The 57,671-nt window shown below is 56.4% G+C and carries 43 protein-coding genes and 1 riboswitch (1 of these 44 running past the window's edge); of the genes, 20 read left to right on the forward strand and 23 right to left on the reverse strand.

What is annotated here, in order from left to right; translation table 11 throughout:
* On the forward strand, positions 1 to 1,123 hold a 1,123-nt coding region (locus AAF465_04975; protein ID MEM7082063.1), incomplete at its 5' end, for an H-type lectin domain-containing protein.
* A gap of 70 nt (positions 1,124 to 1,193) precedes the next feature.
* On the opposite strand, the gene AAF465_04980 is transcribed toward AAF465_04975, so the two are convergent.
* The 3 genes from AAF465_04980 to AAF465_04990 form a co-directional block, all read right to left on the reverse strand.
* Entirely contained in the window at positions 1,194 to 2,303 is a 1,110-nt protein-coding gene (locus tag AAF465_04980; GenBank protein ID MEM7082064.1) for a GGDEF domain-containing protein, read from the reverse strand.
* Positions 2,304 to 2,509: 206 nt separating this feature from the next.
* Positions 2,510 to 3,913, reverse strand: coding sequence for a DUF1501 domain-containing protein (locus AAF465_04985; GenBank protein MEM7082065.1), 1,404 nt, complete (start codon positions 3,911 to 3,913; stop codon positions 2,510 to 2,512).
* Positions 3,914 to 3,939: 26 nt separating this feature from the next.
* Positions 3,940 to 5,799 (reverse strand): DUF1800 family protein, encoded by a 1,860-nt coding sequence (locus AAF465_04990; protein ID MEM7082066.1) that lies wholly within the window; start codon positions 5,797 to 5,799, stop codon positions 3,940 to 3,942.
* 148 nt (positions 5,800 to 5,947) lie between these two features.
* On the opposite strand from AAF465_04990, the gene AAF465_04995 reads away from it, so the two are divergent.
* From AAF465_04995 to AAF465_05005, 3 genes are all read left to right on the forward strand, one after another.
* Positions 5,948 to 6,619 (forward strand): response regulator transcription factor, encoded by a 672-nt coding sequence (locus AAF465_04995; GenBank protein ID MEM7082067.1) that lies wholly within the window; start codon positions 5,948 to 5,950, stop codon positions 6,617 to 6,619.
* Positions 6,612 to 8,288, forward strand: coding sequence for a HAMP domain-containing sensor histidine kinase (locus AAF465_05000; protein ID MEM7082068.1), 1,677 nt, complete (start codon positions 6,612 to 6,614; stop codon positions 8,286 to 8,288). The genes AAF465_04995 and AAF465_05000 overlap by 8 nt, the downstream gene beginning before the upstream one ends.
* Before the next feature lie 136 nt (positions 8,289 to 8,424).
* Entirely contained in the window at positions 8,425 to 8,799 is a 375-nt protein-coding gene (locus AAF465_05005; GenBank protein MEM7082069.1) for a thrombospondin type 3 repeat-containing protein, read from the forward strand.
* Positions 8,800 to 8,931: 132 nt separating this feature from the next.
* Here the strand turns inward: AAF465_05005 and AAF465_05010 are convergent, their stop codons facing one another.
* Both AAF465_05010 and trxA read right to left on the reverse strand, forming a co-directional pair.
* Positions 8,932 to 9,393 carry a YHS domain-containing (seleno)protein gene (locus AAF465_05010; GenBank protein ID MEM7082070.1) on the reverse strand — a complete coding sequence of 154 codons (462 nt, stop codon included), beginning with the start codon at positions 9,391 to 9,393 and terminating at the stop codon, positions 8,932 to 8,934.
* Between the two features lie 28 nt (positions 9,394 to 9,421).
* Entirely contained in the window at positions 9,422 to 9,742 is a 321-nt protein-coding gene (gene trxA / locus AAF465_05015; protein ID MEM7082071.1) for a thioredoxin, read from the reverse strand.
* 243 nt (positions 9,743 to 9,985) lie between these two features.
* Here trxA and AAF465_05020 point away from each other — a divergent pair, with 243 nt between their 5' ends.
* Positions 9,986 to 10,876 carry an AraC family transcriptional regulator gene (locus AAF465_05020; protein MEM7082072.1) on the forward strand — a complete coding sequence of 297 codons (891 nt, stop codon included), beginning with the start codon at positions 9,986 to 9,988 and terminating at the stop codon, positions 10,874 to 10,876.
* Positions 10,877 to 10,897: 21 nt separating this feature from the next.
* Here AAF465_05020 and AAF465_05025 read toward each other — a convergent pair whose 3' ends face one another.
* The 5 genes from AAF465_05025 to AAF465_05045 all read right to left on the reverse strand — a co-directional run bounded on the left by AAF465_05025 (position 10,898) and on the right by AAF465_05045 (position 18,343).
* A complete protein-coding gene (locus tag AAF465_05025) occupies positions 10,898 to 11,224 on the reverse strand; it encodes a hypothetical protein (protein MEM7082073.1) in 327 nt (108 codons plus the stop codon).
* A gap of 75 nt (positions 11,225 to 11,299) precedes the next feature.
* Positions 11,300 to 11,509: a hypothetical protein gene (locus tag AAF465_05030; protein ID MEM7082074.1), complete on the reverse strand. Its 210-nt coding sequence runs from the start codon at positions 11,507 to 11,509 to the stop codon at positions 11,300 to 11,302.
* Between the two features lie 233 nt (positions 11,510 to 11,742).
* On the reverse strand, positions 11,743 to 15,810 hold the full coding sequence (locus tag AAF465_05035; protein MEM7082075.1) for a choice-of-anchor U domain-containing protein: 4,068 nt from the start codon (positions 15,808 to 15,810) through the stop codon (positions 11,743 to 11,745).
* Positions 15,811 to 15,946: 136 nt separating this feature from the next.
* Positions 15,947 to 16,036, reverse strand: a riboswitch (cyclic di-GMP riboswitch).
* A gap of 546 nt (positions 16,037 to 16,582) precedes the next feature.
* On the reverse strand, positions 16,583 to 17,020 hold the full coding sequence (locus AAF465_05040) for a DUF4440 domain-containing protein (GenBank protein ID MEM7082076.1): 438 nt from the start codon (positions 17,018 to 17,020) through the stop codon (positions 16,583 to 16,585).
* 96 nt (positions 17,021 to 17,116) lie between these two features.
* On the reverse strand, positions 17,117 to 18,343 hold the full coding sequence (locus tag AAF465_05045; protein ID MEM7082077.1) for an NAD(P)/FAD-dependent oxidoreductase: 1,227 nt from the start codon (positions 18,341 to 18,343) through the stop codon (positions 17,117 to 17,119).
* Positions 18,344 to 18,595: 252 nt separating this feature from the next.
* Between AAF465_05045 and AAF465_05050 the strand changes: the two genes are divergently transcribed.
* Together AAF465_05050 and AAF465_05055 are read left to right on the forward strand one after the other, a co-directional pair.
* Positions 18,596 to 19,558 carry a carbon-nitrogen hydrolase family protein gene (locus AAF465_05050; protein MEM7082078.1) on the forward strand — a complete coding sequence of 321 codons (963 nt, stop codon included), beginning with the start codon at positions 18,596 to 18,598 and terminating at the stop codon, positions 19,556 to 19,558.
* Positions 19,559 to 19,566: 8 nt separating this feature from the next.
* Positions 19,567 to 22,110 (forward strand): serine/threonine-protein kinase, encoded by a 2,544-nt coding sequence (locus AAF465_05055; GenBank protein MEM7082079.1) that lies wholly within the window; start codon positions 19,567 to 19,569, stop codon positions 22,108 to 22,110.
* Here AAF465_05055 and AAF465_05060 read toward each other — a convergent pair.
* A complete protein-coding gene (locus AAF465_05060) occupies positions 22,095 to 22,889 on the reverse strand; it encodes a dimethylarginine dimethylaminohydrolase (protein ID MEM7082080.1) in 795 nt (264 codons plus the stop codon). The two genes, AAF465_05055 and AAF465_05060, sit on opposite strands and share 16 nt — an antisense overlap.
* A gap of 22 nt (positions 22,890 to 22,911) precedes the next feature.
* Positions 22,912 to 23,181 carry a hypothetical protein gene (locus AAF465_05065; GenBank protein MEM7082081.1) on the reverse strand — a complete coding sequence of 90 codons (270 nt, stop codon included), beginning with the start codon at positions 23,179 to 23,181 and terminating at the stop codon, positions 22,912 to 22,914.
* A 176-nt stretch (positions 23,182 to 23,357) separates the two neighbouring features.
* Here AAF465_05065 and AAF465_05070 point away from each other — a divergent pair, with 176 nt between their 5' ends.
* Both AAF465_05070 and AAF465_05075 read left to right on the forward strand, forming a co-directional pair.
* The gene (locus tag AAF465_05070) at positions 23,358 to 27,902 is read left to right on the forward strand and encodes an RHS repeat-associated core domain-containing protein (GenBank protein MEM7082082.1); all 4,545 of its coding nucleotides are present in this window, start codon (positions 23,358 to 23,360) and stop codon (positions 27,900 to 27,902) included.
* A gap of 66 nt (positions 27,903 to 27,968) precedes the next feature.
* Positions 27,969 to 28,283, forward strand: coding sequence for a hypothetical protein (locus AAF465_05075; protein MEM7082083.1), 315 nt, complete (start codon positions 27,969 to 27,971; stop codon positions 28,281 to 28,283).
* Positions 28,284 to 28,417: 134 nt separating this feature from the next.
* Here AAF465_05075 and AAF465_05080 read toward each other — a convergent pair whose 3' ends face one another.
* The 4 genes from AAF465_05080 to AAF465_05095 form a co-directional block, all read right to left on the reverse strand.
* Positions 28,418 to 30,187 (reverse strand): serine hydrolase, encoded by a 1,770-nt coding sequence (locus tag AAF465_05080; protein MEM7082084.1) that lies wholly within the window; start codon positions 30,185 to 30,187, stop codon positions 28,418 to 28,420.
* A gap of 292 nt (positions 30,188 to 30,479) precedes the next feature.
* On the reverse strand, positions 30,480 to 31,802 hold the full coding sequence (locus tag AAF465_05085; GenBank protein MEM7082085.1) for an amidohydrolase: 1,323 nt from the start codon (positions 31,800 to 31,802) through the stop codon (positions 30,480 to 30,482).
* A 203-nt stretch (positions 31,803 to 32,005) separates the two neighbouring features.
* The gene (locus AAF465_05090) at positions 32,006 to 32,788 is read right to left on the reverse strand and encodes a PEP-CTERM sorting domain-containing protein (protein MEM7082086.1); all 783 of its coding nucleotides are present in this window, start codon (positions 32,786 to 32,788) and stop codon (positions 32,006 to 32,008) included.
* 265 nt (positions 32,789 to 33,053) lie between these two features.
* Positions 33,054 to 33,764 carry a hypothetical protein gene (locus tag AAF465_05095; protein ID MEM7082087.1) on the reverse strand — a complete coding sequence of 237 codons (711 nt, stop codon included), beginning with the start codon at positions 33,762 to 33,764 and terminating at the stop codon, positions 33,054 to 33,056.
* A gap of 318 nt (positions 33,765 to 34,082) precedes the next feature.
* On the opposite strand from AAF465_05095, the gene AAF465_05100 reads away from it, so the two are divergent.
* The gene (locus AAF465_05100; protein ID MEM7082088.1) at positions 34,083 to 35,207 is read left to right on the forward strand and encodes a winged helix-turn-helix domain-containing protein; all 1,125 of its coding nucleotides are present in this window, start codon (positions 34,083 to 34,085) and stop codon (positions 35,205 to 35,207) included.
* Positions 35,208 to 35,403: 196 nt separating this feature from the next.
* Positions 35,404 to 36,111 carry a DsbC family protein gene (locus AAF465_05105; GenBank protein MEM7082089.1) on the forward strand — a complete coding sequence of 236 codons (708 nt, stop codon included), beginning with the start codon at positions 35,404 to 35,406 and terminating at the stop codon, positions 36,109 to 36,111.
* Between the two features lie 38 nt (positions 36,112 to 36,149).
* On the opposite strand, the gene AAF465_05110 is transcribed toward AAF465_05105, so the two are convergent.
* The gene (locus tag AAF465_05110) at positions 36,150 to 37,208 is read right to left on the reverse strand and encodes a trifunctional transcriptional activator/DNA repair protein Ada/methylated-DNA--[protein]-cysteine S-methyltransferase (GenBank protein MEM7082090.1); all 1,059 of its coding nucleotides are present in this window, start codon (positions 37,206 to 37,208) and stop codon (positions 36,150 to 36,152) included.
* A gap of 515 nt (positions 37,209 to 37,723) precedes the next feature.
* Here AAF465_05110 and AAF465_05115 point away from each other — a divergent pair.
* Positions 37,724 to 38,635, forward strand: a complete 912-nt coding sequence (locus AAF465_05115) for a hypothetical protein (GenBank protein ID MEM7082091.1) — start codon at positions 37,724 to 37,726, stop codon at positions 38,633 to 38,635.
* Between the two features lie 297 nt (positions 38,636 to 38,932).
* Positions 38,933 to 41,935 carry a hypothetical protein gene (locus AAF465_05120; protein ID MEM7082092.1) on the forward strand — a complete coding sequence of 1,001 codons (3,003 nt, stop codon included), beginning with the start codon at positions 38,933 to 38,935 and terminating at the stop codon, positions 41,933 to 41,935.
* A 167-nt stretch (positions 41,936 to 42,102) separates the two neighbouring features.
* Here AAF465_05120 and nth read toward each other — a convergent pair whose 3' ends face one another.
* From nth to AAF465_05145, 5 genes are all read right to left on the reverse strand, one after another.
* Positions 42,103 to 42,786 (reverse strand): endonuclease III, encoded by a 684-nt coding sequence (gene nth / locus AAF465_05125; GenBank protein MEM7082093.1) that lies wholly within the window; start codon positions 42,784 to 42,786, stop codon positions 42,103 to 42,105.
* 22 nt (positions 42,787 to 42,808) lie between these two features.
* Positions 42,809 to 44,236, reverse strand: a complete 1,428-nt coding sequence (locus tag AAF465_05130) for an FAD-binding oxidoreductase (GenBank protein MEM7082094.1) — start codon at positions 44,234 to 44,236, stop codon at positions 42,809 to 42,811.
* 47 nt (positions 44,237 to 44,283) lie between these two features.
* Positions 44,284 to 44,694 (reverse strand): cupin domain-containing protein, encoded by a 411-nt coding sequence (locus AAF465_05135; GenBank protein ID MEM7082095.1) that lies wholly within the window; start codon positions 44,692 to 44,694, stop codon positions 44,284 to 44,286.
* A 127-nt stretch (positions 44,695 to 44,821) separates the two neighbouring features.
* A complete protein-coding gene (locus AAF465_05140) occupies positions 44,822 to 47,692 on the reverse strand; it encodes a proprotein convertase P-domain-containing protein (GenBank protein ID MEM7082096.1) in 2,871 nt (956 codons plus the stop codon).
* A 384-nt stretch (positions 47,693 to 48,076) separates the two neighbouring features.
* Positions 48,077 to 49,000: a LysR family transcriptional regulator gene (locus AAF465_05145; protein ID MEM7082097.1), complete on the reverse strand. Its 924-nt coding sequence runs from the start codon at positions 48,998 to 49,000 to the stop codon at positions 48,077 to 48,079.
* A gap of 225 nt (positions 49,001 to 49,225) precedes the next feature.
* Between AAF465_05145 and AAF465_05150 the strand changes: the two genes are divergently transcribed.
* Complete coding sequence (locus tag AAF465_05150; GenBank protein MEM7082098.1) at positions 49,226 to 49,828, forward strand: NAD(P)H-dependent oxidoreductase; 603 nt, start codon at positions 49,226 to 49,228, stop codon at positions 49,826 to 49,828.
* A gap of 36 nt (positions 49,829 to 49,864) precedes the next feature.
* Positions 49,865 to 50,749: a pirin family protein gene (locus AAF465_05155; GenBank protein ID MEM7082099.1), complete on the forward strand. Its 885-nt coding sequence runs from the start codon at positions 49,865 to 49,867 to the stop codon at positions 50,747 to 50,749.
* Positions 50,750 to 50,842: 93 nt separating this feature from the next.
* On the opposite strand, the gene betC is transcribed toward AAF465_05155, so the two are convergent.
* On the reverse strand, positions 50,843 to 52,351 hold the full coding sequence (betC, locus tag AAF465_05160; GenBank protein MEM7082100.1) for a choline-sulfatase: 1,509 nt from the start codon (positions 52,349 to 52,351) through the stop codon (positions 50,843 to 50,845).
* A 290-nt stretch (positions 52,352 to 52,641) separates the two neighbouring features.
* Between betC and betA the strand changes: the two genes are divergently transcribed.
* From betA to AAF465_05185, 5 genes are all read left to right on the forward strand, one after another.
* On the forward strand, positions 52,642 to 54,345 hold the full coding sequence (gene betA / locus AAF465_05165; GenBank protein ID MEM7082101.1) for a choline dehydrogenase: 1,704 nt from the start codon (positions 52,642 to 52,644) through the stop codon (positions 54,343 to 54,345).
* A 29-nt stretch (positions 54,346 to 54,374) separates the two neighbouring features.
* Positions 54,375 to 55,250, forward strand: a complete 876-nt coding sequence (locus AAF465_05170) for a hypothetical protein (protein MEM7082102.1) — start codon at positions 54,375 to 54,377, stop codon at positions 55,248 to 55,250.
* Between the two features lie 246 nt (positions 55,251 to 55,496).
* Positions 55,497 to 56,381, forward strand: coding sequence for a LysR family transcriptional regulator (locus AAF465_05175; protein ID MEM7082103.1), 885 nt, complete (start codon positions 55,497 to 55,499; stop codon positions 56,379 to 56,381).
* 270 nt (positions 56,382 to 56,651) lie between these two features.
* Entirely contained in the window at positions 56,652 to 57,161 is a 510-nt protein-coding gene (locus tag AAF465_05180; protein MEM7082104.1) for an OmpH family outer membrane protein, read from the forward strand.
* A gap of 150 nt (positions 57,162 to 57,311) precedes the next feature.
* Positions 57,312 to 57,671, forward strand: partial view of a sigma-70 family RNA polymerase sigma factor gene (locus tag AAF465_05185; GenBank protein MEM7082105.1) — the 5' portion only. 201 nt of this gene lie beyond the right edge of the window; the window shows 360 of its 561 coding nt (coding positions 1-360); the start codon lies at positions 57,312 to 57,314; its stop codon lies off the right edge, out of view.

A 57,671-nucleotide genomic window follows, 5' to 3' on the forward strand; every position in this document is an offset into this window, starting at 1 on the left:
CGGTGATGGTGTGGGTGACAACGGTGATGCGTTCCCGAACGATCCAACCGAAACGGCCGACAGCGATGGCGATGGTGTGGGGGATAATGCGGATGTGTTTCCGAACGATCCAGCCGAGACTGCCGACAGCGACGGTGATGGCGTGGGTGACAACGGTGATGCATTCCCGAACGATCCAACCGAAACGGCCGACAGCGATGGCGATGGCGTTGGGGACAATGCGGATGCGTTTCCGAATGATCCGACCGAAACGGCTGACAGTGACGGTGATGGCATTGGCGACAACGCCGACCCCTTCCCGAACGACCCCAACCTCCCGAATGGCAGTGTGGCGTATCAGGCAGGCTCCATTACGATCGAACAGCCCGACGGCAATACCTGGTTCAGCGTGTCGTTTGATACCGAGTTTGCGGCAACACCTGTGGTTGTGATGGGTCCGATTACCCTCAATGGCGGCCATCCGGTCACACTGCGCGTGCGCAACGTAACCAGTGCTGGCTTTGAGTATCAGATGGACGAATGGGAATATCTCGATGGCTATCACACAACCGAGACGTTCAGCTGGCTGGCAATGATGCCGGGTCGTCATGAGTTGGGGTCACTGAGCGTCGAGGCCGGTTCCATCACCGCCACCAACGCACGCGCGACCTACAGCTTCGATGAGCCCTTTGCGGCCGCACCAATGCTGCTCAGTCAGGTGGTGACGGTTAATGAGGCCACCGCGGTGACAACACGTCAGCGCACGATTAGCGGCGGCAGTTTCCAGCTGGAGCTCGAAGAAGAAGAGGCGCTCGTCTCGTCCGGCCATGCAGCCGAGACCGTGCACTACATTGCGATCGAGTATGGTGCGAGTGATTTGCCCGACGGGCAGTCAATCGGCGCAGGTGCAACCGGCAACTCGGTTACGCATACCTGGACGACCGCATCGTTTGGCTCAGATTACAGTGGCGGTATCTTCCTCGCCGCCATGCAAACGACAGATGGCGGCGATACGTCGAATGTGCGCTATCGGAACCTAAGCGGAACAAGCGTTGAGGTGACGATTGACGAGGAACAGTCGGCTAACTCAGAGATCAATCACACCTCAGAAGTGGTTGGTTGGCTAAGATTAACGCTGCCCTAGCGTGGCGTAGCGGTCGAATCGAGCCCGGCCGCCTGGCCGGGCTTTCTGTGCGCCAACTCCCGGTATGGCGCTAGGAGGCATCCAAGCCGTGAAACGGCGACCAGGTGCCCGTGCTTGTATAATTGTTCGGTTCTCCGGCAAGGAAGGTGCGATTGCGTCCTGCGCGTTTGGCTTCGTACAAGGCGCCATCCGCTCGCTTGTACCACTGGTCCGCATTCTCGCCTTCCAGCAGTTCAGCCACGCCCAGCGACACGGTGACCTGCAAAAGCTGTTTGGGGTTGTTACACGACGGTATTTGTAATGCGGAAACCGCCGCGCGCAGTGACTCGCTCAGGCGCCGCGCGACGCTTAACCCGGCCCCTTCCACCACCACGACAAATTCTTCCCCACCGACGCGAAAACAGTGATCCGAGGCGCGGACGTTCTCGCGAATACACTCGGCAACTGCGATCAGTACACGGTCGCCTGCTGCGTGGCCAAATTCGTCATTGATGTTCTTGAAGTGATCGATGTCGAGCATGATTAAGGTCAGGGATTGCACGGCCGATTCAGGGCGATCGATTAACGCAGCAATCGTTTCATCCATGGCCCGTCGATTAGAGGTGCCGGTTAGCGGATCCATAAGGGCCATAGCGCGCATCCGCCGCCGTTGTGTCAATGTGAGCGCTGAAAAGGCCGTTGCGATAAGTACCGTGAGGACCAGCGAGAAAAAGAGCACTGGCGTAATGCGCGAATCTTGTTCCGCCATTAACGGCGGTAAAGCGGCAAGACTCGCCACGGTAATTAACCCGATCGCTTCTTTGGGTTTCAATAAAAAAAACAGACTGACCAGCAAGGGAAACGCCCAGTAGATATGTTCGCTGCCGTTGAAATAAATGTTAGCGGTAAGCCCCGACACGCACATCAATGACATAACGGCGTTGGCCAGGCGCACGGCCTTCCCGCGAAACAGGCTCCACGCGACCCAGGCGAAGGTGAGTGTGATCACTACGTTTACGATGGCGAGCGGGTAGTGCCCTTGAATACTTCGAATCGCCACAAACGGGAGTACCGCAACAAATCCACTCAACGCCAACAGAAGCGGAAGCAACGATTCGATGTCGAGCGCCCGAAGTCGGTCGACGGCAAAGAAGGCGTGCGCTCGGCTCGGAGGCGGCTGGCTGGGAGGATAGGGCTTCAACGATACCGCCACGAGAATTTAGGGGTGTATCAGGGTTTTCGGCAGGTTGAGCGAAATCTTTAGTGATATCCGGTGATAGGGACCGCCCCGGGCTGCCGCTGCGCACTCCTCGATCGAACCACTGGGGTGTGTCGTTGCTGCGGTATTGATTACCGGCAGGGACCATCGTTAAACGCGAAGGGTCTGGATCGAGTGTGTGCCGCGCGCTAAATAAACGGTAAGACGGGGGAGGCCGAAAAATTGCTCAGGTTTGGCAGGGCTTGCCCCAGGTCCGCGTTGCTCAGCCCAAACCACCGACCCAACGGTGCGGCCAACTCTTCAACGGCGGTCGTGGGAATCAGTCGACCGCTGCCGGAATCTTGATCATGGCCCAATGTGGCCGGTGGAAGCCGCCCGTAGATGGCACCCCCTTGAACGGCGCCGCCGACCACAAAATGATGACCGCCCCAGCCGTGATCGGTGCCGTCGCCATTGACAGCGAGCGTTCGACCAAAATCTGAGGCGGTGAAGAGGGTGACCTGTTGAGACAGTCCCTGCGCGATCATCTCAGCTTGAAAAGCCGATACAGCACCATCGATCTGCGTGAGCAGGCCCGGCAAACTGGTTGCCTGAGCGGAATGTGTGTCGAAGCCGCCCAGACCGACAAAAAACACCTGGCGGTTTGCCTGCAGTCCTGAGCGGACGCTAATCGATTGCGCCACCGCCCGAAGTTGTGCGCCCAATGGGGACGCGGGGAACGCTGTGGTCAGCGGTTGAGCGCTCAGCAGCGCCGCGTTGTAAAGCGTATTACTGTCAATCGCGTCTCGGTGTGCGTTGGCCATATCAAGACCAAACAGGTTGCTGCCTTTATATTGTTCGTTTCGCAGCACGGATCGAACCGCTTGCAACGGCGCGGTGTTCCCCGACTCTTGGGCCAGAATCTCGAATTCTTCGAGCAGTTCGATACGCGCTGCGCCCTGGGGGCTGATGTTGTAGGGCTGGGCGGTTTGACCACTGAGAAACAGCCCATCGCCTATGCTGCTGATAGCGGAAAATTCCGGCGAGCCATTACCGGCGAGCAGCGCATCGGCGAATCGTCCGCCCCAGCCAAACAGAGCCCCTTCAGGCGCGCTCGCCTGCCAGGTGGCCTGCTGGTCATTGTGCGAAAACAGTCGAGCGGGTAGCGGCACCGACTCTTGCTCAAACGACAGACGATCGGTCGCCTGCAGTAGAGGGCCGACATTGCCGATGATCGCGGCATTGCCCTGATCATAGAGCGCTTTCAATCCCGCCAGTTCTGGCGGCAGTGCGTAGCGCCGCGCACCAAATTGCGCTGGATCCTGAGTGGTCAGCGGCAAGAGATTCTCGCGAGCACGAGCGGTACCCTGCGCCTGAAACAGCGAGCTTCGCAGCGAAGCAAATTGATCGTACGACGCCTGATCGTAGGGCAAGACCGTGTCGTGACAATCCAGTCCACCAAACAGAAAAACGCACACCAACGCTTTGTAATCATTGGACTGGGCGGCGTGCGCGTCGAATCCGCACAGGGCCTGGCCGACCCCAGACAAGCTGGCAAGCGCGAGCGAAGAGGCGGCTGAATTAGAAAGAAACTGTCGTCGAGTCAGTGGCATGTTGTGTCTCCAACAAGAATTCGAATTTAGCGTTGAACAAGAAAGTCAGGAGAGAGCATGACCAGTAACACGGCATGCCAAACCAGTTCCTCACTCTCTAGGCCCGCTTCGTCTCTGAGCGTGGTCAGTGCTGATACAACATGCACACGCTGCTCGGTTCGCATTGATCCATAGGTGAGTTTGGTAGCCAGATGATCCACCAACATCGTCAGATTGCTGACAAGGACGAGTTCTTCTGTGTAGTCAGGATTAAAACTCTGTGGAGCAAGAGACGCATCCAGGTTGATGCCGTTATTTTGAAAAATCTCCACTAGCTCGTCGACATCGTCTTCGGCGATGCCACCCCGAATAACCGCCGCCATAAAATTAGCGTAGCCCGGTGTCGACGACGCATTGACGATCTGTAGCTCGGGGGCGGTCAGACCCGCTGAGGCGGTTTGCGTACCGGGTGCCATGTAGCCGGGTCGAAAAAAGTTGAAAACCGACGTGGCGCGATAGGGGTGTTGAGCAAAAGCGTTGGAATCGGATGTATCCCATAGCGACAACACAAGCTCGGGTGTGACCGTGCCGACGTTAAACGCGCGTGCCCAGGCGGTGAAACGCAAGATTGGCTCGCGCACTTTGCCCAGTGTCGGCGTGACCAAGCTCGATGCGGAACGCACCTCCGGATCGAACAGCACGGCGGCGACGGTAGCACCGAGGTCCCCTCGTTTCTCGGCGCCAACCGCGCGTCCATCGGGGAGTACAAATCGACCGCGATCGAATGCCGCGCTCACCCTGGCGATATAGTCGGGGCTTGGGCTGCTGACGGTAAGACGCTGGATCAGTTGACGCCCGATAAAAGGCCCGACGTTGGGATGGGCAAAAATGGCGTCCAGCGCCAGTCGAATACTCTCACGCGCTGGTGTAAACGGCGGAATAGTCGTATTAAGAAACGTCTTTTCAGAAGTAGAGTGATCGATCTCTTCGATCGACATGGGCCGTTGCCATTCTGGAAACAAACGATCCGGAAAAGCTGGGTCTTCAACAAAATCGAGGTTCAGCCCAGTGAATACTTTAGCAAGGCCGGTAATATCAGCATTGGTGTAGGTTTCGATAGGTTGGCCGTTCGTGTTGAGTTTTGGCGTGCCGTCTGGATTGAGTTCGACCAGACCGATCGAAAACAGCTGAAGAATTTCGCGAGCGTAGTTTTCGTCGGGCATGCGACCGGTCAATGGATCGGCTTTTTTACTGCCGGCATAGGTCAAGTAGTGACCCATTGCGGGCGCATACGTAATCTCTTCCAGCAAGTCTCGATAGTTACCAAAAGCCTGACGACGAAGAATATCTTGATACCACGATACGGCATGCGGAATGTCCGTGAGCACTTCGCCGCCGGCGTTGGACACCACAAAAATTTCAGAAAGCGCAAAGGCAATGCGTTGACGAAGCTGATCACTACCAGCAATGGCATGGGTCCAAAAGGCGATGGTCGCGGTTTCTACCGAGACCTCGGTAATTTCCTCTGGATCGTTTTGAAGGCCCAGCAGCCGCGCGAATTCGGGCATGATGTAACTGGCAGGCTTTGCACGCTCGTCAAGAAACCACGACGAAGCGCTTTTGCCGACCAGCGAGTCAATTTGTGTGGGCGTTGGACCAAACGTTGACTGAGTAAGAAAACGCGCCGTGCGATCGCGTGTCGAAAACGTTAAGTCCTGAGCAATTGGCGCACTGGGACTAGCCGGTTGGGTGGGCAGGTCGACGGGGTCTGGCGCGCCGCCTGAATCAATCAATGCCTGGTCGGTTGGTGCATCAGACGGACTGGTGCCACCACCGCAGCCATTCAGGATAATCGCCAATACAAACAGCCAGCCGAGGCGTGACGTGAGGTGTCGTAGTCTTGTCATAACGTGTCTCAACGATTTGTGCCCGACGTTCAGGCTACAAAACCTTGGATGGCGACAGGATGGACGCAACATGAACAATTTTTAATGTGACAGCCGCCCATGGGGCCGCGCTAGAATAGAGCCCATAAACGGGAACATTGAACGTCCTATGAATATTTTGCTCGCTGAAGACGACCCAGAAATCAGTGCCTTTCTTATCAAAGGGCTCAGCCAGGCCGGCCATACGGCGCAAGCTGTCGCGGACGGGGACACGGCGCTAATCGAGGCATCGCACGGAGCGTTTGATGTGCTCATACTCGATCGTATGCTGCCCGGCACCGATGGCCTCAGTATTGTCAAAGCACTCAGGGCGATGGGCTGTAACACACCCGTGCTGATTTTGAGCGCCATGGGGGATGTCGACCATCGCGTCGAAGGTCTTCGCGCCGGATCGGACGACTACCTCACCAAGCCGTTTGCCTTTAGCGAAGTGCTGGCTCGCGTTGAGGCACTGGGGCGCCGCCCTCACCCAACAGCGCAAGCAACTGAACTGCGCGTTGCCGACCTTGAGATCGATCGTCTGACCCGCGTTGCGACACGAGCCGGTGTTGAACTAGAGCTGTTGCCGCGCGAGTACGCGCTGCTTGAATACCTGATCGAACACGCCAATCAAATTGTGACGCGCACGATGTTGCTCGAGCAGCTGTGGGGCCTGCACTTCGATCCGAAAACCAATATCGTCGATGTGCATATTTCGCGATTGCGTCAGAAGGTCGACAAAGGCCACGAACACGCCTTGATTCACACCATTCGTGGCATGGGATACGCGCTTCGTGGCTGAACGCGCCTGGCTACGGAGTTCGAGTCTGCGCGTGGCGGTGTGGTTGACGCTGGTGATCTGGTTGACCTCATCGGGCGTGATGGTGGCGATTGTCGCGCTCTCCGAGCGCGCCATGCTATCGCCGGTTTCAGCGGCACTGGACGAGCACATTGATCTGCTCGTCGAGCAGGTGGCTGAAGATGAGTTTGCGTTTTTCCCGTGGTTCGATAGGGAGCTCGATGAGCGTTTAGTGGACATCGATGATCTTGACGAAGACGATGAGGAACGATTGCTCGATGATTACGCGGCACACTTGCAGGAGGCCAGCGTTATCACTGACGATGTGGGTGAATCGGTTCGCGTCCGGTTATGGCTTCTGGGCTATGCCGAGCAACCCGGCCGCATTGATCGGCCATTGGCATACTATGCGGTGCTGATACTCGAACAGCTGCCCGACGCCACGCATGACTTTGTGATCGAGCGACTGAAACGTCGAGAGCGAGAATGGCCTGAGCGGTGGCGTTGGGAAACGATGTCTATAGCCGAGCGTACCGAGCTGCTCATTCATGCGCCAATGGATGATCCAAGCGATCGTCGCTGTGTGCGGGATAGCGAAAGCAACCGCACCGCCCCATGGCGCCGGGTGTTTGAAAAAGGCGATTACAGCGCCTTCAATGTTCCCTCCGACCGATTGGGTTCTGAACAGAGAGTGTGTTGGGCGAAGGCGTTACCGTTAGGGACGACAAGGGTGATCACGTACGGCATCGAGGCGACCGATACCCTAAACGCGGTGCAGACGAATCGCCGCTGGCGGGCTATCGGTGTCGGCGCGAGCTTATTGCTCTCGATTCTCTTAGGTGGAGTGTTAGGGCGCACCATTTATTCTCGTCTCCATGTGATTAATGTGCTCACCGAACGGGTGCGCGAGGGCGACCTTGATCATCGGCTTCGACTGCGTGGCACCGGAGACGATTTCGATCGACTTAGCACCAATGTAAACGCGATGTTAGATCGAATTGTTGACTTGATGAATGGCGTCAAAGAAGTGTCCGACAATATTGCGCATGATCTACGCTCACCGCTGACACGACTTCGCAATCGAATCGAACAACTGGAGCAAATGGCGTCACCCACCGCAGAGGATATTCGACCGATTGCCGAACAGACCGATGAGCTGTTGGCCATGTTCACGTCGCTGCTGCGCATTGCGCAACTTGAGCAAAAAGCACAGAGGCAGCCGTTTGCAACGCTAGACCTGGCCGAGGTTGCAAAAGAAGTTGTCGATCTTTACGAGCCTGTTTTCGCGGAGTCCGGTAGTCGGTTGACGCTCACTCTCCCCAGTGGATCGGCATTGATTACCGGCGACCGCCCTTTGTGGATGCAGGTGTTTAACAACCTTCTTGAGAATTCACTCAAATACGCCGCCGAGAGTCCACGTGTGTCGATTGCGATGCAATCCGCCGATCGTCATTGGATTGTGCAAGTTAGAGATCAAGGACCGGGTGTACCAGAGCACGCGCTGGAGCGACTGACCGAACGTTTTTACCGAGCAGAGAGTCACCGTGAGCGAGGCGGCACCGGGCTTGGATTGGCACTGGTGGCGGCCATTTGTCGCGTGCACAACGCGACCATCGATTTTGCGAATGACGGCGGGTTGGTTGTTACGATTCGCGTCGAGAAACGGGCCTAACGATCGTGTGTGGTATCGTTGGATTATGACGATAAGGTGCGTACCAGCACGAAAACAATCTTGCATGACTTCTTATAGAAACGGATCAGCGAAACATAGGTTTATTCTTGGCTTGTGGATCGTGTTGGCCATGCCGATGCCTACTGTTGCTTCGAATAATCTTGTTGATATTTCACGCCTAGGGATACAGGACACCGACGGCGACGGCGTCACCGACCAGTTCGATAACTGCACTCTCATACCGAATCCCTCGCAGTTTGATGCCGATGAAGACGGATTCGGTAATCGTTGTGATGCCGATTTTGATAACAACTGTGCGGTTAATTTCCTGGATGTGATTCGCTATAAAGCGGCCTTTAATTCGTTCCAAGGCGACCCGAATTACGATCCCGTTGTCGATATTTCGGAGAACGGCGCGATCAATTTTCTCGACTACATTATGATTACCGGCACGTTTCTTCTCGAACCGGGGCCGAGCAACGTGGAATGTTCGGTTTTGCCGTCGAGTTAGATCTTCTGCACGACAGCAGGCTTCGCGAACGTTAGCTCGATAAAAAAGGCGGATCGACCTTCGCCGATCCGCCAAAAAAGCGCTCACGTATTTAGGGGGTTGGGGGAAAGCGCTGTTGATTCTGAGTAGTAATTAGAGCTGGCCGGCCGGAACGTCTTTGATACGCGGCCAGTGACCCTCTGCTTTCACGATATTGTTGGGGATGTCTTTCTTCCAGCTGTCGTACACCTTCAGATTCTTGTTGACGTAGAGCCGTCCTTCAACAATGCGAAATGCCTTGCCGTCGACATCAAATTTTTTCCCGAACGACGTACCCAGTGCGCAATAGCCACCGTAGGCTGGCGCGTACTTATCTGGATTGGCGCGAAAAAGATCGCGATTTTGGGCGGAGGCGAAGCGATACACAGCACCCTCATGTTGCGCCGTGTAGTCGGCCGAGCCCAGCACCGCTTTGTCCTCGGTGAAGTACGCCACCGCATCGTGACCGGCGAGGATGACGTCGTTGGCGTCAGTGGCCGTCTCGGTGCCGGCCATTGCCAGCGAAGTAATCCACACGGCGGTAAAGAGTGAAGCTAATTTGATCAGTGTTTTCATGACAATCTCCAATAGGGTAGTTTGATATTCAGTGGGCGCCGATCAGCGATTCGAGCTGTGGCTGGGTTTGTACGCCGACGCGTGTTTCCTGTGCCTGGCCTTCTTTGAACAGGATGAGAGTCGGGATGCTGCGCACGCCAAACTGGCGAGCCAGATCCGGCGCGTCGTCGATGTTGATCTTTACGACGTCCAATGCATCGGCCCGATCGGCGGCCAGCGTGTCCAACAACGGTGACTGGGCCTTACAAGGCGCGCACCAGTCGGCGTAGAAATCCACAAGCACCGGGCGATCGGCCTGCAGTACATCGGCTTGGAAAGTGGTTTCGGTTGTGTGCTTAACCTGTGACATAGCGTTTCTCCGTCAGATCGGCCTCAGCGCCGACTTGTTGTTTCAGTGGAGATACTGTAATTTTTAAGAAGAAAATTAACTATGCCGAAAAATACTGAAAATATGTCCGAAATCGTTGTGGTGACTCGAAATCTGGCAATTTTCCGCTTTTATTTTGCTTAAGTAGTTGATTGAAAAGTTGTTCTTTATTCGACATCGGGCGGAGCCATGACCCAAACAGCAGAGTCAACAGAACCTACGGCAATGAGCGATCCGCTCAGTGAATTACTCCAAAAAGTACGTTTCTCAGCCTCGGTGTTTTTTCGTGCCGAGTATTGCGGAAACTGGGCGGTGGATACTTCCGGGTCTCGGCAAGTGCCATTTCATCTGGTTACGCACGGGGAGGGCTGGTTGCATACCGATGGGGAATCGCCCACGCGTCTGATGACCGGACACCTTGTGCTGTTTCCCAATGACGCGCCGCATGTGCTCTCGGCTTCCGAAGAAGAGCCCGATCCCACGGTGATTAATGCACCCCCAGCGGATCATATGGAGGGGGCCGTAACGCGATTGGTTTGTGGGTATTTTTCATTTGACGAGAAAGCGGCCGCGCCACTGCTGGCCAGTTTGCCCGGCACTATGTTGCTTAATCTGAGCGATGCTTCGAGTTCCGGCGCCCGCGAGCTAGTACAGCTTTGGATGCGCGAGGCGGCGGAAAACGCATTGGGCAGTGACGTTGCGGTAGATCGTTTTGCCGAACTGGTGTTTATCCAGGCCTTGCGGTGTCAGATGTCGATGGGCCGACTCACCGGTGTCATCGGCGCGTTGGCGGACAAACGGCTGGGTCCCATACTGGGCAACATTCATCGACACCCTGGCGCGCCGCATACACTCAAAGAAATGGCGTCATCGGCGCTTTTAAGTGAATCGGCGTTCACACAGCGCTTTAAGAAACAGGTCGGTATGACGCCAGGCAATTACGTGCGTCACTGGCGAATGCAGTCAGCCGCTCGGCTCTTGACCGATACCGATCTGTCGATGGGCGCGATTGCGGAACGCGTGGGATACGAATCGGAGGTGGCCTTTCGCAAAGCCTTCAGCACGCATTTTGAGCAGACCCCTGGTCGGTATCGACGCGGCACACACAGTGCGTGACTCGACGGCCGCGCTAAGCGATTAGTTTGGGATAACTGATTTCAAATAGAGCGTGCCGTCCTCGGCTTCTCGATATTCGAGCATGCGCCCCGACTCGATGTCCATGTCCTCGGGCACCATAATTACGACGGACTCTCCCGTGAGCCGCATGCGCGCATTGACCGCACGCCACGTCACATCTTGTGCGACCACTGCAGCTGGTTTCGGTGAGGTGGTATCGACGTCCGTGGAGGTGATTGACGATGGTGGCGTTTCCACATCCGTATTCGGCGGCGTGGGGGTATCGTTGCCACAGGCGGTAAGAAAAATGCCCAGCGCGATAAGCGCCATTGTCTTTGTGCGGTTCATGATTGGTTTCCATCGTGCGAGAACCGCGCCATGGTAGCGCACTTGGGTCGCGGTGAACATGCGACGCAATCTGAATCAACGTGCTATCGGTGGTGTTCCGAAGTATTCGAGCTTTAGCCGATCGGATGTTTCTTCGTCGAGCACCTCGACCTCAAAAGCATCCGCACAGGTGGATTCGAGGTCAAGCGCAGTGGTATCTGCCCGTGCCTTTTTCTCCACAAAGTCATAGTAGCTGGTGGAGCGCGATGACACTCTTCGAACGCGATAAGTCAGAGGTCGGTTCATGATCGGTCTGCCTATTGGGTCTGATCGGCCTACTTTTTTTGCCGGTACCGTGTAAGGCGACATTTCGCTTCGGATTCCCTCATGTTCCACGTCATTTAGAACCAATCAACTCATGTATCCGAATGACAGACTGCCATGAGTCGGTTGAGTGACGGGCTCGGGGACGAATAAACAGCCAAAAAAAAGGCCGAGAGGGTTATGTCTCGGCCTTTCGTGGTTGGTGTCGTGCTTGATTAGGTGCGCAGGCGCTGTCGTCGGCGGAAGAGGGCCAGCAACCCAACACCACCCAGCAGACCCAGTGCGCCACCGCCGCCACCTTCACCGCCGCTCGCCGGTGGCGAGGCGGGAGGCGGGGTTGAAGGCGGTGGTGTTGTCGGTGGCGGTGTGCTTGCCGACGCGGCAACCACCGGACCACTTGGGTCGACGATGACACCATTGACCGTACCGTCTTGGTCACCGATGCCGCCGTCGATCAGACGCACCGTGGCGGTGTTGCCGCTGTAGGTAACGTTGGTGGAGTAATCGCTGAAGATACCGGTCGCTTCGTCGTATTTTTGCCACCCGCTGTTCGCGTCGTAGGTGTCGGGCAGATAGACCGTGACGTTGACCTGTGCTGGATTAGATAGATTAACCGGCAGGTTCTCGACTCGGAAACTAAACATGCCGAGCGGCACTTCCTCGTCATTACCGAGGTTGACATTGGTCGCTAGCGAGTTGGGTACGGAGGTGTAACAACGTACGCTTCCGACATTGCTTGTTAGTCCCACAACACTGCCACCTTGCGCGTCGAGTAGGTTACAGATTCCTTCGTTTTGATCGGGCACGCCGTTATTGTTGGCATCTGGATTGCCCGCCACCTGATAGCTGTCGTTAATGAAGTTGCCATCGGCATCATTGGCGTAGGCGGTTTCCGCGATGAGCGTCGCGGTATCGGACCACGGAGACGCCGAGTTCGATACGTCGAAATGTCGCGTGCGCAGATAGTACGTCTGTCCCGGATCGAGCACACCCATCGGCACCATCATTGAGGTGGAGCCACTGACGTCGCGATCAAAAACAATGTTGGTGAAGTTTTGATCATGGGCAATTTGCCACTGCGAATAGAGCAGGGCATTACCATCGGGATCGCTGTAGCCACCCACCGGTTCCAGTTCGAATGAGCCAAGATTGGCTGCCCGTTCGTTGGCGACCTGTGGCTGATTTGGTGACGAGGTGCCCGAGAAGCTCAGTGGGTCGCGCGGGTCGCTGCCGCCTGCCACTTCGTCGCCATCGGTTTGGCCATCACCATCGGTGTCGTCACGACCCGGATCGGTGCCATTCACATACTCTTCTTGATCGGTGAGTCCATCGGAATCGGAGTCCTGCGTGCCGTCGCTTTGCAGTGAGCCGAACAACGCTTGCTCCCACACGTCTGGCATACCATCTTGATCACTGTCTTCAAAGGAGACCGTCAGGCTCTCGGTAGTCGCACCGAACCCGTTAGAGCAGGTGAGCGTGTAGGTCTCGGATACATTGATCGGCCCAACAATTTGAAAGCCCGCGATGTTCTTGGCGCCGTTCCAACTGCCGCTGGCATTACACGACACCGAGTCTTCGGTATTCCAGATGAGCACAACGGTGGCCGAAGGCGTGCCGAGCGACAGCGGTGACAAGGTCAAATTGATGGTTGGCGCGTCGGCAGCCGCCTGCACCGCGACCTGAACGGTTTCGGAGCTGGTGCCTCCCTCGCCCGTGCAGCTTAGTGTAAACGTTGACGACTGCTGCAGATTGCTGATGGTCTGCTGGCCAGAAACGCTACGGGCGCCGGACCAATCGCCCGATGCCTGACAACTCTGCGCGCCAAACACATCCCAGTTGAGTGTGATCGATGCGCCGGTGACCACCGAGCTACTGCTGGCACTGAATGACACTTCTGGTTCAGGCGTGGGCGGTGGCGGTACTTCGCCACCTGGGGCCGCGATGTCATTGAGTGACACGATGACTTCATCATAGAGCGTGTAGGTGTCTTGACGGCTTGCGTCGGGCTGCTTGCCCGTATCATAGGGCAGAAGCCAGAGTGCGTTGTGCGCCGGACCGTTACCCAGATCGATGTTGTCGCGATCGATGATCAGGTCCCAATCCCCGCCTTCGCGTGCCGCCCACACCTTCACATGCGTGTTCGCGGTGCCGGTGCCTTGACTGCCCAGCTTCACGTAGGTCTTAAACGAAATCCACTCGTTGGGGTAATAGATGAATGCACCCGTCAGCGGGTCAGGTGTACCGGTGCCGGAGCCGTAGGAGTACAGCCCGCCGTAGCGTGCGCGGTCGTTTTCGCAAGCGTTACCGACGGATTGCGGACCGCGATCAACCGCGTTTTGATGACGGAAATCGGTGCTAGAACAGGCGGTCGCGGCGCTGACTTCCCAGCTGGGATACGCCCCGTTGGAGTTGCGGTTGTAGCCCTGCACAATGCCGCGGTAGCGGTTGTTGTGAAGCACGACCTCGTTGAGTTGGTTCGAACCACACTCGTTCGTCTGGCAGTCTTGATTGACGCCGTTCATTTCGTACGCATTACGGCTGATGATTGACTGCTTCCAGCCGCCACCGCCGTTGAACACGTGCGTTGCAAAATACGCTGGGAAATACTGTCGATAGGCGACGTAAAATTCATCGCCTTCCACGAACTCCCGCTGATCTTCCGATAGCCAGCGTCGCCAACTACCCGAGGCCGCACCATCGGTTTTGAGGATGTCCATCCGCAGCGCGCCGTTACCGGAAGCAACGTTGTTGGTTTCCCATTTCACGTTGTCTTGCGAGTTATCCAAGTGCTTCCAGTTGTGCACATCACCTGAGGCGTCAAAGCGTGTGGCCATCAGCACGCCGGGTGCGGTGGAGCGCGCTTCCCAATCCGATTCGTCGGAGGGTGGTGGCGGCGCGCCGTCGCTTACGTTCACCGACACCGAATCAGTGGCCTCGCCGCCGGCCCCGGAGCACGACAGCACAAAGGTGCTGCTGGTCTGTAAATTGCTAATGGTCTGACTGCCCGACACGGACTTGTTGCCGGACCAACCGCCGGATGCGACACAGCTGCTCGCGTTAGTGCTCGACCAGGACAGCGATACATTATCGCCGGCATCGACGTTGCTGGCGCTCGCTGTGAGGTTAACGGTGGGCACTTGTGGAGGCGGCGGTGAGCCGCCGCCCGTTGGCTTGTACACGTAGACGTTGCGGTCAACTTGGTTAACCAGCACAAAGCCACCGATCGACGGCGCATAGCGGAAGCGGCCAAACGTGCCGTTGAGGCTGGTTGAGCCTGGCGAGGCCGAACCGGGTGGCGTCACGCGTGTGACGGCCATGGTTGCAGCATCGATGATGTACACATCTTTGCCACCCAGCCAAGCCACGTAGTTGTCGTTCACCGGATCATAATCGAGGCCGATCTGACGCGCGCTCGCCAGAGCATTACCGCCTGTTCCCGTGAACGTTGAGTTGTTCATGAGGTTTTGATTGGTTGGGGTGGACTGACTGAGGTCCCAAATGAACGCTTGAGGATTCGAGCCACCGAGAACCAGCATTTTGTTGCGAGCCGTATCAATCGCGCTGGTGGCATAAATGTGGATCGCTTTCTCGGCAAGATACGAATGCGTATTGGTGCTGGGGTTGTACTCATAGAGACGCCCGCCCAGCGAGCGGTGGTAATACACCTTGTCCGTGATGCGATTGTAGGCCGAATAGCCGACCACCATGGCGCCATTGTTGTCGCCGTCGGCACCCCGCGTCCATTCTAGATTGCTGTTGTCGAAATCAAGACGCCAGACTTTCGAGTCGCCGCTTGAACCACCCGGACTCTTTGCGTAGGACGATGTCGATAAAAACATGTTCTGTGACTCGACAAACACAATCGAGTTGTAAGTGTGGCGCGAAACGGGACGACCATCGGGATATTGCCCGGCAGATTCGTGCGAAGACGTGGCGCTGTAGGGCGATGGCGGCATGATCATCTCCCACGACTCGGTGTCGAGATCGAAGGCATACATATCATTGCCGTAGTAATCGTTGTGACCCCCGCCCCATACAATTAGGCGGTTTTGCACGGTGTCGAAGACCCCACCGTTCCACGCATCCATCAATGCCGAGAAACCCAGCGTGCCAGAGTAATTGCAGTTATTACTCGGGCAAGGGTTAATCGCATCGAGGCGGGAGCTCGGTACTTCGTACCACTGGCCTGGCGTCAGGCTATCGGCCAGATCGGCGTGGGAAGAGACGGCGAATAACGCCAGTGAAAACAGGGTAAATCGGGCAAACGCTTTAAATGAGTACATTAATCATTGATCTCGGGGTATCGTTTTGACACTAATCAAATGACTCTGTCGCAGCCGCCGAATCGAATGACACGTCGTTGTTGTTCACGTGTGTACCGATGTTCAACTTGGCACGTTCCCGTGTTCAAGTTGCTTCATTGGCAGCCCCGCTGTCATAGAGCGCGATGCACTCCTTAGACCGGTGGCTTTGCGACCTCGTCTTTCAACGAGTGAGCCTTTATCAACTAGCGAATATTATGAGGCCGGGACAAGGCAAAAAGTGTGACGTTGATCACGTAACCCAGCGCCGCCAAACGGTACCCGCAAAGTTGACAAAACGTGCTGTATTTATCCTTAAATTTCGGTGTGCGAAACGTTGGACGATGCCAAGAGTGCACACAGCGTTGAACCGAAACAAGCGTCGCAATTTGACGACAATTTTTAACGCGTTGGCGCGATGCGTGCATCGCTAGCGCCCTGTATTCCGTGAGGAAAGTACCTTGTTTTAAGGCCTGTGGCTAACCGGGCCCATGGCCCGAAATGTCGCATATGGAGGGATTTGGCCAACGTTGAGACTGAACAATAATCGAACGTACGCAGGGAGCGGGTTAGCGGGCGTTCAGCGTGCTTACGATAACGCTTCAATTAATGCCTTTAAATGCTTGATAAACGAACCTCAAATCGGCCATTTTGACGCGATCTTCTCATGTTTAAAATTTTTATAACGTTTCGCTCGATTTAACGTTTTTTCGTCGCGTGGGGGCGGTTAGCAAAAAAGTCTGGGTAATCGGCGCTAATCGACCGCCGTAAAATGTCCGTGTATACATAACCAGCGATCATTTTCGCGCACAAAAATGCGCGTGGACTTGCCACGACTGGTCCATCGCTCACCGTCGGTGTAGCCCGCGTCGGTCCAATAGTAGGTTATCCAGGCTGTATCGCCTCGCACTGTCACGCTGGGATCGTGCATCTCGGTCTGAACACGCTTTGCGCGTCCCACCCAGTCGGTCATCGCACGAAGTTCGAGCGCCTTGCCCTCGGCCAGATACACGTCGCCTTCCCCGAATAAGGTGTAATCCGGATGGACGTAGGTGGCGTAAGTGTCGATATCGCCTTGTTCAAGCGCCGCCCACATCTCGGTGATTGCTTTTTCTATCAATGTTTCATCGGTCTGCGCGGTGGCGTTCAGTCCGATAAAAGCAACGAATACGAGTAGACTCAGTTTGTGCATGACGGCTCTCCTTGGCGGACGTGTTGCTGAGTGTAATCGCTGCCGACCCGCGAGCGCTACTGAGCGTTCAGGCGGGAATGACAACGACCGACCGGATCACGCTGAGGAGTCCGAGCCGAGTTGAAGTGTCTTGAGTGGCCGAGTTAAGAGACCCGTCACCAGACCGGCAACCAGCTGGCGTATACCGGGCAAACGCGACAGTGGGTCGAACATCAGGTCGCGAAGGGCCGCGAGGACGCGGCTGTCAGATTGATAGAACGGTGTGAGACTCAGGCTGGCCAGTTGAAATAAACGCACGTGCAGTCGTCGTAGGTTCGCGTAGCGTTTCAGCGCCGACTCGATGTCTTCGGCGTCGGTGCCGGCGCCCTCGAGTGCCAAGCCAAGTGCCCAGGCATCGAGTAATCCCATATTGGCGCCCTGGCCCAACTGCGGACTGGTTGCATGCGCGGCATCGCCAATAAACACCAATCGTTGGCCATACGGATAGCGAAGTGTGTGATGCCCATACCGCGCAAACGTCATCTGATCTGGGTGATGAATTTGCTCGAGCAGCACCTCGGTGTCGGGCCAAATCGCGCGTACCTGTGCTTTCCACTCGTCTAGGCCTGCCGCACGCCAGGTGTCGATCGCGTCGTTGCGCACGCTCCAAAAAAAGGCCGCCTGATCGGCGTTGGCGTTGGCATGACGACCGATCGGCAGCACACCGATCATCGTATGCGCCGCCACGTATCGCTGATGCAGCTTATGCGGTTCAAACACCCCCTGGGGCCAGTCCAGCGTGCCCCAAATGGCACCGTATTGAAGCGCCCGGCGTGTTGGCGGGGTGCGCGCATACGGATGCAGAGGACTTCGACTTCCGGTGGCGTCGACGCAAAGATCGAATGCACGTGACTGAACGCCGTGTTGATCGACAAGCGATACGCGTGCGCTGTTGTCAACCAATTGTTGAATGTCGGTGGATGACTGAACGGTAATGCCGAGCGCATTGACCCGTGCATACAGCACGTCAAACAACGCGGCTCGATGCACGGCCAGACCCTGTGTGTCGATGCCGAGCGCCTGATAGTCGACATTGAGCACCCGCTTGTGTCGAGGCATCGAATGACCGGTGAGCACGTTGATGCGATGCCCCAGTGAAGCAATGTCGTCGCGCAGGCCCAGCGCATCCATCACCGCCAGTCCGGTGGGCTGCAAAATAATGCCTGAGCCCACGGCCTGTGGTGCGTCGAAGCGCTCGAAAAGCGATACGGTATGGCCTTGCGCCTGAAGCACGAGTGCCGCCGCGAGGCCGGACGGCCCGCACCCACAGATGGCAATGTCCAAGGTCTTGCTCCACCGCGGAAAGCCCTATTTTACCCCGCGATGAGCCCAAATACTGTGTTTCTACGCCTGATCCTGAGTAGACTGTCGCGCATAATCGTCGGTGCGGTCGAACGGGGTTGCGGTGCGCGCGGTAGGTCGTTCGCTCAAAAAGCCGCAGAACGCGGCATGGGCTATCTTAATGGTGTGGACGGTGACACACGGATCGCCAACAATACGTACACTCAAGATCGTCCGACTAAGCAGAGACTAACGATGAGAAACATGGATACAGTGACGGTAGGCCTTGCTCAGATCGCGCCGGTATGGCTCGATCGAGCGCGCACACTCAACAAGGTGATCGACTGGGTGCAGCGTGCGGCCGACGCCGATTGTGAGCTGGTTACCTTCGGCGAAACGCTGGTACCGGGCTATCCCTTTTGGTTAGCCTGCACCGACGGCGCACGGTTTGAGTCGGCGCTGCAAAAAGACATTCACGCGCACTATCTCGATCAAGCGGTGTGTATTGAACACGGTCATCTTGACGAGCTGGCGGAAGTCGCGGCGGATCGCAACATTGACGTGATGGTGGGCTGCTACGAACGGCCCGCTGATCGCGGTGGGCACACCGGCTATGCCTCCCTCGTGCGGGTCGATCGGTTTGGCAACGTCGCGAATAGCCATCGTAAACTCATGCCGACCTATGAAGAACGGCTGGCTTGGGGCACGGGTGATGGTGATGGCCTACGCGTGTTTCCGCTGGGACCGTTCACGGTCGGCGGGCTGAACTGTTGGGAAAACTGGATGCCGCTGGCTCGCTCTGCCCTGTATGCGCAGGGCGAAGACCTGCATGTTGCGCTGTGGCCGGGGGCCAAACGCAATACCATCGACAACACGCGGTTTGTGGCCAAAGAGTCGCGCTCGTGGGTGTTGTCTGTTTCTGGGCTCATGCGTCACGCCGATATTCCCGAGGATATGCCGGGGCGCGATCTCATCATCGATAGCACGCCGGCTCTGATGTCCGATGGCGGTTCCTGTATCGCCGGTCCTGACGGCGAGTGGTTGATCGAACCCCAGGTGGGGGAAGAAGACCTGCTGGTCGCAACGCTCGATCACACCGCCGTGCGGCGAGAGCGTCAAAATTTTGATCCTTTTGGGCACTACTCTCGACCAGATGTGCTGACGCTGTCGATCAACCGTGCGCGACAAACTGGTCTTGATATAAACGACGATTCCTGAGGGCGCGGATGACCACGGAAGGCGATAGTTCAGACGGCGCGAAGCCCACCTCAGTCGACTCACCGGTCAGCAACGGCGCTGACCTACAGCGCGTGCTCGCGTTGTGTGACGAGGCGTTGCTTAAACCCGAGGAAGAGCGCGCCGACTTTGTGGCGGACGCGTGTGGTGACGACGAGTCGCTGCGCCTCTCGGTCAATTCCCTGCTGATGTCGGTGGGCGCGTCCAGCGCTTTTATGGAAGTGCGCACAGAAGAGAACTACGCGTCGCTCATCGGGCAGCAGATCGGTGACTATCGCATCCTTGAGCGCTTGGGCGAGGGCGGGATGGGTAGCGTGTACCTGGCGGAACGCGAAGGCGGTGAGTTTGAGCAGCGAGTCGCGATAAAAATCGTGCGCCGCTATATGATGAGCCAGGAGCTCGTTCAGCGTTTCGACTCCGAGCGCCAGCTCCTCGCTGGGCTTCACCATCCGTATGTTGCGCAACTCATTGATGGTGGCACGACCGACGACGGTGTGCCGTATCTGGTGATGGAGTACATCGACGGTCAACGCATCGACGAGTATTGTGACGACAATACCTTTACGCTCGATCAACGCATTGAGCTGCTCAAAAAAGTCGCAGTGGCGGTTCAGGCTGCGCACAAAAACCTTATTGTTCATCGCGACCTGAAGCCGGCTAACGTGCTCGTTACTCACGATGGCATTCCAAAGCTCCTCGACTTTGGTATTGCCAAGCTCATTGACCCAGCTGGAAAGCCGGCCGCTGGCCACACTACGATGTTTGGCCACATGCCGATGACACCAGATTATTCCAGTCCCGAACAGATTCTTGAGGGTACGGTGACCACAGCCAGCGATATTTATTCGTTAGGTGTGTTGGCGTATGAGTTACTCACCGGTACCCGACCCTACACGCTCAACGCCAACAGTCATCCGCGGCTCATGAAATCGGTGGAAACGCTGTCGATTGAAAAGCCCAGTGGTCGCCTCGAGCGCCGGTCTCGCGATGAACAAACGATTTGGGCGTCTCGTCGATCCACGTCGCCACAGCAGTTGGTGAAAGATCTCGCGGGCGATCTCGATCGCATTTTGCTTAAAGCGCTCCACAAAGACCCGCAACAACGCTACGAGTCGGTCGACGCGTTTGTTCGTGATCTCGATCGCTATTCAAACGGTTTACCTGTCGAGGCACGTGACGATACGCTGGGCTATCGGGTGTCCAAGTTTGTTGGGCGCAACAAACTCAAAGTCGGCGCCGCCACGGTAACCATGCTGGCGGTAGTGGCCGGGCTTGGCTTTTCACTTTGGCAGGCGGGCATAGCGCGGGACCAGTCGATTAAAGCCCAAGCGCAGCTTCAGCGCGCTGAAGCGGTCAGTCAGTTCTTAGGGGATGTGCTGCTTTCACCCAGCGTTAACTGGGACGGTGCCCTGCAAGCTGGTCCGAACGCCCGCATTGCGGACGTGCTGACACTGGCAGACAAAAAGCTCGACAGCGAGCTGGAAGACTATCCCGAAGTACGCGTCGAGCTGTATCACAAAATCAGCGAGGCGTTGGGCGCGGTGGATCAGATGCAGGCATCGCTTGATGTACAAAACAAAGCGTTTGCGCTCGCCGAAGACACATTACCTCGTACCTCGCCGCTGCGGGTCGACGCCTACTATCGGCTGGCCACGTCGTTGTCTGACGTTGGCCAACTGGATGAGGCAATCGGCGTATTTGAACAAGGTCTTGCGCTGGCCGATGAGCAGAGCGACACGCCCACGCTGATCAAGCTGTACCTTATGAACGACTTGGCGCTGACGTATGCCGAGGGTCATCAATACGAAAAGGCGCGCGTCATCATGCAGGACACGATTGATGCCGCGTCCGACGTTTTGGGGCCTGGCTTGCACCCGCCGCACACGCTTGGCTATGCCAATCTCGGTAGCATTCATATGGCGTTAGGACAATTGGATGTCGCCGAACGACACTACAAGACGGGGCTAGAGGCGCATGCGCTGTATCCAGATCAAACGCAGTCAATCGGCGCGATACTACACGAGCGGTATGCGCGCTTAGCGATTTTCAAACGCGATTACTCAGATGCCAGAGCGCGCTATGAAACCGCACTTGAGCTCAATAACGCAGCGTTTGGTATACCGAACACAACCTCTGCCGAAACCAAGATGCGCCTGGCGCACGTGTTGGTGTTTTTAGGTGAGCTTGATCAAGCGCGAGGTTATATCGATGAGGTAGAGCAAGACTATGGTGCTCGGTTGGACTACGATTCTGCGTGGATTTATCACTTGGCGTTAGGGCATTTGCGCCTGGCGCGTGGCGAAACAAAGCCAGCACTTGCTGCCGCGCGAAAGGCGATGGCGCTTGGGTACGAAATTGAAATGAGTCGGTTTGATCGCACCGACACCATGTGGTTGCTGGTCAGAACGTTACGGGCGAACGGCGAGTCCGCCGAAGCCGAGCGTGTGTATGGCGAACTCATCACCACCGAAAGCACGTGGATGCCGGAGGACACGGCCTACAAACGGTCGCTACGACGTCAGTCGATGGACTGACGGCGCCATCGGAGCGACATGCACGAGAGGCCGGCATCGATGCGGGCAATTTGTGTTGTCGCAAGCTCAACCAGAGCGTAACCGAGTCCGGCGAGCCGTTCGCTGGTTCGCGGGTAATCTCGGCTGACAAAGAGCGCGTCATTGATTCGTACGCAGTTTGCCGCCGCGTCTTCTCCTTGCGGCACTTCAATCACGTCAAAGCCACTGAACACACCCGATGCGGCGAGTCGCGACGTGCTGAGAATACGCGTTTCATCCAGTAGCGCGCAGTCCGATTTAAAATGGAGCACACCGGCTGGCGTCTGCACGATTTTGCTGTCTAATCCCAGTGTCGCGAGGCCGCGCTGTAGCGCTTCGGCACCGCGCCGGTTCGTGCGGCCCGACAGGCCGATCATGACGCCTTGAGGCGTTGTGAGTATATCGCCACCGTCGGCGACACCGTCTTCTAAGTCGAGCACGGTGGCGAAATGGTCGGTGAGCGTGTCGCGTAGCGTCTCGGCTTCGCCCTGTCTTGAGGGCGCGCCCGGATTGAGCAAAATGGCACCTTGCGTAAACACGAGAGCGGGGTCTTCAACGAACAGCGCGTCGGGAAAGGCTTCAAGCGCCGGGAGCTCAATCACCGCGAGGCCGGCAGCACGGAGGGCCGCCACGTAGTGCTGGTGTTCGTCAATCACCTGAAGGTAGTCCGGATTCGGACCGTTCCCGTCACGCAATCCTTGCACGACCGAGCGGGAGGGGGTGCGCACGATGGCGCTGTCGAACTGATAGGGCGTCATCATGGGCACTTTTTTGGCGTCGGGTTCATGAGCGTTTGATCTGCACCACGTTCATCACGTCCATCTCAATACCCGAAACGGTTTCGGTCGTCGGGTAGTACGTCACGTCGACGCGCGCACCTTTAAGATTGTGGTAGCGCTTGCGGCGCTTGTAGCGAAAGGGCACATCGCAGTCTTCGATGAGCACCGTATTAATAATCCACTCACCAGCGCTACGCTGCACATGCGAGACCACTTTTTTCATCGACGAATGGACAAGTTCCGGATGTTCGCTGAGCCATTTTTTCATCGACATCGTCTGTCAGCCTGTTCAAGCATACCGTCATTATGAGGCAGATCGGCAGCAAAATCAGGTGTGTGAATAAAGGCAGATTTTGGCCAGTTTTGTCGATTGGCCTCAGTCGCATGGCTTGATACACCTATACACACGCATATGGACATGCGGTGTACTACTTAATTCAAGGAAGAATCATGCATCTATTCACGCTTTTGCGCTCCAGTGCGCTGCTCGTAATTGTGTTGTTGCTGTCGTCACCGATAGTGGTAGCGGACGATCCCGGAGGGGACGGAACAGTGATCGAGGACATACTACTGCCCGAGCCGCGCTTAGGGCACTTTCCGGGGGAGAACATTGAACTGGCCTCATTGAAGCTCTCCTACGACTTCGAGGACGTTCGGATTCCGGGTCCCAACGGACTGGACATTGTGGTCGGGCGTAAGTACCGGCAGGCTGGCAGCAAAACGGTGACACACCTTGCGGGGTTTGGAGACAACTTTGAGTTCAAAGTGCCGTTTATTGCCGTGGCAGAAGATGTGCCCAATGGCAACACGGTGCCCCAAACCGGATACGAGTGCGTCATCGACGCATCGCGCTTTGGCATCCGCTTTTATATGCCGGATCAAACACTCACAACAGTCGGTCTTGCCAATGAAAGCCAGTTGCCTGCGGGCACATTGATGGCGTTCTCCAATCATTCGGTGTTTCTGTGTGAAAACGGCTTGCCCGTGGTGCGAAGTGCGGAGGGCATTCGTTATGTGTACGGCAAAAAACGCGATACCTCTGAATCGGGTCGAGAAGCCGCCACCCACTATCTGACGCGCATGGAAGATCGTTTTGGTAATGCGATCGACTATCACTACGCAGCCGATCTGACCGAGCCCTACGCAGTGGCACAGTTAGCAGCAATTTCCCGCAGCGACGGTGCGTTGGTGGAATTTACCTATCAGTCGCATTCGTCGATCAACACCATCTCAACAATAACTTACGGCGACCGGCAGCTGACTTATGCGTATGTCGATCCCGGTGCGCAGTCGAATTACACACTCGATAAGGTGTTTGACGAAGAGGGTCGTGTGACCGATTTCAACTACTATTCGGTGCACGGCTGGCTCGAATCCATCGAGTTTCCAAGCGGTGCCCGTGCCGAATACACCTACCAGGTGATCAACCCCGATCAGGGGCTCAACGGCCAGGTGCGTTGGAAGACCCTGAGTGGCCCAGATATGCCAACACGCCACTTCACCTATCATTATCAGCCACAAAGCGCATTCTACTTGCATCACGCCGATGTGTTTGAAACGGAAACGGACGCATTGGACGGCGATATTATCGACAAAGTATTCACGATTAAAAATCAGCCCGCCGGCCATCCGTTCACTGCAAATGAACAAGCGCTTCACACCGTGACGAACGGCACGGTTCGCCAGTTCCTCATTCTGCACGGTGGTACGCCGCAGATCGGTGGCGGCAACCTTATTTATTCGCTCTACAACGAGTGGGTACCGCATCGAGCAGGGGGAGTGGGGTGTCAAAAACACACACAAGCGTTCTTGCGTTATCGAGTATGTGCTCGACCACGACTGACGAAACAGATTCGCAAAGTATTCAACGGTATTGGGAACACCGAGAACACGTTTACTGCGCACACTCTGTCGTTCGACGCCTATGGCTTCCCAACGAAGACGCGTTACTGGGCCAATTATGACGACTGGGGTGGTGGATCAAAATACGTACGTAAAACGTATCTGCATGATCCGACCAATTGGCTGATTGGACTCGAACGTGCGACCTCGTTGTCATCGACCGATAGCCACTACACCGAGACGTTCCGCCGCGACTACTATTCGCCTACACACGCTTACAAGTCGCTGCCTCAGTTCGATGTTGAGTTCGGGCGTTGGGTCGTCAACTACCAAAGCTATCATCCTAGCGGCGAAGCACGGGATATACGGTACAACCAAAGTGATCGCGTCGAGCGAAGGCTGCAGTATAAGCGCGGTCAACCGCAGGAATATCAGTTACCCAACACGAACTCCACGGTCGGCGGTATGGTGTCGCGTTTCGCCCACGTAGACGATTTCGGCAACGTCATCCACGACATCGATTTTCGTGGCAATGAGGTGGTTTACGCCTATGACAAACTCAATCGACTCACGCACACCGATTATGGCGGCGCGACTTGGAATGATGAATCTACCGTCTATGACGATACGCAAAATCTCGAGGTGACGACCATCGGGAATCTGACCCGTCAACGCTACTTTGATGGTCTCGGTCGCACAACGATGACGCGCTCCGAGGAGACGGGCGACAGCAGTGTGCGCGTAACGGTTCGTCGTCAATACACAAAGCAAGGACAGCTCGCCTTCTTGTCGTTTCCAGATCACACGGAAGCGGCCGATGGTACGCGCTACACCTATGACGCGCTGGGCCGCAAAATCGAAGAATGGGATACAACCACCAATTCCACACGGACGTGGGCCTACCTGTCGGGACATCGCGTGCGTTATTTGGACGGTCTCGGCAATGAAACAGTGACCACATACGAGGCATACGGCACACCGCAGTATCGCTTGCCGGTACAAATACGGCAGGCCGTGTCGTTAGATTCAGGTGGGCCGGATATCGACTATTGCGGTGATCCGCCTGTGCCCTGTCGTTCATCCAATGATTCAACGTATATCGAAACCCGTCTCAGCTACGACCAATTTGGCAACGTCCGTTCCGTGATGCAAGCAGATCGGCTAATCGAATACCGCTACGACAACCACCAGAAACTCTGCCGAATCAGTCGCCCCGATGTTGGCGATACCACCATGGCCTATTCGGCCCAGAATCAACTTCTGTGGTCGGTTGAAGGGGCCAGTGGTAGCAGCAACACCTGCGGCAGCGAGAGCGACGTGGGCCGCATTCAGTATGTGTACGATGCGCAGGGTCGGCTTCACTATCGATTGGGTGCCAATCCCTATTTCATCGAACTCTACGGGCGCGACGCAAACAACAATGTGTTGGGGACGCTCGCAACCGATGGCATCGCCCGCTCGTACTTTTATAACGATCGGAACCAACCCATTCTCGAATATCACTTGGACACGGGTTCGCTGTTTCGTTGGTTGTACAACGCGAATGGCGATCTAAGCGCCATGGTGTATCCCAATGGCACGGTGATTAACTACGCCCCCGATGCGTTAGGTCGACCGACGCAGGCCGGTGAGTTAATCACATCAATTGACTATCACCCAACAGGGCAACCAGCGGCGATGACCTATGGGAATGGCTATCAGCGTACGATTGAGCATGCGCCGAGCGGTCGCATAGAGCGCATCACAGACGTTACACCAAACGGCAGCCTTCAATTTCGCCATACGTATCAGTATGACAAAGAAAATAACCTAAAGGGCATTGCCGATGGCGTCGAGCCGGCTTACAACCTGTCCGCGTTCAGCTATGACGGATTGGGGCGATTGACGGGTGTACGCGGTGTTTGGGGCAACAGTACGTTTGACTATGACGACACCGGCAATCTCACGCGACGCGTACTGGGTGCTCAAATAACCCACTACCAATACAACAGCAAATCTCAGCTTCTTGGTGTGAATGGCCACGTCAACAAGAGTTTTGCGTACGACGGACGAGGAAATGTGATCCATAATGGCACGCGCTCGTTTAGTTATGATCGTCGCAACCGACTTGTCTCGAGCGCCGGTGATCGGTTCTCATACGATGCACAGGGTCTTCGAGCCAGCAAGACGACGGGAATTACAACGAGTCACTATGGCTATTCTCTGGGAGGTGTGCTCTATCGATCCACCGATACGGATGGCCGTGCTACGGATTATTACTACATTGATGGCAATCTGATCGCTGAGCGCCGCGTTGAGTCCGATGCGGTGGAGTATATTCATACCGACAGACTGGGCTCGGTGAGCCTGCGCTCCGACCAGGACGGGCAGATCGTCAAGCGCACTCACTTTCAGCCCTTTGGGCAGATGTTGATGTCCAGTAATGACGATGAAACCGGTTATACCGGTCATCGACACGACAGCACACTCGATCTTGTATACATGAAGGCGCGTTACTACGACGCGTCGATTGGTCGGTTCTACAGCAGCGATCCAGTTGGGTTCAGAAAGTCCAACACAGCGTTATTCAATCGCTACGCATACGCCAATAATAATCCCTACAAGTTTGTCGACCTGATGGGCGAAGAGTCCTATCTTGTCAGTCGCCCGATCAACGACCCGATCGTTGGTCAGATTGCCAATCACAATTTTGTTGTCAGCCACGCCAGTTTCCCCGGCGATCCCAACGCGTTTGTGTATTCGTTTGGAAAACTTGCAAGCGGGGTTACCGGCCAGGTGACTGATACCACCACCGGTTTCTCAGCTGGCACTTACGCGACTGATCGCGAGGCGTGGCTCGCACTTGCCAGTCAATCGGAGCGGGCGGTCGCGCGATCAGCGACACGCATTAAGGCTGGAGATGATCGCGTTCAGTCGCTGGCTGAGAGCGTGGTTCTGGATACTTGGTACGATCCGCTGCCGCAGTTTACGCGCAACAAAACCAACAGCAATACCGTGGCATCAGCCGTCGCGGACACGGCCCAAGGTTCAAAGGTGGCTTTGCCGGACAACAATCGAGTCAGTCCGGGACACAATCAAACCGATCGTATTCGTTTCGAGGGTAAGCAGCTTCGAGGGGGGCGGCTGTATCGCATCGATCGTTACAACCTCTAGTGGCGGCGCGGCCCGTTGTCTGTCGCCGCACGACGGTGTGCGGTCTTGGTATAAGGAGAGTCTGTTATGCGTGTAATAGTGTGTCTATATCCGGCCGTGGCGTTTGCCAATGTCAGTTTTATGACGTTTGTGCTGATGCCCTCAATACGCCGTGAGCTGGGCTGGTACCAGGATGAGGGGTCTGGCGTTGTATTGATGGGGTTTACCTTGGGTTTACTCAGCGCGGTGCTGCTGGGTGCTGCGTTCAACCCGACGGTTAGATCAACCGGTAAAAACGTGATGGGCGCGCCTGTGTACCTGTTCAGCGTAGGGCTTCTCGCCGTGTATCTGGGGCTAATGTTCGTTGTGCTGAATCGAGTGTATCGGGTGGGCGGACTCTGACTCCTTCGCGGCCGCATGAGCACTGAGGGTTCGAGGCGTTGAATGGGCTCCCAACAATGAGTGACCCCACGCGCGAAGCGGCGAACGCCGTCTTGCGCGAGGGGCGCATTTCATTTAGCAGGTGGTGCGCGAGTCTAGAATTCTTCGGTCACAATGTCGATGATACGCGACATGGTTGAACCAAAGGCACCGGAGTCGATTCGGCCAGGGTTTGAGCTTTGAGTGTTAAGCATGCCCACCACAACGTATGCGCCACGATCGTCGGATTCCAACAGCCAGCCCAGCGTTAGCACTACCAGGCCTTGAGGATCGCCGAGGCTGCCCCCTTTGAACCACACGCGCTCCCAATTTCGTCGCGCCTGCCAAGCGCCTGCGTTTGCGCCATAGGCCAAATCAACCATGCGAAATTCATCGCTCTTGTCGTTGTATTGCCGCATGCCAGCGATGACCCGGCAGACGTCCATTGGACTGGCTTGCCAGGTACCATCCACCAGCACTGAGCCGTTTGCTTGCGGAAAGGCCGTGACCGGTCCAAGTGGCACAAGCACGTTATTCATGTAATCCACCTGCGCTGATTCGGTGCCATTGGCGTAGGCGAGGGCGTCAACCTCCGGCACGGTCCAATAGAGGTGGAAGGTTTCATTGATCGACAAAAAGGGACTCATCACGGAGGGCGTGGCATGGTTGAACGTAGACAATGACGCCTGGGCGGCAGTGCGGCCCACAAATTCGTGCAGATGATCGGTTGCCGTATTGTCACTGGTCCCCATCATCATATTGGCCATATCCGAAACTGAGAACAGAGCGCCGAGCGGCTCGTCATTTAAGGGTCCCGCGAACGGCACGATTTCATTGGCATCAAACACCATGTTCTGGTCAGGTGTAATGGTGCCGTCCTTGACCGCTTCAGCGGCCGCGCCCAATACCCATGCTTTAAAAATCGATCCTGTCGCACGCGGTGTATCCCGATTGATGCCGTATATCGGCGTACACACATTGTTGTCGATGCGTCCAACGAGTAAGGAGAGCTCTTCACCAAGTGATTCAGCCTGAGCACCCGCTTGGGCCAGCGTTAGGTTTTGGTCGCTAAGGAGTGTCGAGGATGGGTTTTGAGGAAAGTTCTGCACAAAAAAATACGTAATCTTGTTGTCGCTGAAGCGAATGCGAAGATCCACAAAGCCGGCTGTGCTGCCAGGGTTGGTAGGATCGCCGATCACTACTTGGGCCTGACGAGCGGTGACATTGATCGCTTCGATCACACGCGCATTCGGAAAACTTGTGCGAAGCGTGTCAAAAAAGGACTGCAGGCTGGCAAAGTCAAAACCTGGCACGAATCGCGCTTCGATATCGGCAAGCGATGTGCTGGGTAAAGAAAGTTGCGCCATGATCCATTCAAACTGATCGCCCACTGCGTAGTCCGGAAAGTCCGTCACGCCATTGGTCTCGGGGAAGAGCGGCTGTATGGGCATCGTTCGAGCGGGGTTAATCGGGAAGTCGTCATCAACGTCAGGCGTACCGTCATTGTCGTCATCGGTATCGGCGTTGTTACCGATGCCGTCGTTATCGGAGTCTGAAACTTCATTGGGGTCGAATGGGAATGCGTCCTGATCGTCAGGCACGCCATCGCCATCGGAGTCGGCTTTTGCGGCTGGCGGCAAGAACACGAAATCACCCAGGTCGTCATTGTTGAAGGGCGGTCGAGACGCAGTGCGACCGGTCGATGTTGCGCCCGCGCGTAATGTGGATGGATCCGTCTTTCGTGGACTTAATGTGTGCCGATATTCACTGCGATACAGGCGCGCTCCGTTTTCATAATCGGCTTGGTAGACTTCCGCCACCGCTGGCACCGCAATGGCGCCCATCCCCAGAACAATGCTTACCCACTGATTTTTCAAAATACGCATGACTCACCCCAACGATCGCTATGTCACTGACCCGACGCCAGATTCGCGCCGTGTCTATAAAGGCGTAAGACCCTAAAAAATCGGTTCAAATCGAGGCCCTGCGTCGCCGCACAAACCGGCGTAGTGCCGTTGTGAATTGGCAAGGCAAACCTCATTTACTATTTATATATCAGTATCTTAGGTTTTGTTGAGCGGATATCGGACGGCCTTAACACCCGCTTCCCTCCTCGGGTGAGCAGGCCGCCGCCGCATCCCTGGTGGATCGACAAGATCACGGTCGATGAACGGTCGGTCAGGACGTCGGCATAAGATCCATTAGGATGTGCACGGTGGCTTCTACGCCGCTTCGAACCGATGGCTCGGGTGATATTTTAAACAGCGGGCTGTGGTGGCTGGCGACTGGTGGACCGCCATTTTTAGCCGCTTCAAAGTCCGCTCTCGGCGTGCCGCCCACGCTAAAGTACACGCTGGGAATGTAGGGGTCGGTGGTGAAAAATCCGAAATCCTCGGCGCCCATACCTCCCCCTTCTCGCGGTGCCAGCAGCATCTCTTCGCCCATCTGCTCAACGAGTACGCCGCGCACGTGACGCGCCATCGCTTTATCGTTGAAGGTCGGTGGATAGGAAAACTCACTCACCACCACATCGGGCAACTTGTCCTCGGGCATACCCGCCGTACGAGCAGTGCCTTTGGCAACGCGGACAATTGCGCTTAGCAACTGGTGACGCACGCGAGGATTGAGACTCCGCACAGTGAGCTGTAGGTCGGCGCGATTGGAGATGATGTTGTGTTTGGTGCCGGCGTGAAACGCGCCCACCGTGATCACCGCCGAATCGCGAGGCGCGATCTCACGGCTGACAATGGTTTGGAGATTCAGCACGATCTGCGATGCGATGACCACCGGGTCTTTGCCTTGGTGGGGAGAGGCGCCGTGCGCCCCGATACCGTGCACCGTAATGTCTACGGTGTCAGCACCGGCATACGGAGAGCCTTCGGATACGGTCACTTTACCCGCTTCTGAATTCGCATCCACGTGAAACGCCAACGCATAGTCCGGTTGGCCGAAACGGTCCCAGATATTGTCCGCCATCATAGCCGAGGCGCCGGGACCACGTTCTTCGGCCGGTTGTCCGATTAGCATGAGTGTGCCAGACCACGCGTCTTTATTTTTGGCCATATAGCGTGCGGTGCCGACCAGCGCGGTGATGTGCACATCGTGACCGCAGGCATGCATGACGCCGACTTCATTACCGTCCCAATCAATTTGGGTCGCCGTGGACGCGTTGGGTAAACCAGAGGCTTCAACAACCGGGAGACCGTCCATGTCCGCTCGCACCATGACCATGGGCCCTTTGCCGTTTTTCATGATCGCAACGATGCCCGTGCCCCCAATGTTCTCGGCGACGGTGAAGCCCGCGCTACGCAGTTCTTTGGAGAGGCGCGCGGCGGTTTTATGCTCCATGAGTGAGAGTTCTGGGTTGCGATGGAAGTGATCCCAAAGTGCCGCAAGATGATTGTCGTAGTCGCTGGCAATCGCCTGTGTGTAGTCGATGGCCTGCGCAGGCAGGGTGAGAACCGCAAATAAGGCGGCCAACGAACTCAGTAAACGTGGCATGGTGTTAGATCCTTAGAAGCGCATAGAACGAAAAAAGCCCGCATCATCGAAGACGCGGGCTCTAGATTAGCACGTCTGAGCGCGGCCGCCGCAACCCCCTAAGAGCGCGGATGGCGGGCATCGTCTCGTCGTCAAAGTGGGGCGAAAACGGATTCTTCAGCCCGCCACACCAGGCGATGTGCGTTGATTAGCGTGCCGAATGGTTACCGGCGGCGAGTCGTTCCGATCAGCCCCAGGCCAAGCCCCATCAGCAGCAGAATCGATGGCTCGCTGACACTCATTACGTCGCCGTTGATAATGAGGTTTCGAAACGCGAAGGCCTCGCTACCGCCATTGGCTGACGCGGTTAGAAAAATCGACAGCGATGAGCCCGTGCCATCGATCAGACCAGAGAAATTAAGGAACGCGTTGCTCAACGACAGACCTTCAACAGTAAGCGGGTCATTGAGCGTAAAGGTATCGCCGTCTTCGAGCGTGTAGTCTTGGCTCAAGGCCTCATCGGTAATGCCCTCAAACAACATGATTTCGGCACCGCCATCGATGGAGTAACTCCAACTGAAAAAGTCAGAGTTTTCAAAATCGCCCATAGCGGCCATGTCGATCGACATCGACAGATTGCCGGCACCATTGATGTCAAACACCCATTCGGCAGTGACCGGCGCGTTGTTGTCCGAATTGACGGTATCCACCACACCAAAAAACGTGTCCATGTCATCCGCGCCGATAATGCCCTGTGTGTCGGGTGGGAACGAGCCATTGCTATCGTCGACGACGGCAAACGGAATGGACGCTGAGACGCCGCGTTGATAAATCTGGAAACCATCGCCGGCTGAGCCAAAGGCGTCGGTCCATGGGTTGTTGTATTCAGTCAGGTTCTGGCTGCCGCTGTTAACTAAGTCAAATGCGATAATGTCGGCGTTGGTGGTGCCAAGTGCTGATGCGGCAAGTGCCACAAGACCGGCGCGGACGAATGTCTGAACAGGCATGATGGAATCCTTAATCATTGAGTGCGAATCGGTGTCGATGAGGCGCGGACACGGGCCGCTGCCGTTTGACTTAATCTATTCAACAATTGTGCCAATCAGATATTCCTAACCTATTCAGTACACTAGTCAATCTGACGTGCGGGGCGCCGGGGAAAATGTAAAAGCAATCGACAAATTACGGGCTTGTATTTGTGCGTGAGAGGCGAATTGGTGATGGCGCTCTTCGATCGACTGGGCGAGCGAGCGGCCACGCGCGCGAGCGGTTCTACCGGCGTCGCCGTCTGCGTAAGTGCCGAGTCTTATATAAGCTATAAAACACGGCAAGCGGCCAGCAAAAAAACAGCAACAGGAAAAACAAAAGAAAGGAGAACGGGCGTTCGCCTCGTCGTATGGGCATGCCGTAGCGACGGCTGGCGGGCTCGTAGCCCCGCAGCTCCGCGATGGCCGCTTGTTTGAGCAGATTGAGCTGTCCGCTGGCGACGGGGGCTGAGCAATAGCTGCACCGCGGTATGTCCTCATCCGCCAGCGATACGCGAAGACCCACCGGTGCACCGCACGACTCGCAGGCGTCGACCATGACGTATTCGTCGTCAAGTCGACCGTCGGTAATCGTGTCGGTCTTTTTGTTCCACACGTAAAACCCCAACCCACGGGTGTTCAGCAACGTGACGGCTCGTTTGAGTTGTTCGCGTGTGATGTCGCTGTTATCAATCAGCTCGGCTACTTTGATCGATGTGTTGCGATACAGGATGCGCCAAACCGATAACGTGCGCTTTTCGACTTGCCGCACGCGTGCACCGATAAACCAAATTAAAACCGGCGCGATAAACAGAGTAAACGAAAGCGGATGTGTCCGGCCTAGGCTTAGTGCATCGGTAAGGACCAGCACCAAGGCCACGAACGAACCGATCGCACCGATCCGAATAAACCAGTCGTCGATGTGGAAAAAATTGTAGTTTGAATCCGGGGCGGTCACTGCCGTTCCATTTGTCGTGCCGATCAACACAGCATACACGGGATGATCGGATGGCCAAACACTTTACAGTGGTCAAGTTGTTGAATTAACAATTTATATTCGACCGCGTTAAGCGGATCTGTGACGGCAAGGCCTCCACGTATTACGTCAACTTCACCCGTGTGACGCGCAAACAGGCTACACTCTTTCCAGTGCGCAGTGTGTCTGAAGCACGCGATCGAGGCGCATGGCAAGCCGCTCGGTATTGGACGCCAACGCGATTTGACAACGGCCAACTTTAACAGACCGCGCTAATCAAAAGAGCTGATGGACACGACCATGACACAACAACACTTCGAGCAATACGTTTTCGACCGTCAGTCTTTCACGCTCACGCGCGCGGGCCAACCCGTTGAGCTGCGCCCAAAGACCATCGAATTGCTAAGCGTGCTCATTGAAAACCGGCGTCGAGTGATGAGCAAGCAGGCACTCATTCGCTGCCTCTGGCATACCGAGCATGTCACCGATCAAAGTGTGTTTCAGGCCATGAGCGAACTCCGCGCCGCACTCAAACCGCTCGACGCCATTCGCACGTTTCCCAATCGTGGCTATCGATGGGTGCTCCCAATTGAGACCGTTTCTTCCAAGGCGGCCACCCGAACTGGCCGTCGACCAACATGGTGGGCGGCGGCGGCAGTTGTGCTGGTTATGGGCGCCGTGGCCGCTTGGGTTCGTCCGATAGCGACCCACCACGCTGGCACGCCAAGCGTCTCGGCTCACACGTTACCGGCGCTTGCCGCCTTCAGTGAAGGCGCGGCGGCACTCCAGCGTGGTGATACGGCTCGAGCCCGGGCACTACTAACAATGAGTGTTGATGAGCGCCCTGATTTTGCTGAGGCGAGGCTTCTGCTAGCGGAAGCTACGCTGGCACATGGCGATGCGTTACAGGCCCGCCAGCAGGCTGGCAATGTGCTCAACGGTTTATCAAATGCCGATGTCTATGCACTGGTCACCGCCATGGATTTGATCAGTCGAGCGGATCAGCAACTTGGTCAGCTTCATTCGGCGCTCGAGTGGGCGGTGCGCGCGGCCGACCAAGCACAAGTGAATGGATATGAATGCACCGCGGCAGATCTGCAGGATCGAGTGCGCTTGCTCGTGCACGATCAAACCGAACGCGAGGCGCAGGCCAGTCCAGTATTGACCTCACCGTTGGCGCTTGCCTTCCTCCATCGCTGGCAGGAAACCGACGAGTCGACCGACACCCCTGAGCGGGACCCATTGTGGTCAGATGCTCGCGACACGCCGCATGAGTCGCTGGCCCAATTCTCTGAGCTGCCGTCGGCCAAGCGACCGGCGCACTGTGACCGTTATCGCGGCGAAACCAGTGACGTGGGGGCTCAGCCCACATCCATCACAGTGCTGCAGGCAGACTTGGCCCCCTATCCACGCCCTGTTGGTTAGTGTCATCGGGCGCTTTGCCTGTCTCGGTGTGTCTCGCCGGGCAGATCGCCACGGGACCGGCTTCGGGTTCAAGACCGATCGATTAACCTAAGCGACTGATTTGAGATCATTTTAGGTCGACTTACGCCAGAAAACCCGTTTTTTTGCTGGCGTTTCGCGTCTACTTCGTTGTTCAACCAACGGAGGTAACCCCATCATGTATCGATCCTTTTTTTTCGTGCTCGCGCTCGTGCTGTGTAGCACGCCAACCACCGCGTCCGATGCGATTCGAGCCGCCGTCGAAAAACGCCAGCCCAATGCGCAGGATGTCACCATTCGCCCGACGCCCATACCTGGCGTGAGTGAAGTGAGTATCGGTATGCAGGTGCTGTATATGTCCGAAGACGGTGCGTTCGCGTTAGCGGGACCTTTGTTGTCGCTGGCCGATGGTGCGAATCTCACTGAACAACGACTGGCGCAGGCGCGCCAAGCAGCGCTCGATCGCAGCACAGTATCGATGTTTCATTATCCCGCTGACACGCCGAAACACTCGGTAACCGTCTTTACCGACATCGACTGCCCGCACTGTCGCCGCTTTCACAATGAAGTGCCCGCCATGCAGGCGGCCGGTATCGACATTCGATATGTGTTGTTGCCTCGAGCGGGTAAGGGTTCAGCGTCCTATCAAAAGAGCATTAATGCGGCCTGCGCTGCCGACCCTGAAGCGAGTATTACGCGCGCCATGACCGGCAAGCAGCCAGCTGAGGCGACATGTTCACACCCCATTGATGGGCACTTGGCGTTGTCACGTGCACTGAATGTCAGCAGCACGCCGAGTATTGTTATGGATGACGGACAGCTTATTTTGGGTTATCACAACGCCGAACGCTTGCTTAAGGTCATTGCTCAACGCAAGGTGAAATGACGCGACCGGGCCGATTGTCCAACCAGTCTGCCAGTTTTTTATGCGCGTTCGTGCGCGTAGTGGCGCTCGAGCTCGATGAGTTTTTGCTTGCGCCACAGCCCGCCGCCATAGCCGGTGAGCGAACCGTCGGCACCGATAACCCGGTGGCATGGGATGAGCAGTGAGATTTGATTGGCGCCATTTGCCCGCGCGACTGCGCGCACGGCATTGGGATTGCCGATTCCGGCCGCGAGCTGGCCGTAGCTGCGTGTCTCGCCGGCTGGAATCGCGCGCAGCGCATCCCACACGCTGCGTGTGAACGCGCTGCCGTGGTATGCCAAACGCACCGAAAACTCAGCGCTTCGCTTGTCAAAGTAATGACCAAGCTGGCGCTCAACCTCATCGGTCAGCGCAAAGCGACCGATACCCAATTGGCCTTTGACTTTTTTACTCAGTTTGCCGAGTTCGGTTGGGAGCGCTTTGCGATCAACAAACTCTAACAAGTGGAGCGCCTGTCTATCGCATACTGCAATCATCGGGCCGAGCGGCGAGTCCAGCCAATCCGCCCGAAGCGCGCTGCCGCTGAGGTCAGACGGTGCGTGACCAAGCAGTCGTGTAAAGGCCGCGCGAAAAGCGCTTGACGATTCGAACCCGGCCGAGAGCTGTGCGTCCGTCACGCTACCGCCCGTGCTTAAGGTGTCAAAACCTTCGCGCAGTCGTGTGTGACGCGCGAGTTCTAAAAAGGTCATGCCAAAATATCGCTTAAACAGGCGGCGCACTGTGGAGGGATCGAATCCCATCGTTTGTATATCGCGCTCTTTAAATCGTCGCGCCGGTTCGGCTTTGAGCGCGGCGAGCAGCGTGTCGATGGCGGGCTCTTGCGCGGCCTCGTGTCCCAGCGGCAGGCAACGCTTACAGGGGCGAAAACCGGCTTGCACACACGCGGTGGGGCTCTCATAAAACGTGCAGTTGACCGAGTGTGGTTTGCGCGCGGCACAGGTGAGCCGACAAAAAATACCGGTGGTGGTCACCCCCACAAACGCGACGCCCTCATAGCGCGTGTCGCGCTTAATGAGCGCCTGGTAGAGCGTATCGTGATCGGGAAGTTCAAACAGCATGCGAACAGTATAGAAGGAATGAGCCACACGGATCGTCGATTTTCGAGCAAGTAATTCGATGATGTTGACGTACGCGACGGTCTTTTGTCATCGCATTGGCGAGCGTGTTTCGGTTTTTAACGAGAACGAGGTCAGCGTGTGGTGGCCACTTCTGCATGCGCGCACTTCGCGTCGTGGTAAACGATGCGTTCTGACCGTCTCTCACATCGGTTGCGCGCCGGGGGGGGGTCTCGGCGCCACCGCCCGGCAACACCAAACCGCAGGGCATGCTGGCAGAGAAATTAACATAATGACAAGGCAGCGCCGGGCGAATCCACAGGCGAGGCCAATCGGCGGGCATAGCGCGGTGAATGTGTTTGCACTGGCCGCTCGGTGACGGTTGTGAACACTATGTGAATGCGAATTATTCTTGTTAACGCATCACTGCACCGGTATGCTCTGTGATCACAACACGGGTCCCATCGCCGTTACAACTATATAAAGAGGCGTGGGAATAAAAAGAGAGGTACCCATCCATGAGCATTCGCAAACTACAGGCCTTCGCTTGCGCCTTATTTCTTGCGGCCGTCGGCCCACAGTCTGGTGCTGCCACCGTTCAAATTAATCTTGAGGGAGCTGGCGGTACAGTGACCGGTGCCGGATCTGCCGGTTTGCAATCGTTGTTCGATGACACGTTGTTCAGCGGCATGTTCATTATTCGAAACTTCGACCCAACCGGCTTTACCGGTACAGTGAGTTTTGATCGACAAACCAGTGATGCCGGTGTCGAGTTTTTACTCCACCTGAGCACTCTCGAAAGCCTTGAAGCGGCGATTTTTCGTACAGGTCCAACATCGCGCAGCGATGAAATCGGTTTTCCGAATGGCCAAATATTACTGCCGCGCACAGCGCAGTACACCGACTTAGGTGGCAATACCGGCTTTTTTGGCGCGGGTAGCGTGTCGTTTATCGATGGTGTGTTAGTGGGTTTCGAATACGTTATCGGACCCGAAGCTCTGTCGAGCTACGATTTTCTCTTTCAAGGTGCCGGCTTGGACGTCAGTCTGGAAGAGATTGTCATCAGCAGTGGCATCATATCGATCGGCTCCGAGTTCATACTCGACGGTGCCGACCCAAATGCCGACACGCCGTATGGTCTGAATACGAACGGCTATCTAACGCCGCTGACCGACAACACTACCACCCGTTTTGAAGCGAGCGATCCAGGATTGTGTACGCAAATCTATATCGGCGATTTCTGTCTTGGCATCGACGATCCGCTCAATAACGTTGCGGGTCTCAACCCGTTTGTCGAGGGCGATGATCTGTATCTATACGAACTCGGTGGCTTAAGCGGCGACATAGCAGTGGTACCGATTCCGGGTGCTGTTTGGCTGTTTGGAAGTGGCCTGTTCGCATTGCTCTTTGGTGCACGGCGACGCGCGTAATGGCCTTGCGCCACTGACCCCGGTGTTGGGTTTTCACCTTCCGTTCACTGGCCGATAGTGTGTGTGAAACGCATGGTCAATGGCTTGCGCCGCGTTGTGCGTTAAGCTTGTCAGATGCGAATAATTCTCATTGCTAATATAGTCGAGAGTCGCTAGACTCAGTCCGCGCAGATTGTCGGACAATGCGTTTTTACGTGTCTCGGTCTGCGACGAATTACTCGAAAAAGTAAATGAACGGCAAGTACGCCGTTTCGACACGCCGGTACTGGCGAAAAAATGGAATAGGGGAGACTTCTTATGTTAACTCGCTTTATCGCAAGCGCGATGTTGGGGGCACTGCTTTTTGTGGCTCCGGCACACGCGCAAAATAGCGCCGTGATTAATTTCACGACAAATCTGGCCCCTGGAGGCTACTCGGGTGTTGATGACGTCAACCCCTTCATTGCCGGCACGGAACTGAACGATTTGTTGAACGGGGTGTTCGGTCCTGGCGCCAGCGCTGATTGGCTGCGCTTCAACGGCCAAATCATCATTAAGAATTTCACGGGAGATGGCACCTATACCATCACCCCTGACGGCTTAGGCGACGGTGGTATTTTTCTCCATTCGCCTTTGCTGAATCGACTGGAGACGTCAACTTGGCGTACCGAAGGCTCGCTGTCTTCGGCAAGCATCACCGCGGGGGGTGGCGTGTTTGACGGCGACCCAACGACCCAACGCGATGACATTTACCTGCCGGACTTTACACCGAACGGCACGGCCATTGTCACGATCAGCGGTAACCAAGTCACGGTCGACTATGATCTGGACTTTAAAACGCTGGGCGCTGCCAACGCGATCTTCCTTCGCGACGGGGTGACGCCAACGGCGTTGTCCGATCGATTGGACGCCGCCAATGCACGCTTTGATACGTTGACGATCGACGGAACCGGCACGGCGGTAACCACATCGGCAACAATCGGCGTGAACGACGGTGAAATTCCCTTCGGCGTGTATTTTAATCTCGATTCGTTTTTGAGCGGCAACTTGTCGAATACCCTTTCGGATTTGGATTTCTTCGGCGCTGGTCAAGGCATGCTGACCCGAGAAATCATTCGCAACGAACTAGCGGTCAACAACATCACCACAAACGGTCAAGGCGGTGATCCGCTTCCGGATCCGTTTGCGGATGAGTCAGGTACCGTGACCTTCTTTGATCTGAACGGCGGCGCCGACTTTGATACAACGGTGTCGGTCGTGCCGCGTGACAGTGCGGTGATCAACTTTACGACCAACTTGCCACCCGGCGGTTACACGGGCGTCGATGATCTTAACCCGTTCATTGCGGGTACCGAATTTAACGACCTCATCAACGGCGTGTTCGGCCCAGGTGCTTCGCCTGATTGGCTGCGCTTCAATGGTCAGATTGTGCTAAACAACTTTGTCGGTGACGGTGTGTACACCGTGACCCCAGACGGGACCGGCGATGGCGGCATCTTCTTGCACTCACCGCTTCTGAACCGCCTCGAAACGTCGACGTGGCGTACTGAAGGACCGCTCTCACCGGCCAGCATTGTCGATGGCGCGGGTGTATTTGATGGTGATCCCACTACGGTGCGCGATGACATTTATCTGCCTGACTACACGCCGAACGGTACATTCACCGTGACGATCAGCGGCGACGATGTCACGATCGATTATCTGATCGACTTTAATACTCTGCCGCCTTCGAACTCGATCTTCCTGCGCGATGGGGTTACTCCCACCGAACTGTCGGAACGACTCGACGACGCCAACGCGCGCTTTGAATCGATTTCAATCACCGGCACGGGCACAGCGGTCACCACAGTGGCAACCGAAGGCGTCGACGATGGTGACATTCCGTTTGGGGTGTACTTCAACTTCGACAGCTTCCTAAATGGCAACCTGTCGAACACCGTGTCCGATCTGGACTTCTTTGGTCCCGGCCAAGGTGCATTGACCCGCGGCATTATTCGCAACGAACTCGCTGTGAATAACATCTCGATCGACGGCCTGGGCGGTGAACCGCTGAGTGATCCGTTCGAGGGTCAAGATGGCACCGTGACATTCTTCGATTTGAACGGCGGGGCCGATTTCACGACTAACGTGTCTGTTGTGCCGCGCGATACGGCCGTGATTAACTTTACGACCGCATTGGGACCGGGTAACTACTCCGGCGTGGCGGCACTGGATCCGTTTATTCCAGGCACCGAGTTCAACGATTTGATCAACGGTGTGTTTGGCCCGGGTGCCTCACCTGACTGGCTGCGATTCAATGGGCAGATTGTGCTCAACAACTTTATCGGCGATGGCACGTACGTGGTGACACCCGATGGCGTTGGCAACGGCGGTATCTTCTTGCACTCGCCGCTGTTGAACCGAATCGAGACCTCCACGTGGCGTACCGAAGGACCGCTCACGGCCGCGAGTCTCGCCGAGGGTGCGGGTGTGTTCGATGGTGATCCCACCACGGTGCGCGACGACATTTATCTGCCCGATTTGACGCCCAATGGCGTGATAACCGTGACGATTGCTGGCGATGACGTGAACATTAACTATGTACTCGACTTCACCACACTCGATCCAACCAATGCGGTATTCCTACGCGATGGTGTGACGCCCACCGACTTGTTTGATCGTTTGGACGAGGCGAACGCTAAGTTTGAACTGATTGGAGTTGACGGTGGTGGCACCGCTGTGACCACGACGGCGACTGCCAATGTGGATGATCAGGACATTCCGTATGGCGTGTACTTCAACTTCGAGAGCTTCCTCAACGGCAACCTGTCGAACACCGTGTCGGATCTTGATTTCTTCGGCATGGGCCAGGGTGCGTTGACGCGCGGCATCATTCGTAACGAAGTCGCTGCGGGCAACGTGTCGATCGACGGTTTGGGCGGCGATCCGTTGCCGGATCCGTTCGCTGCTGAAGAGGGCACGGTGACGTTCTTTGATTTGAACGGCGGCGCGGATTTGTCCACCACCGTATCGGTGGTGCCGGATCCGGACACCGATGGTGATGACGTCAATGACAGTATCGACAATTGCACGCTCGTGGCGAACCCCACGCAGCTCGATACCGACGGTGACCGTATCGGTAACCGCTGCGATGCGGACTTCAACCAGGATTGCATTGTGAACTTCCTGGATCTGTCTATCTTCAGCGACCTGTTCTTGGGCACTGGTAATGCCGGCGACCTCAATGAGGACGGCGTGACTAACTTCCTCGATTTGGCGTTGTTCCAGGATTTGTTCCTGCTGGCGCCCGGGCCGAGCAATCTTAGCTCTTGCGGTACGTAATCGAGCGTTATTGGTAGACCTCTGGAGGCGATAGCGCCTCGCAAGTAAGAAGCCCCGGCTGCATGGCCGGGGCTTTTTTTGTGCGGCTATGGGTGCGCCGCCTTCCACTGGTCGAGTGTTGCCCTTGAGTTAAAAGAGAGCGAAGTGACGGTTGCGCTGCGCTCGGATTAGACTTTTTTGCGGGGACGTTTGCGCAACCGATTGTTTTCCAACCGCTCCTCGCGCATGCGTTTTTTCGTCGCAGCAAACGAACAAATCGGGCACTCGGCCAACTCGTGAAAACGGGCCGGGCAGTATTCGCGACCAAAAAAGATGATCTGCAGATGCAATTTGTTCCAGCGGTCTTTGGGAAACAGGCGCTTGAGGTCTCGCTCGGTTTTGGTCACGTTACTGCCGTCGGACAAGCCCCAGCGAGCCGCCAGCCGATGGATGTGTGTATCGACCGGAAAAGCCGGCACGCCAAAGGCCTGCGACATCACGACCGATGCGGTCTTGTGACCCACGCCGGGCAGTGCCTCGAGAGCCTCAAAGCTGTTGGGGACCTCGCCGCCGTTGTCGACCAACATCTCCGATAGCCTCTGAATGTTCTTGGACTTCTGAGGTGCGAGACCCAGTTGTCGTATATAACCCAGAATGCGTTTGGCGGATAACTCCGCCATGGCCTTGGGTGTGGGTGCGGCGTTAAACAAAGCCGGCGTGACCTCGTTCACTTTCTTGTCCGTTGTTTGCGCGGACAGCAGAACCGCAATGAGCAGTTCAAAGTGGTTTCGGTGATCGAGTGGCACTGGGGTTTTGGGGTACAACTCCTCAAGCAAAGTGGCGATTCGTTCGGCTTTTTCGCTGCGTCGCATTGGCGGCTACCTCAGTCCCGTGTTACGGACGCACCAGCAACTTGCCTGGGTTCATAAGCCCTTTGGGATCGAGCGCCTGCTTGATTGACTGCATCAACGCCAGTTCAACCGGATCTTTGCGTGCGGCTAGCTCATCGCGCTTGAGCACACCGATGCCGTGCTCCGCCGAAATAGAACCGTCGTGGTCGATCACAACATCGTGAATTCGATGGGTTAGATCATCGGCTTGAGCACGCCACGACGTCGCGTCCATGTCGAGCGGGCCGAGTACGTCGTAGTGCAGATTGCCATCACCCATATGTCCGAACGCGATTGGACGAGCGCCTGGTACGGAGTGTTCGACACAGGCGTCGGCGGCAATCAAAAACGCTGGGATCGCGTGAACCGGGACAGAGATATCGCACTTTAAGCAATGGGTGGGATCTTTTTTCATTGACGCACTCGCGCTGAAGCGCAGTTGCCAAAGGGCGTCGGCATCGGCGGGCGTTGTTGCCGTTAAGCCATCGAGTGCTAAATGCGTTTGCAGCGCCTCTTGCAGGAACTGATCCGCAATGGCGTTCAATGCGGTGGCCTGGTTCGCGGTCATTTCAATGAGGGCATAAAATTGACCCGCTTTGATCGAAGGCCGAACGTGAGTCGGAAACGCGTTGACGATCAGATCGAGCGTGTCGTCGCTCAATAGCTCAAACGCACTGAGCTGTTCATGACTCATCGATTTAGCCACACCCAGTAACGACACAGCTGCATCGGCAGACGGTAGCGCCAAGAGTATCGTGACGCTGTGGGCGGGCTGTGGCGAGAGTTTGAGTACCGCTGCGGTGATGACACCGAGCGTGCCCTCGCCGCCGATCAGCAACTGTTTCAAATCGTAGCCAACGTTGTTCTTACGCAGCGTATTGAGACCATGCCAAATACGTCCGTCAGGCAGCACCGCCTCAATGCCGAGGCACAAGTCGCGGGCGTTGCCGTATCGAACGACGTGCAGGCCCCCCGCATTGGTGGATAACGCGCCGCCGATTTGGCAGCGATTCTCTGATCCAAATGACAAAGGCAACAAACGCCCCATGTCGGACGCGGCACGCTGCGCGTGGGCGAGGGTGACCCCGGCTTCCACGGTGAGCGTGTCGTTGCCAGCAGAACGGTCGCGAATGGCGGTGAGACGCTCGGTACTAATGAGTACGTCGCCCTGTGGAATCTGGCCACCCACCAAGCCCGTATTGCCGCCTTGCGGCACCATACTGATGTCGTGCTGATAGGCAAACGCCATGATGTCGCTCAATGCACGAGTGCTAGCGGGTTTGACAATGAGCGGCGTCGTGCCATGCCACCGACCGCGCCATTCCTCGAGATACCGCGACTGATCCGCATCGAGCACTATCGCGTCCGGGCCAGCGATCCGTTTGAGATGTTCAAGTGCCTGTTCGTCAAACATGCGGCCACTATCGAGCATTTTGGCGGCGGGGTCCAGGTGCGCCGGGTCTCTGCGTCCAGCGACGATTACCGATGCGGCACCAGCGGTTCAATGATTAAATACTGCACCGTGGTCGTGCCCACGTTTTCAACTTCGTGCCACGCTGTGCCGTCGCTTGAGAAATAGCTGTGGTCAGCAAGCGTAACGTCTCGAGTGCCTTGTGCATCGGTCAAACGCATCCGCCCACCCGACAGGGCATAGCCAAAATGCGGGGGATGGTAGTGGCGTTCATGACCGACACCTGGCGGAAACGTACAGCGTAATACACGCTGGTATTCGGTGAGGCTCAGCTGCTCACAGACCGGCGCGCCGCGCCAGCCGGCGGCGAGCGGATCGGGCAGATTAAGAGGGTTGCCGGAGGGGGCTTCTGGGGACTGTGTTGTACACGCAGCGAGTGCAACAAGTGCCGTCCCTGCGCAGATTGGAATTCGAAACATAGCGCTCAGGTACCACGATAAAAACGAACGTGGAGCCTAACAAACGCAGCAGGTCCTTGTCTGCGTTGAGCAAAAAAAAGGGCGCCTGATAACCAGGCGCCCTTTTTCGTTACGCGCGTAGACGCGCTTAGTTGCTGGCGCAGCTGGCCAGTGCACTCGGTCCTGGTGCTTCCAGGAACTGACTGGTCATGTACGCGTAGTCAAGGAAGTTGGCCGCGCCATCTCCATTGAAGTCATTGTCAGCGTCGGTGGTGTTAAACACCGTTGAGAACGCCTGAATGTCGGTGAAGTTGACGATGCAGTCATTATTGGTGTCCGCATCACACGCGTTGCCGAAGCCATCACCGTTGCTGTCGATCTGATCGGCATTGGCTACGTTGGTGCAGTTGTCCACATCATCACCGACACCGTCACCGTCACTGTCGACGGCTGTGTCGGCGAGTGCTGGAATCAGGCACCACTCGTTCAGCGTACCGGTGTCGATACCGGCGTTGTCCGAAACGTTCAGTGTCCAAGTGCCGGCCAGATCCAGTCCGTTAAACGCGGAGAGTGGGTTGTTCGGACTCAAGACACCCGTGAGGGCTGGCCCCGGTGCACACTCGTTCTCAACCGGTGTGGCACTGTCGTCATCCAGCGTGGCATCGACGTCATTGTTGCTGCAGCCAAAGCCCGAGGCCGGGACGCCGGGACGGTCAACCATGACCACAGAAGTACCGGAGTCTTCGTGCGTCAGCGTGAAGATGAGGTCGCCAACATAGGTATGGGTCGCGTTGAGGCTCACATTGAGATCCTCGATCTCGCCACCCAAACCGACGGTGGTTGCACTGTCGAGGCCCGCCGCTGAGTTATCCGGAATGGCCTGACCAGAATTTACACACACAATGTTCTGTGTCGTAAACGAGAACCCGGCTGTTGGGGTGTTGATGCCGCAAATGTTCGCAGCACGCACGCGCCAGTAGTAGGTCGTTTGTGGCGACAGGCTAGCGGGGAGTGTGTAGCTCGTGCCGGCCACTTGGTCCACGGCGATCATGTTGTTAAACGCTGCATCCGTAGCGATCTCGATCGTGTAGGTGGACGCTTGACTGCTTGCCGCCCAGGCAAACGTTGGCGACGAAGGCTGTTCAGTCGCGCCATTGGCGGGCGTCAGCAAGGTTGTGGCACCCGGCGTCGAGGTGGCTACCGACAGCACCAACTGCACGGCACGGTCCTTCGCGCCCGAAGTGCCGGTAACATCCAAGTTATAGGTGCCAGCCGGTCCGGCTGCGGTGTTACCGATGGTCAGGTTGGAGCTTCCCTCCGGAGTCACGGGATTGGTGCTGAAGGTGGAGGTCATGCCCGCCGGCACGCCGTCGACCGACAGAGTGACCGGATCGGAGAAGCCCAGAGCCTGGCCGATATCGATACCGTAAACGGCCGTATCGGGTGCGCACACTTCCTGGATGGAATTGTCGCTGCCCAAGAAGAAGTCGGGCTCGAATACGTCTTCATCGAAGAACACGTTGGGGTCTGCATGACCGCTGTTGACGGTGCGGTCGTCTGCCCACTGCAAGTACACCGACGATGCGGTTTGTATCTGCTGGTCGTAGTCACCGTGGTAGCAGGCCGCCAAGCCTGGATCAATATAGACCGGTGATGATTCATCCGAAATTCGGACGTTTGGACCAAATGAGGCACCACCGTCTTCAGACATGACCGAGTAGTAGTCGAAGAACAGGTTATTCGCTTCGTCGAGGCGACGATCGTACCAGGCAATCACGATGCGGCCGGTTGGGCCGGCGCTGATGCTTGGGAAAAACTGATCGGTGGTGGTGGCGTCGTCATTCACACGCACTTCGGGCAACCAGGTGGCGCCCATGTCGGTGGACCGGCGATAGTAAACGTCAATCACATCCCCGACGTCGCGACCATCCGGGTCATAGGTGTACACGGCGTGCAAATCGCCGTTGGGTGTGACCGCGATCTGTGGTGAGGACAAATAACGAATGTTGCCATTGAGTGCCGGGCGACCGCAGTTGCCGGTTGGGCCTGACGCATAGGGGTTAACCACGCCGGTCACCGGATTGGTGACCCGTGTGAACGTGTCGCCCCCATCGTCTGAGCGCGCAATCTCGATGTCCATCGGTCCACTGAAGAACGGGTTCCATCGCACCCAGGCCACGTAGAGTCGACCGTCGGTGGTGATAATGGGATAGGCGCCTTGCGTGTCGGAGCCTGCGTCGCTCAGCGGTACGGGTGTGGACCAGTTGAGGCCGTCGTCACTGTAGGTCGCGTAGATACGAGCGTCGTCAAAATTGATCCATACCAGGTGCATTCGACCGTAGTAATCGCTGCTCACTGTGTTGTCGATGGCCAGTAATTCCTTATCGTCTGAGCCACCGACATGTCCCAGCGAACGCAGCGTGAATGTTTGGCAGTCGTCCGTCGAACGATACACACCCAGCCCGTCACTGTGCAGCGTGGCCAGATAGAAATTACCGTCGGCGCGACGCCACTGCATGCTCGGATCGCCGAAGCTGTTCGCGTCAAAGGCACCATTGTCGTCAAACGACGCACCGCCATCGGTCGAGCGCGAAAAGCCCGTGAAGCCGCCACCGGCGACCACGCCGCTCCAGGCATCGTTATAGCCAGAGCAGATCGTGCCGGTGTTTTCATTGAGCGCGATCGACGTTTCGTTTTGTGTTTGGGTGGCACCAGATTCACCGGTGTCGTCGTTCACTTCAACATCGGTACCCGGAATGCGGTTCGTGACGCGCTCCGGATCGTAATACTCCGACTCGACGCCGCCAAACTCGCTGGTGCGATCGCACAGCACTAACAATTTGTTAAGCAGAGCGTCCATGCGCGGACGCTTCTTGGTGTCGTCGAGCATCGCACAGCGGCTGCTGAGCTCCTTCGACGACATTTTGGTCGTTGCCTTTTTGGTGTCTGACGCCGCGATGGCGCTAGAACTGAAAAGACCGGCGATGACTATCGCGCTGATCAGTTTAAACGTGTTCATAACGATCCCCCGTTGGCAATGAATGCCGAGCCAGTCGCCTCATGTGAAGGCGGCTCGTTAGTCTCGGTAGTCGTGTGCGTATCCCTACACCAACAAAACGCATGAAACGCCTCCGCACGGTTGTCGCTATGTTCTAGACGCCGATTGGTCGGTCGCGTTTATTTGTATTCGTTGGATCGTGATACAGCTGCTGCCAGTGTGATGAAAAAAAGCCTTGCTTATCTTTATATTTGCGTCGAACGTGACGCGTATTCGCGATCCATAGTGGCAAACGTCGCACCGAAGCGCAATTGATAGCTGGGCGAATATGTTAAATGAAAAAGCCGTAGTTCGTGTGTTACCGACGACTTTAATCAAACAGCGATAGATGAATGTTTCCCGCTCTTATACGGTGATGGCATCGGCGCCGAGCGTTTGGCTTTGTTCAACAATGATGTCCCGTAGCCTCTGCACACCCGGGCCGGCGCTTTGAGGTTGCGCCAAAATCAGATAAACCGTGACCAGTCGATCGTTGGGTTCGCTGAGCGCAATGGGCTTGAGTTCGCCACGTGCCAGTTCACCTTGAATTTTGTGTTCTGGAAACCACGCGTAGCCATAACCTCGGCAGACCGCTCCGATCGACGTCGACATGTTGCTCACCGTCCAACGCTGCGCCCCGGTTGACGTTGTCTTGCTCTTGCGGGCGCCATCGGTCTCACGCACAAAAAGATGACGATGGCGGAGCAACTCGTCCGGGCTGATTGCGGTGGTTTTTTGATGAAGCGCGTGATTGGGACTGGCCACCGGCAAAAACCGTAGCGTCATTAGCGCGGTTCCGTAAAACCCCTGCGGAATGTGATTGCTGATTACCATGTCGGCGCGACCGCTGTGCAGTTCTTCGAGCGTACCGCCCATGACCGATTCGACGCATTCGATGTGCGTGTGGGGACTGTGTCGACCAAATTCGGCGAAACAATCGAGCAACAGCCAGACGGGAAAAATCACGTCTGCACTCACACGGATTTCCGCCTCCCAGCCTGCTGACACTTGGCGCGCGGTCTGTTCAAGACGAGCGGCACTTTTAACGAGCGTTTCGGCTCGCTCATACAGCAACTCTCCGGTGGGTGTAAGAACAGCGCGGCGGCCCTCAAGTTTGAACACCGCCACATCGAGCACGGACTCGAGCTTCTTAATCGCATAGGTGACGGTCGACTGACTTTTATTGAGCTGCTCCGCGGCCTGCGCATACCCGCCCGCGTCGACCACAGCGAGCAACGTGCGCCATTGCTCGAGGGAAATGCGGGGTGTTGAGGTTGGTGTCTTGCTCATTATTTTCAATGAATTACGGTGTTTCGGCGGATTAAACAACGAAAAAATAGATAGATATAAGCGAAATATTACTATTTTTAATCATAAAAATAGAAGTTTTAATACACGGGAGGTTACGGCAGACACCGCCACTCGACACCGGCAATGCTCAAGGCCCGATCTCACCACGCAACGCCGCCGCCCGAAAAGGGCAATACGTTCACCGAACCGCATGAGGAACGCACGATGAAACATCTTCTTCTGATTCACACCAGCCTGAATGGCGCCAAGAGTTTGTCGTCGAGTTTGGCCCTGGAGGCGGCCGCATCCTGGACGCGGGCCCACCCCGAGAGCCACATCGAGACGCTGGATTTTGCCGAGACGCCGATTCCGCATCTCACGGCTGACACCTTCGGTGCGTTTGTGACGCCAGACGCCGAACGCAGCGATGAACAGCGAACACGGGTGGCGCTGTCCGATCGACTCGTCGAGCAACTGAAAGCGGCCGATGACATTATTTTGGCGGTGCCGATGTATAACTTCGGCGTGCCCTCTCAGTTGCGTGCGTATTTCGATCACGTGGCGCGCGCGGGCGTCACGTTCCGCTATACGTCCGATGGCCCGGTGGGGTTGCTCGATGACAAGCGCGTGACCGTTATCGCTACGCGCGGTGGGCAATACGAAGGAACGCCACTGGATAACCAAACGAAGTATCTTGAACAGTTCCTCGGCTTCTTAGGCTTAGATAACGTGCGTTTCGTTTACGCCGAGGGCACGGCCATGGGCGATGAGGCACTCGACACCGCCGTGCAGTCCGCGCGCGCATCGATTCACGCACTACACGATTAGTCACTACCACCAATGATCCCCAAAGGAGGAAACACCATGAACACACGCCATGTCACACAGCTAATCCCCTCGATTGAAACGTCTGATGGAGCAGGCGTGAAGCTTCGTCGCAGCCTTGGCGCGGCGCGCGACTTGCGGGTGGATCCTTTTCTGATGCTCGACGAGTTCGGCACCGACAATCCCGACGACTACATCGCGGGTTTCCCGCCGCATCCGCACCGCGGGTTTGAAACGGTGACCTATATGCTCGATGGCCACATGCGCCATGAGGATCATATGGGGAATGTGGGTGAACTCACCGAAGGTGGTGTGCAGTGGATGACCGCGGGCCGCGGTGTGATTCACAGCGAAATGCCTCAGCAAAAAGAGGGCCGTATGCGCGGTTTTCAATTATGGGTGAATTTGCCCGCGGCCGAAAAAATGGTGTCTGCCCAGTATCGCGACATTCCGGCTAATCAAATACCGGTTGATGAATCGACGGATGCGCGTATTAAGGTGATCGCCGGTCAAATCGATCGCACAACCACCTCAACCGAATCCGCCGAGGGCGTTCGCAAGTCGGTGATGGGCCCGGTGGCCGGTCCGATCAACGGACTGACCACCGAGCCATACTTTCTTGATGTGGCTTTGAGCCCTGGCGTGACGTTGGAGCAGCGACTGCCCGCGCAGCACAACGCGTTTGTCTATGCTTATGAAGGTGCGCTCATGATCGATCGTCAGTCGGTGCCGCGACAACAGGCGGCGGTGCTGTCAGCCGGTACGACTGTGCGCGTCGCTAGTGATGCGGGCGCGCGTTTCATATTGTTGGCGGGTAAACCACTCAACGAGCCCATCGCGCAGCGCGGACCGTTTGTCATGAACACCGATAGCGAAATTCGGCAAGCGATCCGCGACTATACGGACGGCGTGCTCACGCAATAACGTCTGGGTGTACCGATGCGGAGAACTCGCCCATAACGCCGAGCGCCTTTGGATGAGGGAACTACGAAGAAGGCGCTCACTTTCTGCTCGGCCTTATTTTGGGTAACGGTTGCCGCCATCCACCTCATTGAGATCGAGATGATTGCGCATGTAGCGATTGCGCGCCTGCCCGGGCGGGTCATAGTCCCAATGCGTGAAGGTACCGAGTCGATTAGCCTGGTCGACCAGTCGACGGCAGGCCTGACTGTGCCGCACGTCGTGTTCAAATTGGGCAAAATCCCACCGCGACCGGACTTCGTTCTCGAACTCGGTCTCTATTTCCGCATGCGCATCGTCCCCGGCTAAGTTGGTCCGTTCATCGGGGTCGGTACGCAGGTTAAACAGCTGTGGCGGGTCGGCCGGGCAAAAACAATATTTATAATCGCCTCGGCGAATCATGACCATTGGTGCTACGGATCCTTCCGCACAATACTCACTGTACGCCGCGCGATCGGTTTCTCGACCCTCGGCTACCGGGATCAACGAATGGCCATCGATCGGGCAAGCCAGCATCGATGGGTCGGCGCCGGCAAGATCCAACAGTGTCGGCAAGATGTCATGACTGGTCACTGGGGTGGCCGTCCTACCGGGCGTCATCGACGGCGTGTTGAGCACCAGCGGAATGCGATTGGAACCTTCGAAGAAGCTCATCTTGTACCACAGTCCCCGCTCACCGAGCATGTCGCCGTGGTCAGAGAGCAGTATGATGTCAGTCGAGTCGGACAGGTCGCAGCGGGCGAGCACATCGAGAATCTCGCCAATTTTCTCGTCCAGATAGCTGACGTTGGCGAAATAGCCCCGGCGCGCGTTGCGCACATCGTTCTCGGTCACATCGAAGCGTGTGTGATCCACCGCATCCATCAGGCGTTGTGAATGCGGGTCCTGATGGTCATAGGCGATTGGCGCTACGCGCGGTAGCGGGATGGTCGCCGGGTCGTACAAATCCCAATATTGACGGCGCGCCACATAGGGATCGTGAGGATGCGTGAAGCTTACGGTAAGGCAAAACGGTCGGGTATCCAGTCGGCGCGCGTACTGATAGAGCTTCAGCTTAGCGTGGTAGGCCACATCGTCATCAAACTCAAGCTGGTTGGAAATTTCTGCAACGCCGGCGTCGGTCACCGAGCCGAGGTTGTGATACCACCAGTCGACCCGTTCCAGCGGTTTGGTCCAGTCCGGTGTCCAGCCAAAATCGGCCGGGTAAATGTCGGTTGTGAGTCGTTCCTCGAAGCCGTGGAGCTGATCGGGCCCAACAAAGTGCATTTTGCCGCTTAAGCTGGTGTGATAGCCCGATGCCCGTAGGTAGTGTGCATAGGTAGGCGTAGCCGCAGTGAATTCCGCCGCGTTGTCGAAAATGCCGTTACGCGACGGCAGCATGCCGGTCATGAAACTGCCGCGCGCCGGTGTGCACAAAGGGCTCGACGAATAGGCTTGGGTAAAGGTCACACCCGTTTTCATTAACGCCCGAATGTTGGGCATGTGCACCGCGTCGATGAGGGGTTCATCGAGGAGCGTACCTGCCATTTGATCGACCATCAAAATCAGTATGTTTCGTTGTGTCATATTGCACTCGCCCAAGAGAGACTCTGATTACTCTATTCCGCCGTTTCGGGCACTGTCCATCCAATTGAGCCGGCCAGTGGTGCAATGGCGACACCGACCGGACCTGAAAATCCCATTATCCATTCGATAAGGCTGTGCCCGGCCTGTGGTCATCAATTCCTCGGTACACACATCGATTCACTCCTTCGCTTAGCGCTGCGTGCTGACTGTTAAGAGGAGTCTTGAGATCTAGGATGCAGGTCGTTGAGGGCGATGTGTTGGATGGTCTTTTACGTTACATTCTGCGTGTCATGACATCGAAGGTTGTAGGCGTGCGCGAATTTGATTACATCGTGGTGGGTGCGGGATCAGCGGGTTGTATTTTGGCCAATCGCCTGACCGAAGACCCAGAGGTGTCGGTGCTGTTGCTCGAGGCGGGCGGCAGCGACCGCAGCATTTTTATTCAAATGCCCACGGCTCTATCGATTCCGATGAACACGGCCGAGTACAACTGGCAATTCGAATCGCTGCCTGAACCGGGCCTCGACGATCGACGCCTACACTGTCCTCGCGGCAAAGTGTTGGGCGGCTCATCGTCGATTAATGGCATGGTCTTTGTGCGAGGCCACGCCGATGATTTTAACGAGTGGGAATCCCTCGGTGCGCGCGATTGGGGATACGCACAGTGTTTGCCCTACTTTAAGAAGCTCGAAACATGGATGAACGGCGCCGATACCTATCGCGGCGGCGATGGGCCAGTGTATGTGAGCAACGGCAACAACCGGCGCAATCCGCTTTACGACGCGTTTATTGAGGCGGGCGTTGAGGCAGGTTATCCGCATACCGCTGACTACAATGGTGCGCAGCAAGAGGGCTTCGGGCCGATGCACATGAATATCCGTAAGGGGATACGGGCCTCCACAGCGAATGCCTACCTCACCCCGGCGCGCGGTCGACCCAATCTCACCGTGATCACGCGAGCGGTAGCACAGCGGATTGTGTTTGAAAAAAAACGCGCCATCGGTGTCGCGTTTCGCCGCCCCACGGGCGTGACCGAAGTGCGAGCGCGTCGAGAGGTGCTGCTGTCGGCGGGTTCCGTTGGGTCGCCTCATTTGCTGCAGGTGTCGGGAGTGGGTCCGGAGGCGGTGTTGCGAGAAGCCGGCATTCCGCTGCAGCATGCACTAGAGGGTGTGGGTCAAAATTTACAGGACCACCTGGAGTTCTATTTTCAGTACCGGTGCAAGCAGCCCATCACGCTTAACGGCCGATTGGATGTCATAAACAAGTTTAAAATCGGTGCCCGGTGGTTTTTCACTAAACGCGGTCTGGGTGGCACCAATCACTTTGAATCCTGCGCGTTTATTCGCTCCAAGGCGGGCGTGGCCTGGCCGGACATTCAATACCACTTTCTGCCCGCCGCTATGCGCTATGACGGTCAGGCGGCGTTTAAGGGGCATGGATTTCAAGTACACGTGGGTCACAACAAGCCGTTTAGTCGCGGATGGCTTCGAGCACGAAGCCCCCGAATCGATGACAAGCCCAATCTGCTGTTCAACTACCTAAATGACGCACGCGATATCGAGGCATTTCGAGCGTGTGTTCGATTGACGCGCGAAATTATCGGACAGTCGGCGTTCGATGCTTATCGCGATGGCGAAATTCAACCGGGCGAGGCGGTGCAAAACGACAGTGAAATCGATGCGTTTGTCCGCGCCCACGTGGAGAGTGCCTATCACCCCTCTTGCACGTGCAAAATGGGCGAAGACGATATGGCGGTAGTGGACTCAACGCTCAACGTTCGTGGCCTCACCGGTATCCGGGTGGTCGACTCATCCGTGTTTCCATCGATCCCCAATGGCAACCTCAATGCGCCGACCATGATGTTGGCTGAGCGTGCGGCCGATCTTATTGGTGGGCAGCCCCTACTGCAGCCACTGGATGCGACGGTGGAGCGCGATCCGCAATGGTCGACGCGCCAGCGTCAGGGTTCGCCCAAACGCATCGTGACCATTTGAGCGACCGACTTTTTTAAGGACGAAACCACATGAACATTGTATTGGCAACATGCCTCAAGCAACCCGACATCTCCGTCAGCGATCAGGTGTTGGCGGACGCCTTGCGGCGAACCGGATGCGATGTGTCGGGGGTGCCGTGGAACGGCGACTGGCAACCGTTTGCTGAGGCGGACGCGGTGATCATTCGTACGACCTGGGATTACTTTGAGTATTACCCTGAGTTTACGCAGTGGCTCGATAAGCTCGTTACTGCTGATCTGTTTGTTGCGAATCCTCTGCCCGTACTGAGATGGAACGCGCACAAACAGTATCTGTTTGATCTGATTGAACGCGGTGCGCCAGTGCTGCCCATGATGGCGGTCGAGCACGATGCGCCGGCGATTGCGCAGCTAACGACAGAGCAAGGGTGGGACAAGGCGGTACTCAAGTGTCTCATTAGCGGCACGGCCCGGGGGTTGAGCCGTTTCCAACCCGCCGATCTCAGTTCGATCGAGCGTGCGCTCGAGGTGGCCAGCCCATGGTCTGAGTACGGCTTGATGGTCCAGCCGTTCATGCCGCAAATTCAGGATCATGGCGAGGTGTCGATGGTGTTCATAGATGATGTGTTCTCGCACGCGGTACTCAAAACACCAAAGGAAAACGAATTTCGAATCCAAAGCGAGTTTGGCGGTCGCTACGCGCGTGTCGAGCCGGAGACGCAATGGCTCGACGCCGCGTCAGATTGTTTAGAAGCTGCACGGGCAGCCACCGACTCCGACACCCTTTACGCTCGGGTTGATGGTCTCGTTGTCGACGGGCAATTCAAACTCATGGAGCTCGAGCTCACCGAGCCGGAGCTGATGTTTAATTTGGCGCCCGAGTCTGCGAACCGCCTTGCTGACGCCGTGCGACAACGCCTGACCTGATCCGCTGCGCGCCCGTCACCGATCAACCACGGCCTTTCTGGCCGAGTCGCACTGAACCGAAACGGTCGACGACCGGTTACGGAGCGTCTGTTCCGTCGAATACCGAGCACTCGGCAGGTGAGGACAAAAATTGATCAGTTGTATCACCAAAATTCATAGAATCTCGCTATTGATGTGAGTTTGCTGATGTATTATCGAGAGGAAACTGTCGGCGGCGAGCTCGACGGGCAACACGGAGGCAGGCGCATGCGAAATCTGGACATCGGAGCTTTACGGTCACTCGTGGCGATCGCCGACACGCGTACGGTGACTAAGGCGGCGCAACAAAATCACCTGACGCAATCGGCTGTGAGTATGCAGGTTAAGCGACTGGAGCGGGCGTTTGATACGAAGCTGCTTCATCGTGAGGGGCGCGGCGTTGTGCTCACACCGATCGGCCAGCAACTTGTCAGCTATGCGCGCCGACTGATCGAACTCAATGATGAAACCTGGACACGACTCACCAACGATGACTACGAGGGCGAGGTGTCACTCGGGGTGCCCATCGATCTCATCTATCCCCATATGCCGCTTATTTTGCAGCGAGCCAAAGAGCGCTATCCGCGCATTAAAATCAGCCTCGTCTCGTCGCTCACCCGGTTGCTGCTCGAACAGCTGGACAAGGGCGAAGTGGATTTGACGCTCACGACCGAGAAACGCTTGCATCGCGGAGGCCGTACGTTGGCCAAGGTCAAACAGGTGTGGATGGGTGCTGAGGGCGGCCAGGCCTACTTAAAGCGACCGGTACCGCTTGCGATGTGCAATGTGTGCAGTCAACGGCAGGATGCCATTGATTCACTCGATCAGGCCGGTATTCCGTGGGAGCTTGTGACCGACACCAATTCGGAAGCGACGGTCAATGCCATGGTGGCGGCGGACTTGGCGATCACCCCCCAAGTTGAGACGGCGATGGAGCCTGGTTGTGAAGCGGTGCCCGACGGGTTGTCCGAGCTCAGCGACGTCTACATTAATTTGTACACATCGGGTGACAGTCGCTTGGTTGAAAAGATCGCGGAACTGGCCGAAGAAGTGTATGCCCAGGACACGCGATGCGAGAGCCCGGCGCCAGCCGATTACGCCCATACGGGGTAGCCACGGTTTGGCTGTTTGCGCGGCCAAGTGACTGATAGTTAGGATGATGGGCCTCAGGTCGACACGCTGCCAACCGGCCTCGCTTTGACCTAACGCCGATAGGCTGTATGATGCGTCGCCAAGTGGCCGGCCGCGGCGAAGCGGCGAAAGCCAATATTCTTAACAAAATCTGACAAATAGGCATCCCCGACCGCGCTCGGGCCGTGAACTAATCCACGGGAGGGTGTTCCAACATTCCGATTGCCCTAGTCGTCCGTACGGAGAGTTAGTATGAGATTTACCCAGTTTCTTGCCGGTCTGCTGCTGCTGGCAACGGCCGGTTTCGCCGCCGCCGAAAACAACATTGCGGTGCTTAACGTGCAGGGCGTGATACTTCGCTCAACCATGGCCAGCGAGTTTAATGCGCAACTCGAGCGAGAATTCAAACCGCGTCAGGATTCGCTCAAAACCATGGCTGAAGAAATCCAGAAGATTCAGGAAGACGGCCAACGCGACGCAGACTTCTTAAGCGATGATCAAAAGCGCGAAATTTCGCAGCGCCTCGGCACAAAAATGCGTGAGTTCCAGCAGCTGCGCAATGAAATGGGCCGCGAGCAAGCCGAAAAAGAGCAAGCGTTTATCGAAAGCGTGCGGCCTAAACTCGACACGGTCGTCAATAAAATTGTCCAGGATCGCAGTATCGATTTGCTGTTGGACAGCCGGTCGGTATTGTTCGTCAAGCCCGATACCAACATGGACATCAGCCAGGAAGTACTCGACGCGCTCAACGCGCAGCAGTAGTATCCGGCACGCAAACCATAAGGCCGCGTGGCGTAATCCGCGCGGCCTTTTTTTATGAAAAAACCGTCGGAGGTTGGCGGAAGTGAGGAAATACGAGCTAGGCTTTGTTAGATTTGAGCAAAAGTATGATGTAACAGAAGGATAGTGTGCGTGGCTGATGTGACGGAACTCCTGCTGCAGTGGAATGACGGCAATGAGGAGGCGCGTGCGCAACTCATGGAGAAAATATACGGTGAGCTGCGCTCGATCGCTGCCCGTCACTTAGCGAATGAACGCCATGCCGCCGACCTTCAACCCAGCGCGCTGGTCAACGAGGCCTACATGCGGTTGATTAACCTGAACCGTATTGAGTGGCAGGATCGCGCTCACTTTTTCGCAATGTCAGCGCGGGTAATGCGCGAAATCCTCATCGATGAAGCACGAAAGCGCGGTGCTGCTAAGCGCGACGGCGGCGTGCAGGTGACGCTCACTAACCTATCGATGGACAGTCAGGATCCCACCACCAATGTA

Source organism: Pseudomonadota bacterium, from assembly GCA_039028935.1.
GTDB lineage: Bacteria > Pseudomonadota > Gammaproteobacteria > Steroidobacterales > SZUA-146 > SZUA-146.

Excerpts from the sequence above, each read along its gene's own strand:
- AAF465_04985 (MEM7082065.1), bottom strand. The coding sequence starts at position 3,913 with ATGCCACTGACTCGACGACAGTTTCTTTCTAATTCAGCCGCCTCTTCG.
- AAF465_04990 (MEM7082066.1), bottom strand. The coding sequence starts at position 5,799 with ATGACAAGACTACGACACCTCACGTCACGCCTCGGCTGGCTGTTTGTA.
- AAF465_04995 (MEM7082067.1), top strand. The coding sequence starts at position 5,948 with ATGAATATTTTGCTCGCTGAAGACGACCCAGAAATCAGTGCCTTTCTT.
- AAF465_05005 (MEM7082069.1), top strand. The coding sequence starts at position 8,425 with ATGCCTACTGTTGCTTCGAATAATCTTGTTGATATTTCACGCCTAGGG.
- AAF465_05010 (MEM7082070.1), bottom strand. The coding sequence starts at position 9,393 with ATGAAAACACTGATCAAATTAGCTTCACTCTTTACCGCCGTGTGGATT.
- trxA (MEM7082071.1), bottom strand. The coding sequence starts at position 9,742 with ATGTCACAGGTTAAGCACACAACCGAAACCACTTTCCAAGCCGATGTA.
- AAF465_05020 (MEM7082072.1), top strand. The coding sequence starts at position 9,986 with ATGAGCGATCCGCTCAGTGAATTACTCCAAAAAGTACGTTTCTCAGCC.
- AAF465_05025 (MEM7082073.1), bottom strand. The coding sequence starts at position 11,224 with ATGAACCGCACAAAGACAATGGCGCTTATCGCGCTGGGCATTTTTCTT.
- AAF465_05030 (MEM7082074.1), bottom strand. The coding sequence starts at position 11,509 with ATGAACCGACCTCTGACTTATCGCGTTCGAAGAGTGTCATCGCGCTCC.
- AAF465_05035 (MEM7082075.1), bottom strand. The coding sequence starts at position 15,810 with ATGTACTCATTTAAAGCGTTTGCCCGATTTACCCTGTTTTCACTGGCG.
- AAF465_05040 (MEM7082076.1), bottom strand. The coding sequence starts at position 17,020 with ATGCACAAACTGAGTCTACTCGTATTCGTTGCTTTTATCGGACTGAAC.
- AAF465_05050 (MEM7082078.1), top strand. The coding sequence starts at position 18,596 with ATGAGAAACATGGATACAGTGACGGTAGGCCTTGCTCAGATCGCGCCG.
- AAF465_05055 (MEM7082079.1), top strand. The coding sequence starts at position 19,567 with ATGACCACGGAAGGCGATAGTTCAGACGGCGCGAAGCCCACCTCAGTC.
- AAF465_05060 (MEM7082080.1), bottom strand. The coding sequence starts at position 22,889 with ATGATGACGCCCTATCAGTTCGACAGCGCCATCGTGCGCACCCCCTCC.
- AAF465_05065 (MEM7082081.1), bottom strand. The coding sequence starts at position 23,181 with ATGTCGATGAAAAAATGGCTCAGCGAACATCCGGAACTTGTCCATTCG.
- AAF465_05070 (MEM7082082.1), top strand. The coding sequence starts at position 23,358 with ATGCATCTATTCACGCTTTTGCGCTCCAGTGCGCTGCTCGTAATTGTG.
- AAF465_05075 (MEM7082083.1), top strand. The coding sequence starts at position 27,969 with ATGCGTGTAATAGTGTGTCTATATCCGGCCGTGGCGTTTGCCAATGTC.
- AAF465_05080 (MEM7082084.1), bottom strand. The coding sequence starts at position 30,187 with ATGCGTATTTTGAAAAATCAGTGGGTAAGCATTGTTCTGGGGATGGGC.
- AAF465_05085 (MEM7082085.1), bottom strand. The coding sequence starts at position 31,802 with ATGCCACGTTTACTGAGTTCGTTGGCCGCCTTATTTGCGGTTCTCACC.
- AAF465_05090 (MEM7082086.1), bottom strand. The coding sequence starts at position 32,788 with ATGCCTGTTCAGACATTCGTCCGCGCCGGTCTTGTGGCACTTGCCGCA.
- AAF465_05100 (MEM7082088.1), top strand. The coding sequence starts at position 34,083 with ATGACACAACAACACTTCGAGCAATACGTTTTCGACCGTCAGTCTTTC.
- AAF465_05105 (MEM7082089.1), top strand. The coding sequence starts at position 35,404 with ATGTATCGATCCTTTTTTTTCGTGCTCGCGCTCGTGCTGTGTAGCACG.
- AAF465_05110 (MEM7082090.1), bottom strand. The coding sequence starts at position 37,208 with ATGCTGTTTGAACTTCCCGATCACGATACGCTCTACCAGGCGCTCATT.
- AAF465_05115 (MEM7082091.1), top strand. The coding sequence starts at position 37,724 with ATGAGCATTCGCAAACTACAGGCCTTCGCTTGCGCCTTATTTCTTGCG.
- AAF465_05120 (MEM7082092.1), top strand. The coding sequence starts at position 38,933 with ATGTTAACTCGCTTTATCGCAAGCGCGATGTTGGGGGCACTGCTTTTT.
- nth (MEM7082093.1), bottom strand. The coding sequence starts at position 42,786 with ATGCGACGCAGCGAAAAAGCCGAACGAATCGCCACTTTGCTTGAGGAG.
- AAF465_05130 (MEM7082094.1), bottom strand. The coding sequence starts at position 44,236 with ATGCTCGATAGTGGCCGCATGTTTGACGAACAGGCACTTGAACATCTC.
- AAF465_05135 (MEM7082095.1), bottom strand. The coding sequence starts at position 44,694 with ATGTTTCGAATTCCAATCTGCGCAGGGACGGCACTTGTTGCACTCGCT.
- AAF465_05140 (MEM7082096.1), bottom strand. The coding sequence starts at position 47,692 with ATGAACACGTTTAAACTGATCAGCGCGATAGTCATCGCCGGTCTTTTC.
- AAF465_05145 (MEM7082097.1), bottom strand. The coding sequence starts at position 49,000 with ATGAGCAAGACACCAACCTCAACACCCCGCATTTCCCTCGAGCAATGG.
- AAF465_05150 (MEM7082098.1), top strand. The coding sequence starts at position 49,226 with ATGAAACATCTTCTTCTGATTCACACCAGCCTGAATGGCGCCAAGAGT.
- AAF465_05155 (MEM7082099.1), top strand. The coding sequence starts at position 49,865 with ATGAACACACGCCATGTCACACAGCTAATCCCCTCGATTGAAACGTCT.
- betC (MEM7082100.1), bottom strand. The coding sequence starts at position 52,351 with ATGACACAACGAAACATACTGATTTTGATGGTCGATCAAATGGCAGGT.
- betA (MEM7082101.1), top strand. The coding sequence starts at position 52,642 with ATGACATCGAAGGTTGTAGGCGTGCGCGAATTTGATTACATCGTGGTG.
- AAF465_05170 (MEM7082102.1), top strand. The coding sequence starts at position 54,375 with ATGAACATTGTATTGGCAACATGCCTCAAGCAACCCGACATCTCCGTC.
- AAF465_05175 (MEM7082103.1), top strand. The coding sequence starts at position 55,497 with ATGCGAAATCTGGACATCGGAGCTTTACGGTCACTCGTGGCGATCGCC.
- AAF465_05180 (MEM7082104.1), top strand. The coding sequence starts at position 56,652 with ATGAGATTTACCCAGTTTCTTGCCGGTCTGCTGCTGCTGGCAACGGCC.